This window comes from Ruegeria sp. 6PALISEP08, from assembly GCF_001238295.1.
In the GTDB taxonomy this organism is placed as follows: Bacteria; Pseudomonadota; Alphaproteobacteria; order Rhodobacterales; family Rhodobacteraceae; genus Ruegeria.
The window spans coordinates 230686-288356 of the sequence record NZ_LGXZ01000005.1 but is presented as its reverse complement, the minus strand read 5'-3'; the positions used below and the strand labels follow the sequence as shown (position 1 = coordinate 288356).

The window sequence follows — 57671 nt, the reverse complement described above, 5'->3', positions numbered from 1 at the left end:
CTTTAGGTAGTTATTCTAGGGGGGCAAAACAAGCGCCAATAATCTGTCAGACGCTGAACCGTTACCGAAATCTCTGCCCTGTTTCAGGGTCGAACACCATGGCGCGGTCGGGTTGGATCGAGATGCCAATCCTTTCGCCTGTTTTGCTGCGTTGGTCATCCCGTTCTTCAACAATCAGCTTGTCGCCATTTGGGGTGAGCAGGTAAGAATAGGAAACACCCCCTAGCGCCTCGGTCAGGTCCACGGTGCAAGTATCCGCCGAGCGATCGATCTGGATATGCTCTGGGCGCATCCCCAAAGTCACCTTGCTCTGCCCGGCAGGAATCTCTTCAGAGACCGGCAGAGGTTGCGCCAACACAGGATGAGTGATTTGGCCGTCGGCATAGTCGCAATCCAAAAAGTTCATTGCGGGTGAACCAATGAAACCTGCAACAAAACGGTTGTCGGGGTCGCGGTACAGATCCATCGGAGCCCCCACTTGTTCAATTCGGCCATCGCGAAGCACGACAATCTTGTCGGCCATAGTCATCGCTTCGACCTGATCATGGGTCACATAGATCATCGTCGCGCCGATTTCCTGATGTAGACGCGCGATCTCGACCCGCATTTCGACGCGCAATTCGGCGTCCAGGTTCGACAAAGGTTCGTCGAACAGAAAAACCTCGGGCCCGCGGACGATAGCACGGCCAATCGCAACCCGTTGCCGTTGCCCACCCGACAAGGCCTTGGGTTTGCGTTTGAGATAGGGATCAAGCTTCAGGATGTTCGATGCTTCCTGAACTTTCTGATCAATATCGGCTTTTGCAACACCGTTCATGCGCAGACCGAATCCCATGTTCTCGGCCACCGTCATGTGTGGGTAAAGCGCATAGGTCTGGAACACCATCGCAACACCACGCTTTGCCGGGTCCACATGCGTAACTTCCCGCGCGCCAATGTGAATCTCGCCTTCCGAGGTCTCTTCAAGCCCTGCAATCATGCGCAGCAAAGTGGATTTGCCACATCCAGAGGGGCCAACAAAGACGCAGAATTCGCCATCCTCGATCTGCAGATCGATCCCGTGAATGACCTGCGTCTGACCGTACCGCTTGATTGCCTGGTTCAGAGTTACTCCTGTCATGTCACTTGCATCCTGTCATCGCTAAGGTTTGGGCCTGTTTCGGGAAAGCGCCATGCCTGCGCCTCGGCCCCGATCTGATCGGCCACGCGGCGGACACGCGGCACCCAGGCTTCGAGTTGTTTGAAGTTCATCCGTTCCGTCGAACCTGTCACGGAAATCGCACCCAGCATTCGACTGTTCGACGTCAGAACCGGGCAGGCGATACAGATGATTCCAGGCTCGTGCTCTTCATCATCGATAGCGAATCCCCGGCTGCGTATCCGATCAAGATCTTCGCGCAGCGCCTGTTCCGAGGTAAGGGTCCTTTCGGTGAAGCGGTGATAACTTTGCTGAGAAATGACTCTATTCAGCGTCTCTTCCTCTAAAAACGCCATCATCGCCTTACCGACCCCGGTGCAGTAAGCAGGGCCAACCTTGCCAGCTTGTGAATACATCTCGATGGGCTGCGCAGCGTTGCGTTTATCGACATACAGCACCTGACCTGAGTCGAGCTGTGCCAAATGCACGGTTTCACCCGTTTCCCGACTCAGCGCGTCCAGAAACGGGCGCGCGATTGGGGCCAGAGAGCTTTGTGTCCAAGCGGCATGGGCAAGTCGGACAAGGCGCATCCCTGGGGCATAGGTCTGCCGGTCCGGGTCGTACGACAGCATTCCTTGATTCGTCAGGGATTGAAGGAATCGGTAGAGCGTTGCCTTTGGAAAGGCACTGCTGTCCAGCAGCTCCGAAAACCGCACAGGGCGCTGAAACGCCGCTACATGATCCAGCACATCACATGCTTTGCCTATGGTTCCATCACCTGACACGGGTGCGTGTTCTCCTCCAATTGCCGACCGCCATCCTTTCGATGGGTCTTGACAAGACTAACCGAGTCGATGTGTAGTTTTCAATATATAAAACTAGGTTTCAATATTTGGAACCGCACATGGGAGAAATAGGGAGGAAACCATGTATTCCACTTTCAAGCGCACAACAGCTGCGCTGGCGCTTGGTGTCGCGATGGCGGCACCTGCAGCTGCGGAACTGACCGGAGAGCTGCGCATTTTCCTGGACACATCAAACCCGGCGCCGCGTGCGACGATGGAAGCGATGATCGAGCGGTTTGCGGAACAGCATCCAGGGTTGGAAATCGAAACCACCGTGATCGACCGCGAAGCCTACAAAACGCAGATCCGCAATTTCCTGACGGCCGATACCCCGGACATTGCAAACTGGTATGCGGCCAACCGAATGAAACCCTATGTCGAGGCGGGATTGTTTGAGGATGTGTCGGACCTTTGGGCCGAACCTGAGATCGCCGAAAATCTGGCCTCGACCAAAGGCGCGATGACCCTCGATGGTAAGCAATGGGGCGTGCCCTATACCTATTACCAATGGGGTGTTTACTATCGCAAAGACATCTTTGACGAACTTGGCCTGACCGAGCCGACCACGTGGGAAGAGGAGCTTTCTAACTGTCAGAAGATCGTGGATTCAGGGCGTAAGTGCTACACCATCGGGACACGAAATTACTGGACAGCCGGTGGCTGGTTTGACTACCTGAACATGCGTACAAACGGGTTCGACTTCCATAACCAGCTGGCAAATGGCGAAGTCAGCTGGGAAGATGATCGCGTAAAACAGACCTTCGCGAACTGGAAACAGCTTCTTGACATGGGAGCGTTCCCAGATGACCACACGGCACGCAGCTGGCAGGAATCGCTTCCTCTTATAGTTCAGGGCGACGCGGCGGCCATCTTGCTGGGTAATTTCGCCGTTGCTCCGCTACGCGAAGCTGGTTTAACAGACGACAAACTGGACTTTTATCAATTCGTCGCGATTAATCCTGACGTTGAGCTGGCCGAAGATGCGCCGACGGACACGTTCCACATCCCGGCGAATGCCTCGAACAAAGAAGCCGCTCGCGAGTTCTTGCGCCATGTGGTTTCTGCTGAGGAGCAGACCGAGATCAACAATGGCGCGAACCTTGGTCAGTTACCGGTTAACGCTCAATCGTCGGTAGATAACGACAAATTCCTGCAGCAGGGCTTTGAAATGCTTTCTACCAACAGCCCTGGTGGAATCGCACAGTTCTGGGATCGCGATGCGCCTGCGGAAATGGCCAAAGTCTCTATGGAAGGCTTCCAGGAATTCATGGTCAAACCAGACGAACTGGACCGGATTCTTGCCAAAATTGAACGCGCTCGCGGGCGCATCTACGACAACTGAATGGGAATGGCCGGGCTGAAACCCGGCCTACACCCTGCGCAATTGTAGGCGGGCTTGGTCCCGCCTTCACCCAAACAGACCCGAGAGCCCCCATGACAGTTGCAGTAGACGTCCCCGAACAGGAAAGCTGGTTCCACCGCAACCAACAGCGCATAGCTCCTTGGTTGTTTCTGACTCCCGGCCTTCTGTTCTTTTCTGTTTATGTGATCATCCCGTTGTTCGAGTCCATAAACCTGTCCTTTTACGAATGGGACGGTCTGGGCGCGGCGGAATATGTGGGCTTTCGCAATTATGAAGACCTGTATTGGGAATGGGTCGACCGAGATGCCTTTTACATCTCGCTGAAAAACAATCTGATCTGGCTGGTCATGTACTTGCTCGCGATTCCGGCGGGTCTGTTCATCGCGTTATTCCTGAACCAAACTGTTTGGGGCATTCGACTCTATAAATCATTATTTTTCTTCCCGTTCGTGATCTCTCAGGTGGTCGTCGGTCTTGTGTTCACGTGGTTTTATGATCCGACTTTCGGCCTGCTGAACGAATTCCTCGACCTCTTTGGACTTGGCCCTCTCAATGTACTGGGGGATGAACGTTTCGTGACCTACGGTATCATCTTCGCCGGGCTCTGGCCGCAAACAGCCTATTGCATGATCCTGTATCTGACTGGCCTCAACGCCGTGGATCCGGAACAGATTGAGGCCGGGCGTCTGGATGGCGCAAAAAGCTGGAGAATGCTGTGGCATATAATCTTGCCGCAATTGCGTCCGGCCACCTTCATCGCCTTCGTTGTAACAATCATCGGCGCGTTGCGCAGCTTCGACCTGATCTCGATCATGACCCAGGGCGGACCTTTCGGATCATCTCGCGTGCTGGCCTATTACATGTTTGAAGTCGCCCTGTCCGAGTACGGATTCCGCATGGGCTACGGCGCTGCCATTGCGGTGATTCTGTTCCTGATCATGCTCTGCTTCATCGCCTACTTCCTGTGGTCGATGTACCGCGAAGAAAAGGGGCACTGAGATGTTTCCCAAACCTATCGAAAAACAACCGCGGGCGGCGCAGATAACCTATCAGGCGATGCTGCCTCTGGCCCTGTTGCTATGGCTGGGGCCCTTGCTGGCCGTTGCCCTTTTCTCGGTCAAACCCGCCGCAGATTTCACCAACGCCAACTACTGGGGATTGCCGTCCAGCTTTGAGGGAGCGTTCAACTATGGACAGGTCTTCTTCAACTCGGACATGCCGCGCTATCTGTTGAATTCGTTCATGATCACCATCCCAACAGTGATCGGAGCTGTCGCGCTGAGCTGCATGACCGGCTTTGCTCTGGGAATCTACAAGTTCAAATCGAACCTCTGGATCTTCTTCATGTTTGTCGCGGGCAACTTCGTGCCCTTCCAGATCCTGATGGTGCCTGTACGCGATCTCACGCTTGAACTCGGTCTCTACAACACCAAAACCGGCCTTGTACTTTTCCACATTGCCTTCCAGACTGGGTTTTGCACCCTCTTCATGCGCAACTTCATCCGCGCCCTGCCGTTTGAACTGATCGAAGCCGCCCGGGTCGAGGGTATCAGCGAAATCCGTATCTTCTGGTATGTAGTCTTGCCCTTGATGAAGCCGGCAATTGCCGCGCTTAGCGTACTGATCTTCACCTTTATCTGGAACGACTATTTCTGGGCCGTCGTGCTGACTCAGGGCGCGGAAAGCCAACCTGTCACCGCTGGTATCACCAGCTTTAACGCTCAGTTCAGGGCCGCCTATCAGCTAATGAGTGCGGGTTCCATCGTCGCGGCCTTACCGCCCGTTGCCATGTTCTTTCTGATGCAGAAACACTTTATCGCGGGTCTGACCCTCGGTGCTGTAAAATAACGTCAAACCAAGAGTTTGTAAGATGACAAAGATCACCTTTATCGGGGCCGGTTCCACGATCTTCATGCAGAACATCGTGGGTGATGCCCTGCTGACCCCAGCATTGGCGAACAGTCAGTTTGCACTGATGGATATTGATTCCGAGCGCCTTGCCGAAACCGAAGCAGTGGCGCGCGCCATGATCCGATCGACCGGCACGGGTGCAACGGTTGCAACCTATACCGACCGCCGTGCTGCGTTGGATGGCGCAGATTTCGTCATCACTGCCTTTCAGGTCGGGGGGTATGAACCTTGCACTGTCACGGATTTCGAAATTCCCAAGCAATATGGTTTGCGCCAGACCATTGCCGATACGCTGGGCGTCGGTGGCATCATGCGCGGCTTGCGTACGGTTCCGGTGTTATGGGATGTAGCGCACGATATGATGCAGCTCTGCCCGAACGCGACGCTGCTCCAATATGTAAATCCGATGGCGATCAACACCTGGGCATTGGCCGAGCGATTCCCCGGCCTAAAGCATGTTGGTTTGTGCCATTCGGTGCAAAATACGGTCGAAGAGCTGGCCCACGATCTGGACCTGCGCAAAGAGGACATCCGCTACAAGGTCGCGGGCGTCAATCATGTGGCCTTCTTCCTGAAGCTTGAACATCAGAACCGCGATCTCTACCCCGCTTTGCGGAGAGGCTATGCCAGTGGTCAAATCCCAAAACCGCCCCTGCTGATGCCGCGCTGCCCCAACAAAGTGCGTTACGAAGTCATGGACCATCTGGGCTATTTCTGTACCGAAAGCTCGGAACACCTAGCCGAATACGTCCCCTGGTTCATCAAGAACGGGCGCCAGGATCTGATCGAGCAGTTTTCCATCCCACTGGACGAGTACCCGACACGCTGTGTCGAACAGGTTGCCAACTGGAAAGAGCAAGCCAAAACGCTGACCGACGGTCGCGACATTGAAGTCGTCCGCAGCCACGAATTTGCCGCCGATCTGATGAACGCCATCGTCATGGATACCCCATATACAGCCTATGGTAACTTGCCGAACACAGGCCAAATTCCGCAACTTCCACTGGGTGCAGCGGTCGAAACGCCTTGTCTGGTGGATAGCAATGGTGTGCAGCCTTCGGGTGTCACCGACATCCCGCCTCAACTGATTGCCCTGATGCGCACGCAGATCAACGTGCAGGAACTTACCGTTCGCGCTCTGGTCGACCAGAACCCGGAATATGTATATCACGCAGCCATGATGGATCCGCACACTGCAGCCGAACTCGACCTGCGCCAGATCCGCAATCTGGTGAGCGACCTGCTGACGGCTCATGCCGACTGGCTGCCCGATTGGTGCCGCCCTGCTCGGGCCGCCTGATCTTCATCTTCTCAACAATACTCAATTCCAACCGCAGCCAAGAAAAGCCCCGCAAAAATGACAAAACGCCGCTCACAGCATTGGTACGGAAAACTCGACAAGGACGGGTTCATCCACCGGTCCTGGATGAAGAACCAGGGTTTCCCTGATCACGCTTTTGATGGGCGGCCGATCATTGGCATCTGCAACACGTGGTCGGAACTGACCCCTTGCAACTCGGGCCTGCGCGATCTAGCCGAAGGCGTCAAACGCGGTGTGTGGGAGGCAGGCGGCTTTCCGGTCGAATTCCCCGTCATGTCGTTGGGCGAGACGCAGATGAAGCCCACAGCGATGTTGTTCCGCAATTTGCTGGCGATGGATGTCGAGGAGTCAATCCGTGCCTATGGCATTGACGGCGTGGTCCTGCTGGGCGGTTGCGACAAGACCACGCCGGGGCAATTGATGGGCGCGGCCTCGGTCGACCTGCCTTCGATCGTTGTCAGTTCCGGCCCGATGCTGAACGGCAAATATCGTGGGCAGGATATCGGCTCGGGCACGGATGTGTGGAAATTCTCCGAGGCCGTCCGCGCCGGAGAGATGACGCTGCAGGATTTCATGAACGCTGAATCCGGGATGTCGCGCAGCGCCGGTGTTTGTATGACAATGGGGACTGCCAGCACAATGGCCTCGCTGGTCGAGGCGATGGGGATGAGCCTGCCTACCAATGCTGCCCTGCCCGCCGTGGATGCCCGCCGTATGGCGCTGGCGCATCTGACCGGCAAACGGATTGTCGAGATGGTGGACGAGGACCTCAAACCCTCTGACATTCTGACCAAAGAGGCATTTGAGAATGCCATCCTGGCCAATGCTGCGGTGGGTGGCTCGACCAATGCCGTTGTTCACCTGTTGGCTTTGGCGGGCCGGGTGGGAGTTGATCTGACACTCAAGGATTTTGAGATCGGGTCGGAGATCCCCCTGCTGGTAAACTGTATGCCCTCGGGCAAATATCTGATGGAGGATTTCTGCTACGCGGGCGGTGTGCCGGTCGTGCTGAACGAGCTTAAACCCTTCCTTCGCCCGGCAATAACGGTGTTGAACAAGGACATATCGGCCCATTACGAAGGAGCCGAATGCTTCAATACGGACGTTATCCGCCCCTTCAACGACCCGGTGAAATCCGCTGCCGGTTTGCGTGTGTTGCGCGGCAACCTAGCGCCGGACGGAGCCATCGTTAAGCCTTCGGCGGCGACGGACGAACTGCTGGAAACCGAAGCCGAAGCATACGTTTTTGAGAATATCGAAGACCTGAAAGCCAATATCGACCGAGATGACTTGCCTGTCACACCCGATACCATTCTGGTTCTGAAAGGCTGTGGCCCCAAGGGTTATCCGGGAATGCCAGAAGTTGGCAACATGCCGATCCCGGCCAAGCTGGTGAAAGAGGGCGTGCGCGACATGATCCGTATCTCGGACGCGCGCATGTCGGGGACGGCTTATGGGACCGTCATCCTGCATGTCAGCCCCGAGGCGCAGGCAGGCGGCACGCTGGCTTTGGTCAAAACTGGTGACCGTATCCGCGTCTCTGCCCAAAAGGGCGAACTGGAACTTCTGGTGGATGAAAAAGAACTGGAAGCCCGCCGTGCTGCGTGGCAACCGGACGATCCTCACTACACCCGCGGATACGCGAAGCTTTACATCGACCACGTGCTGCAAGCCGATCGAGGCGCTGACCTTGATTTCCTAGTGGGCAAAGACACCCGCCTTGTAACCAGAGAGAGCCACTGATGGATCAAACAGCAACATTCCATGACCTGAACGGGGCGTCTGTCTATATCACTGGTGGCGGCTCGGGCGTCGGCGCAGCACTAACCGATGGATTTATGGCTCAGGGGGGCAACGTGGCTTTCATCGGTCGCTCAGACGCCAGCGGGTTCGTCGAGGAAATGCGTGACAAGCATGGCCGCGCGCCGCTTTTCATGCAGGGTGACATGACCGACACCGAGTTGCTGCACGCCACCATGCGCCAAGCCGCCGAGGCGCATGGTCCCTTGCACGTATTGGTAAATAATGCGGCCAATGACCAACGACACGCATTGGACGAAACCACTCAAGAGTTCTGGGACTGGATGATAGAGGTCAACCTGAAAGCCTACTATTTCGCTTGTCAGGAAGCGGCCCGGCAAATGAAAGACGGGGGTGCGATCATCAATTTCAGTTCGATCAGCTACATGATGGGCAACGCGGGGTATCCGATCTACACAACGTCAAATGCCGGAATTACAGGCATGACGCGTTCATTAGCACGTGAGCTTGGTCCGCAGAACATCCGGGTGAACGCTCTGGCCCCCGGCTGGGTGCTGACGCAGAAACAGCTGGACATGTGGGCAACGCCCGAAGATTTGGCTGCACATCTGGATCGGCAATGCCTGAAAGAGCATCTGACACCCGAAGACATGATTGCGCCCACCTTGTTTCTGGCGTCTAAGGCCAGCCGCGCGATGACCGGTCAATGCATGGTCGTTGACGGTGGCGTTGTGGTTACGGGGTAACGTGATGAAGACAGACTGGATCGCTGTTGATTGGGGTACCTCCCATCTGCGGGCGTGGGCTATGCAGGGGCACACGGTGCTCGATCAGGCGCAGTCCGACGCCGGTATGGCCCGTGTCGGTCAGCATGGGTTCCAAGTCGCATTGTTGGGCCTGATTGAGTCCTGGCTCGTAGATACCCCGGTGAACGTGATTGCTTGCGGTATGGTTGGGGCGCGGCAAGGCTGGGTCGAGGCACCCTATTGCGCGGTGCCGAGCCAACCGCTGCCAGACGCGCCGATCCGTGTTCCCGGCACCGACCCACGTATCCGCGCCTTTGTGGTGCCGGGTCTGAAACAGGTGACACCGCCGGACGTAATGCGCGGCGAAGAAACGCAGATCGCAGGATTTCTTGCCGCACATCAGAACTGGGATGGGGTGATCTGTTTGCCCGGAACACATACAAAATGGGTTCAGGTCAGCGCAGGCGAAGTTGTCAGCTTTCGGACGTTTATGACGGGAGAGATGTTTGACTTGTTGTCCGGGCAATCGGTGCTGCGGCACTCGGTTTGCGAAGGTTGGGACGACAATGCCTTTGCGGACGCCGTTGCAGATACCTTGTCCAAGCCCGAACAACTTGCTGCACGTCTCTTCGGCCTGCGCGCGGCAGATTTGCTGCAGGGTCAGGACAAGGGCACCGCTCGGGCGCAGCTTTCGGGTTTGCTGATCGGTGCTGAACTGGCCGCCACCCGGCCCTATTGGTTGGGACAACAGCTGGCTGTCATTGGCGCCGACGGTGTGTCGCAGATCTATACCGCCGCGCTAAAGCAGCAAGGCGCATTTGCCGAAACTGTAAACTCCACTGCGGCGACGCTGGCAGGGCTTGCTCTGGCCAAAGACAAGGTGAATTCATGAGCCGTCCAATCATCGCCATTCTGCGTGGACTAAACCCGACAGAGGCCGAAGCCGTTGGGCGCGCAATTCTTGACGCGGGGATTGACCGGATCGAAGTGCCGCTCAATTCACCCGACCCGCTGAACAGTATCGCCGTTTTGGCCAAGGCGTTTGGGGATCAGGCGCTGATTGGCGCGGGCACGGTTTTGTCCGTCGATCAGGTCGAAACGGTCTCGGACACCGGGGGCAAACTGATCGTATCGCCAAACTATGATGCCGACGTCATCGGACGATCGGTCGCTCTGGGGATGCAAAGCTGGCCGGGTGTCTACACCCCGACCGAAGCTTTTGCAGCCCTAAAGGCTGGGGCCACAGGACTGAAGCTGTTTCCCGGTGTGATGGCAGGGCCGACCGGGCTGGCCGCTTTGCGCCCGGTTCTGCCTGAAGGCGCGCTGGTCTTTGCCGTAGGTGGTGCGGGCCCTGAGAATTTCGATCAGTGGATCAAGGCCGGTGCAGACGGGTTCGGAATCGGATCGGCGCTTTTTCAACCTGGCATGGACGTAACCGAAATAGCAGATCGTGCCCACCGCGTCGTTGCGGCCTATGACAAGGCGGCGGGATGAGCACTGTTTTTGACGACCGCCCGTGTGAGTTGGGCGAAGGGCCTTTGTGGCACCCCGAACGGCAACAGTTGTTTTGGTTCGACATCATCGGCAAACGTCTGATGACCCGTGATGGACAAGGGTCAAATAGCTGGGCATTTGGCGAACATGTCTCTGCCGCAGGGTGGGTCGACCGAGATAGGCTGTTTCTGGCGTCAGAATCCGGACTCTGGCGGTTTGATCTGACCACTGCGGACCGCAGCTTGATCGTCCCTTTAGAGCCAGACAACCCTGTGACCCGCTCCAATGATGGCCGCGCCGACCCTTGGGGTGGGTTCTGGATTGGAACGATGGGAAAGCAGGCCGAACCAGCGGCCGGATCGATCTATCGGTTCTGGAAAGGCGAGCTGAGGCGTCTGGTTGCGGATGTGACAATCTCGAACGCGATCTGTTTTGGACCGGATCGGTCCGTTGCCTATTTTTGCGATACCGTGACAGGGCAGGTTCGGTGTTGGAAGCTGAATGCAGAAACCGGGTGGCCTGAAGGGTACCATTCGGTCTTTTTGGATCTTAGGGATGAGGGGCTGAACCCTGACGGCGCTGTGGTTGATGCCGCTGGAAACATCTGGATTGCACAATGGGGTGCCAGCCGGGTTGCCTGTTACACACCTGATGGACAATTCCTGAGCGCCGTGTCTTTCGATGCGGCACACACGTCCTGCCCGGCCTTTGGTGGCAGTGACTTGAGCACGCTGTTCTGTACTACAGCGCGTCAGGGGTTGAGCGCCGACGAAATCGAAGCGCAACCAAACAACGGAATGACCTTTGCCGCGTTGAATGCCGGGCGGGGTCAGGCAGAACACAAGGTCATCTTATGAAGCCGGAACTTGGCGCTTGCTACTATCCCGAGCACTGGCCCGAGGCGATGTGGGCAGAGGATGCCGCGCGCATGATCGCCACCGGCTTGACCTGGGTCCGTATCGGTGAGTTTGCGTGGAGCCGTATGGAACCACAGCCGGGTAATCTGCAGCTCGATTGGCTGGACCGCGCGATCGAAACACTTGGTTCCGCAGGATTGAAGGTCGTACTGGGCACGCCAACGGCAACGCCGCCGCGCTGGATGATCGACAAACACGCCGACATGTTGGCTGTGGATGAACATGGGCACCCGCGCAAGTTTGGATCGCGGCGGCATTATTGCTTTAGCCACAAAGGCTATATCGACGAATGCTCACGCATAGCCCGCATCATGGCAGAGCGGTATGGCCGCAATCCGCATGTGGCCGCTTGGCAGATCGACAACGAATACGGGTGCCACGACACAACGGTCAGCTACAGCGTCCCTTCCCTCCAAGCCTTTCGGCATTGGCTGGCGGATCAATACGGATCCGTCGAAGCGCTCAACACTGCATGGGGCAATGTGTTCTGGTCGATGGAATACGCCAGTTTTGATGAGATCGATCTGCCCAATCAAACCGTGACCGAACCGAACCCGGCCCACGTATTGGCGTTCCGGCGGTTCAGCTCGGATCAGGTTGCGGCGTTCAACAAGGCTCAGGTTAACGTCTTGAGGCAGTTGACTGATGCGCCACTGCTGCACAACTACATGGGTCGTGTTCTGAATTTCGATCACTTCGAGGTCGGCGCTAATCTGGATATTGCCACCTGGGACAGCTATCCGATTGGGTTTTTGTCGGACCGGCTGGAAGATGATGACGCGCATAAGATCGCATTTCTTCAGCAGGGCGACCCGGATATGCAGGCGTTTCACCATGATCTGTACCGGGCCGTCGGATATGGACGATGGTGGGTGATGGAACAGCAACCCGGTCCCGTGAACTGGGCACCGTTCAATCCAGCCCCCCTGCCGGGAATGGTGCGCCTCTGGTCGCTTGAAGCTGTTGCCCATGGGGCTGAGGTGGTCAGCTATTTCCGCTGGCGTCAGGCCCCCTTCGCCCAAGAACAGATGCACGCAGGATTGTTAACTCCGAATAACCGCCCCACGCCTGCTTTGAGTGAGGCACGTCAAACCGCTGACATACTGTCCGAGTTGGGTGAAGTTCTGCAGGTGCAAGCCAGAGTGGCCATTTTGTTTGATTATGCGTCGGACTGGGCATGGGCTGCTCAGCCGCAGGGGGCTGGGTTTGATTACTTTCGACTGGTCTTTTCCGCCTATCGCGCGTTGCGGCGCGCGGGGTTGTCGGTGGATATCGTATCGAAACATGACATTTCAGGACAATACGATCTGATCCTTGCGCCGGGCCTTGCGACAATCGACCAGGATTTGGAGCGCCGTCTGCAAGAGGCATGTAAACTCGCGATCCTTGGCCCCCGCAGTGGAGCCATTACGCATGATTTCCAAATTCCCGATACGGGCCGTCCCGGGTTGGGCGCCTTGGACTGTGAGGTCGATCTGGTTGAAACGCTACCTCCGACGGTTGAACGACCCGTTCAAGGGGGCGGTGCGGCCCTGCATTGGGTGGATCGCCTGTCAGGATCGGCCGCCGATTTATTGAGCTTTGAAGACGGAACGCCTGCGCTTAAGGGAAATTCTGGGCTTTGGTATCTGGCAGGTTTCCCCGACGAGACGCTCTGGGACCGGATCATACTGATGGCGGCAGAGCAAACAGGGTTGCGTGTGCAAACTATGCCGCCGGGGCTGCGGATGCGCGAGACTGCTGATCATGTTTTCCTGATCAACTATAACGCGGACCCGGTGATCTGGGACAGGAAAACCGTTCCGGGTTGCGATGTCGCCATCCTGAAACGCAATCCGCCCGGACAGATTTGATCCTGATCCGGGCGGATGCCTTGGCTATCAACCTACGACGCTACTCGTCGTTTTGCAGGCTGTTGGGGTCGAAGACGTTTCCGAACCCGCTGTTGTTCGACGGGGCTGGGTCTGCGTCGGACGAACCATCGTCGCTTTCGCCTTCGTCTCCACCTAGAGAGTTCGGGGCAAACACGTTTCCAAAACCACTGTTGTTTGAGGGCTTAGGCGTGGATTGCGCCCCACCCTGTTCAGCTTCTTCAGCTTCGCGTTGCTCGCGACGTTCTTCACGCTGCTTGCGCAGTTCCTGAATGCGCTGTTCGGCCTCCAGTTGCTTCTGCTCGCGCACGTCGGCGATACACTGACCAGGGTCGTAGGCCGTAGCAGTGCCGACAACCGTGATCGTTGCAATAGCGAATACGACCAGCAGAACCGCTGCCATGTTACCGGCAAAGAAGCTGGGCAGTTTGATCTTGCCTGCCAGTTCCTCAACCGTCGCGTTCTTGCGCGCCGCTGCCACCAGTTCCTGACGCTTGAGCTTCGCCTCGTTCAGCAAGGCAAAGAACACCGTCAGCGCCACGATGATGAATGCCAGCGCCGAGATCGCGGGTGTGATACCATAGCGGACCTTCTGGGCCAGCTCGATCGTCAGTGTTGGGTACTCACCAAAAGTGAAGGTGGTGGTGTTGTAGTTCTCGAACGATGCAAGGAACGCCAATACCGCCGCTGAGGCAATCGCCGGGCGCATGAACGGCAGCAGAATCTTGCGGAACGCCTGTGCATGCGTGGCGCCCAGATCCAAGGCTGCTTCTGTCAGAGCCATGTCATAGCGCTGCAATCGCGCCACCAGAACCAGCATGCAATAGCTGGCGATAAAGGTGGACTGGCCGATCACCGTCAGGAAGATGCCGTTCGACAGGAAGCTATCCGCGCCCAGTCCCAGCATCCGGTTGATCCGATCCCAAAACACCAGCGTCGAGATACCCAAAACCACGCCCGGGATCAGGATCGGTGCGATGATGACCGTATAGTAGGTCGCGCGCAGTTTAGGCCAGATCTGCGTCAGCATCAGCGCACCTGCCAGTCCCATGGCCACGGACAAGACCACCGTACCGAGCCCGATGATCAGCGAGTTCTTGATACCGTTCAGGATACGCTGATCCTGAAACAGTTCACCAAACCACTGGAAGGTCAGACACTCCCAAGGGCTCATCCGTGGGAAACCCGACGAGTTGAACGCGGTGATCGACATGATCACAAGCGGTCCCAGCAGATACAGGAAGAAGAGCACCAGATAGACCCAGATGCTTATGCGGAGGAAGGAATTATTCATTTCCCGATATCCCCCATGTTCACCTTGAACAGGCGCATCATTGCCAGCACGAACAGGATACAGGTGACCAGCAGAACGATCGCGTAGGCGGCACCTTGTGGCCAGTCATTGTTGTCGTTGAACTGTTGATAGATCAGCTGCGTGAACCACAGGCTCGACGGTCCGCCCAAAATCTGCGGCGCGGCCAACGCACCGGCGCTCAGCATGAACACCATGGTGCAGCCCGAACTGATGCCCGGCTTGGCATAAGGTATGACCACGCGCCAATGTATCCGCCACCACGGTGCGCCCAAGTCGCGGGCAGCCTCGATCTGGTTTTTGTCCAGACTTTCAATGACGTTATACATCGGGAAGATCATCAGCAGGATGTAGGCATAGCCCAGACCCGCATAGAGCGCGATATCGTTGCGGATGAAGTCGAACGGTGTATCCCATATCCCCAAGCCCATGAACAACGTATTCAGAACGCCGGTTTCACCGAAGATTATGCGAAGCGCAAAGGCGCGCAGGATTTCGTTGATCCAATAGGGAATGATCAGCATGATCGCAAAGATGCGGATATGGCTGCCTTCGGATTGTCCCAAGTAGTAGGCAATCGGATAGCAGATGATCAGGTTGAAAATCGTGACGCACACGGCCGCCACGAGGGTGCGGAAGAACACCCTCAGGTCGACTGTGTTATAGTCCTGACTGCCGCCCTCGGGGCCGTAAATCAGGTATTTATAGTTTTCCAGAGTATAGACGTCCTTGGGACCGCCAATCTCTGGCGGTGGCAGGTTCGGACGGAACGAAAAGTCCAGCATCGACAACTGCGGCAGGATGATCAGGCCGATTGTCCAGAACAGGACTAGGCCCAGGATCGCCAACCCCATACCGGTACCGTTGCGATTGAAGAAATCTTTCAAAAACTGGGGCATGAGTTGGTCCCCTTATTCTGCGGCCAGTTCACCCGCCGGGACGATGACGGCGTTATGCGTCTCGTATTCCAACGTGATGTTCTGTCCGGTGTGATCGTCGAAAGACTGTCCGTGATTCGGGATCGACACTTTGATCTCTTTCCCACCTTCACCTTCGGTAAAGATGTTAAAGGCGTTGCCTTCGAACTCTTCGTGGTTGACACGCGCCGTGACGAAATGATCGCCTGAGGCGCCATCGGGTGCAATAGCAAAGGCTTCGGGGCGTACGAACATCATTGCGTCGTCGCCTTCCTTCATCTTGCCTTGATTGGTTGTCGAAATCCGCGCCACCAGATCGCCCGAGCGATTGGTCGCAATCAGAGCCTCATTGCCCATGACTTGTTTAACTTTGCCGCGAAACACGTTGTTTTCGCCGACAAAAGAGGCCGCAAAAGCCGTGTTGGGGTCATTGTAGATGGTCTTACCATTGGCAATCTGATCGATTACACCCGCGCGCATAACAGCGATATTGTCCGACATGGTCAGCGCTTCGCCCTGGTCATGGGTGATATAAATAAATGTGATGCCGACGCGCTTTTGAATTTCACGTAGCTCGGTCCGCATGTGTTGGCGCAGTTTTAGGTCAAGTGCCGACAGCGGTTCATCCAGCAACAGAACGTCAGGCTCGGCGCACAAAGCACGGGCTATAGCAACACGTTGGCGCTGACCGCCTGACAATTCGCTGGGCAGTTTGTCGCCCTGCTCTGGCAGCGCGATCATGTCCAGAAGCTCATCAGCGCGCTTGCGGCGCTCGGCGCTGCTGGCACCTTTGATTTCCATCGAAAACGTGATGTTTTCCCAGACCTTCATCAATGGGAACAGCGCAAGGTTTTGAAAGATCAGTGCGGTGGGCCTCTTGTTTGGCCCAATACCTCGCATGTTTTTGCCACCGATCAGAACGTTGCCTTCGCTGGGCTCAAGAAAACCTGAAACAGCCCTTAAGATGGTTGTTTTACCGCAGCCAGACGGTCCGAGGAACGAAAAGAAATCGCCCCCGTTTATGTTGACGTTTGCATCGCGCACGGCGACGAAGTCACCGAAACGGATCCACAGGTTTTCCAGATCGACTCCGACCCCTGCACTCATTTTTGGTATCTCCCCTGAGGCGCGTATTATCACCGCACCACATAACTGTCCGTTACGCCGGAGCGGCGCACAGATGATTGCCCCCCGCAGATCGCGAAGGGCAAGGTTTCGAAACGCTTAAGCGCTCTTGAACTTGTTGACGAACTCGGTCCGTGTTTCAGCATACCAAGGTGCTTCGGCCGGCCACGGGTTAAGGTTGGCCAGCGAGTCGCCCGGATAGGCCTCGGCAAAGTTCTTTTTGTAGGTGTCGCCTGAATACTGGTCTGCACCCAGAACTGGCGAGTTATACCCGTGGCTGTCGATGGCAACACCGGCAGGCTTGGCCTGATAGGCGAAGTCGACGAAGGCGTAGATCTGGTCGATGTTCGCCGCGCCGCTCGGAATCGACATACCGTCAACCCAAGCCATCGCTCCTTCGACGGGTGCCTGATAGTGCACCGGTTCACCGGCGGACTTAAGCGCCAGTGGCGGGCCGTCCCAGGTTTGACCAACAACGACACCTTCGTTCAGCAGACCGTTTTTCTGTGTGTCAGCGTCGTTCCAGATCAGCTTGATACGATCCTTGCGCGCGACACACCAGTCGGTGATCTGGCCCCAAACCTTGCGCATGGTGTCTTCATCACCGTATGCGGCCCAGACCGAGCCCGGCTCCATTTCGCCTGCGCGTTCCATGTACAGACCTGCGCCCAGCATCATCGAATGCGCGCGGCCCATTGTCTTGCCCGCGTTTGCTTCCGCCCAAACGTCGCCATAAGACGGCGCATCACCTTCCGGCAGCCACAAGTCGGTGCGGTATGCAATGCCCTCGGTGCCCCAGATATGCGGCAGCCAATGCGCACCGGATCCACCAAAGTCCCAGGCGTCGGTGCCGATTTTGGCCATGGCAGGGTTCACCAGATCAATCGGAACCTTGTTCATGTCAAATGGCTGAAGCAGCTCCAGCGGTTCCCACTGCAAAGAGCGGTTGTTGGTTGGCGAAACGATGTCAAAACCCTGGCCCTTGGTGGCCTTCATCTTGTTGATGATTTCTTCGTTCGAACCGATGCCGGTGTAGTTTACCTTGATGCCGGTCAGAGTCTCGAACTCTTCGATGAAGCTGGGCGGAAGATAATCCGACCACATCAGAATGTTGATCTCACCCGACGATGCCAGCGCGCTTTTGCTGTAAAGCGGCGCCGCCAAAGCAGCAGCACCCGCGCCCTTTAGCACCGTGCGTCTGGAAAGAGTTGATTTATCAGTCATTAGTATTCTCCCATGATGGACTGTTTTGTTTTTGTTTTTTATTTATAGGACTTTCTTTGTCAGTTCGGCAGTCCAAAAGTGACAGTTTCCAAAAACCTTAAGTCCAGTTCTTAGTAAGAGCCCATTCAGATAGCCTATTTGGGTGGCCCATTTTCTTGCCAAACTGCCAAATCCCCAACATTTACAGGGTCAGTTCCTATCAAGAATGTACGATGATCCCCGGCAGGCAGAGATTTAGGAATGTCACCAAAATTAAACGCAAAATGCAATGTGCCGCGTCGGGCAATGCGCATGTCGGGGTCACACTCCAGAGTTTTCAACCCTGCCCAATCCAAAGCCTGTTTCAAAATGGACTGTAAAAACGTACCGCGCGGTAGCATGGCCAGATAAGTTGCGCGGTCCGATCTGACAATTGCAGGACTTCCATCGCAATAGCTGCTGTCAAAGCGTGCCAGGATGCCTTCCTTTGTTTCAACAATTTCGCGCCAACCTGTGAAAGTGTACCGCTGGCCGTTGGTCAGTTGCACGTACTCTTGTGCCAGAGCGGGCAGCGACTCGACGCGCGTGACACGTACTCCGGTCAGCGCAGCCAACGCGCCGGGCGCCAGATTATCGGGTGTGTGCATCTGTGGTGTTTTGCTGCCGGACCGAGCCCCAATCACAAGTTTCGCGCCCGAAGCTGTGAGTTTGGCGGCGAGATCTGTACTCATAATCATGCTCTGCGGCAGAAGGATCAGCGCATAGCCGTCTGGATCATCTTCTGGGCCTAGGAAATCGACGTCTACGCCGAGTTGACGCAAACTGGCATACCATTCGCGGAAAATGTGACTGTTCGGGAAGTCATCATCATGAGGCAGGATGTCTGCCGCCCAGATCGAACTGTAATCCAGAAGCATCGCCACCTTGGCCTTTCGTCGCGCCGCAGGTGGCAAAGTTTCGCGATCCTTGACGATCTGTGCCAATTCAACGGCCGCTTGATCCAGGTTGTTATCCGAACGCAGCAAAGCCGAATGGTATTGCTCCTGTGCGTATTTTGCCTGTCGCCATCGAAAAAACATCACCGCTTGCGCACCATGCGCATAAGCCGCCCAAGTCCAGAGCCGCACCATTCCCTCTGCCGGAGAAGGGTTCGAGGCCGCCCAGTCCACTGGACCCGGCTGCTGTTCTAGAATCCACATCCGTCCGCGTCCCTGACTGCGGTAGAGATCGCAGTGAAAGCCTTGGTAATCCGGTGCACCTGTCCGCAAATAGCGACGCTTTTCGTCGTCGGGCATGGTCGAGCCCATCAGGTTGCCCAGCGGGTAACTGTCAAAGCCAACAACATCCAAATCGGCGGCAACGGCGTGATGGTCGAACTCGAAACTGCCTGCCATGAAGTTGTGCGTGATGTCGCGACCCGGAGCATGGATCCGCAGAATGTCGACCTGCGCCCTGTTGAATAGACGCACCCTGTCCGATGAATAGCGCATGAAGTCCAACGCATGGGTTGGGTTCGGGGCCGCGACCAGACCGTTGGGCAGTTCGATCTGGTCAAATCCGGAATAAAGCGATCCCCAGAACACAGTTCCCCACGCTTGGTTCAGTGCGTCGATTGTTCCGTATCGCTGTTCCAGCCAGTGTCGAAAGCCGCTGCATGCTGCATCTGAATAGCTGAGCACCGTATCGTGATCGTTGTATTCATTGTCGATCTGCCACGCATGGACATGAGGGTTCTTCCCATATCTGCGGGCATACTCGGTGGCAATTCTTTGGGCCTCGGCCAGATAAATCTGGCTGGAAAAGCAATAATGTCTGCGCGAGCCATATCCCCTGACCCGACCATCCGGTCCGACCGGCAGGATTTCAGGATGCTCATCGATCAGCCACTTTGGCGGGGCTGCCGTCGGAGTCGACATCATGATCTTTAGCCCGGCTTGCCCCAGAACCTCGATCACCTCATCAAGCCAATCCCAGTGGAATTGCCCGCGCGCGGGTTCGATCAAGCCCCAGGTGAATTCGGCAATGCGCACCCAATCCAGCCCCATCTCGACCATGCGTTTGGCGTCATCGCGCCATTCGGACGGGTCCCATTGTTCAGGGTAATAGCAAACCCCCAACTCAAGCTTGCTCATCTGGTGTCCTTTGCGGCACGGCGTTCGATCCACTTCAGGAAGCTGGCGCAACCCAACGTAATCACGACATAAAGTATGGCCGCCGTATTGAAGGGGGCGAAAGGCAGGAAACTTGCTGCCTGAAACTCTCGCATCCTTTGGGTCATGTCACGGACGGACAGGATCGATAACAACGAGGTATCCTTGATCATTGCTATGAATTCGTTGCCCAAGGGGGGGGTCACGATCCGCAATGCTTGCGGCAAGACGATTAGCCGAGCAGTCTGCCATCGAGACAAGCCCAAAGAGCTGCCCGCCTCCAACTGCCCTTTGGGTATGGCTTCGATCCCGGATCGGAAGATTTCGGCCATATAGGCGGAATATCCGACCGAGATGGCGATGATGCCGCGCGTCATATTGGTCATGTCGATGCCGCCGCCTGTGGCGTCCTTGACCGCACCAGCCAGAGGCAGGCCGATATAAAGGATGATCACCAGCATCGGGATGCCGCGGATCGTATCTACAAAGAACTCTGCCCCGACCGCCAGGGGGTGCAGTTTGTGCTGTGCGCCACCAATGGTCAGCGTCAATAGCAAAAGGCCAAAGACTGCAAAGGCCAGCGCAGGATTGCGAAATTTGTCGGGCAAAAAGCTGGTTTGCCAGAGCACAGGATAGCCCTGCGTGTGCGCCTCAATTGGGACAAACGCGCCAGAGACGCTGTCGACGGTTTCGATTTGGTCAAGGGCCGAAGCGGCATCCGTCGCACTGCGGATGCGATATTGTTGTTCTCCGCCACCTTTGAATTCGCCGAAACGGATGATGTCAGCCTGCGCCTGTGGGGTACCGCGCACGACGGCAATTCGGGCTTCGGTGCTGCCGACGAGGACATAATGCACCTGTGGCTGCATGAAAAAGAAGGCTGAGACGCCCAACAAGGCCAGGCTAATCGCGCCATACACCATCGTGGTGCGTGCCTTGGGTTTGAACGATTGCAACCCCACCCAGATCAGCCCGAGGATCGCTGCGAAGATATACGCAAAGATCGCGGCGCGGAATGTAATGGCAACGCCGGTGGCAAACTGCCAATGCGCCATGAACATCAAATAGAACAAAGTGGCTCCGGTCAGGACCTCAAACCCGATTTGAGCATAGCCGCGCGACGGGTTGTTCAGACGGCCGGATACCAAGCACAGTGCGATGACCACCGCGTAGATCACCAGCAGGATTTGCAGCCCGGTCTGAACCTGTACCACCACCTCTGGGAACAAAACCCAGGTTTGGTTGGACCGGTCAATAAGCGTTGATGTGTTTTCGCTGAGCGCATGAAAGAACACCGACTCGGCGAAGGGCATGAGAATCTGAGGTGCAACAACAGCAAGTATCGATAGCCCGACCGCCGCCGGAAACGCAGCCAATGCCGCCGCGCGCAACCAGGCTGGTGCCTGCGACTGGAAGCGCAAATGGCGGGCGCAGAGATAGCCCAAAATCGCCGTCGTCAGGATCAGAAGGAACCCGACAAAAATCGGCACCGCGTTGTTGCCGATCCCCAGAATGGCGACCAGAGATCGCAAGTATTTGGACGAGGTGGCAAACAGATAAATGATGAACGGCGCTGCTGCGAGCAACACAAGGTTGCTCGGGCGGATCGAGCTGAGGCGCGACATGGGGTTCTCCGCTGGTTCAAAGCCCCGGCGAAGTATTCCGCCGGGGTCGATTGAGTTTTATGGGATCAGTTGGTGCCCCAGTATTTGGCTTTCAGCTTATCCAGCGTACCGTTTTCCTGAATCTCGGCCAGCCCTGCGTTGATGGCATCAACGGTTGGGTCGCCCTCCTGAAAGACGATGCCCAGCGGGTCGGATTGCAGGCCGGTGATGCCAACGGTCAACTCGCCTGCAAACTCTTGCTCATAGGCCGACGCCGAGGTGCCATCGATGATCACCCCCTGAACGTCCGCGTTTTGCAGGGCAAGAATGGCGGCTGAGAAGTTGTCGTAGAGGCTGACATTCTCGCGGCCTACCAGCTCTTCAGCGAGCTGTGCGTTGGTCGTGCCGGTCTGTGCGGCAAGCTTTTGGCCCCCGGCTTTAAAGTCGTCCAGCGTCATGTCGGCATTGTCGACCTGGAGTAGGATGGCCTGGCTGACCACGATGTAGGGGTCCGAGAAATCCATGGTCTCTTCCCGCTCTGGCGTGATGGACACGCCTGAGATCACCAGATCGAACTCACCCTGTTGAAGCGCGGCAAAGATGCCGTCCCACGCAGTGTTGACGAAGTTCGGAACGCAATTCACGCGCTCGCAAATCGCGTTCATGACGTCGACATCGAAACCCACAATTTCACCTGTTGCTTCATCAACGGTTTCCATCGGTGGATAAGTCGCATCCGTGCCGATCTTGAGGACGCGGCCCTCCAGATCGGCTGCAAAAGCGGCTGGCGCGGTCATCGCGGCAAGGGTTGCCGCGGCAAGTAGATGTTTGAACATACTTGGTTTCTCCTCTGTTGGTTTAGGTTATTCGCGCCCTACCGGACGCAGGCGTGTCAGGTTGCCGCTCGATCAATGTGGCCCTGATCTTCTTTTGAATCTCTTTCGGGTCGGCACCGCCCAGTGCTTTCAGCATGAATTCACCCAGCAGGCGGCTGGTTTCACCAATTGGCAGGTAATAGGTGCTGGGCGGAGGCACGAAATACTGGCTGAGTTTCAGGTCGTCGTTTGAAATGGCCACCACGTCCTGTCCCACTTTCACTCCTGTTTTGGCAGCAGCCGACAAGGCCCCAAGGGTCATCGCCTCGTTGGCACAAATGATGGCGCTAGGCGGGTTCGGTGACTGCATAAGCGCGGTAAAGGCCAGTTGACCGGTTTTTGCGGTGGTCGGACCGGTGGCAATCAGCGCCGGGTCGAAGCTCAGCCCGCCCTCCGAAAGAGCATCGGCATAGCCCTGGCGGCGCTGCTGGGCATAGATCAGATCATCTGGTGGGTTGATCAACGCGATCCGGCGATGGCCAAGTCTGATCAATCGGGCCGTTGCTTCCAACGCCGCAGTCTGACTATCGAGGTCCACATAGGCGTGTGGCTGATCGCTGTCACTCATGCCGTATGTGACGAAGGGAAACCCCTCAACCTGCAAATACGCGATACGTGGGTCGTTCACACGGGTGCCCGAAAAGATCACGCCATCGGCCAACCCCTCTTGGACAATCGATCGTAGGGTCTCTAGCGCGGCGTCACCGTCGCTTATGCTGAAAACACTAAGCTGATAGCGCGACCCTTGAACCGCTTTTGAGACCCCGGCCAGAATGCGCGTGAATTCCACGCCTTCCCATTCCTCAGCGGCATCTTCCGACACGCTCACCAGCACCGCGATCCGATAAGATTTATTGGTGCGCAGCTTCAGCCCATCGAGGTTCACACGATAGCCCAGAGCAGTTGCAGCCTTGTGAATCTCGTCTCGTGTTTCTTGTTTCACTGATGGGGCGTCACGCAAGGCGTTCGAGACCGTTCCAACGGAGTATCCCGTCTTCCTGGCAATCGATTTGATCGTTGCCCGCGCCATCAGGTGACCCCGGTCAGGCGTTCGGTCAGGAACATCCGCCCCGTGTTCAACGTGCGCCTGCGATCTGAACTTTCGTCATGTTCGATAAACAGATCGGCACACTTGCTGTCCGCGAGGGCCTTCAATGTAGCGCCCCAATCTACGACGCCCTCCCCCAGATCGCGCCAGCGTTCGTCACCTGTCCCCCCTTTGGGATCTACGTCCTTTGCGTGGATCGACAGGATGCGATCCGCGTGGCGGGTGATTGCTGCTGCTGGGTCCAGGCCGGTCGCTTGCAGCCAGCCGATGTCAGGCTGCCAATAGATATTCCTTTGCGCAAGTATTTGGTCCAAAGGCGTTTCACCAGAGCTACCCACCAAATCAAAATCGTGATTGTGATAGGCCAGACGATTTCCGTGTTCGCCCAGCCGATCTGCCCATTCGGCCAACCGGCCCGACACTGCCATCCATCCCCGGGCAGTGTCGGGCCGCGCCCGGGGCGCCAGCCAAGGCATGACGGCCACCTGGCATTCCAGAAGCCTCAGAACTTCGACAATCTCATCGAAACGAGTGTCGAACTCTTCCCAGTCAAAATGTGCAGACTGAACGTTAAGACCTGATTGTTGAATGATGCCCGCCATCTGCTGCGGGCTTAGCTCGTGCAGACCAGTGGTTTCGATATCTGTAAATCCGCAAGCGGCAACCAGACGCAGCTGATCTGTCAGATCACCGCATTGCCGCACCGTATAGAGCTGGGCTGAAACTCTCATTCCCCACCATTGAAACGTTTCAATTATGGTGGATTACGAGCTGTAGCGTTGTCAAGCGTTGCGTTGAACGCCCCTTACTCTCACTTTCGCATCGAAAAACCGTTGTGGAACAAGTGTATTTTTTCCGGGGCTGCGGTCACGGAAACTGTCTGTCCACGCATGTTCTTTTGAACTCCGGGCAGTTTGGCAATCGGACCTTCAGCGTCCTTAGTTTTTTCAAAGTACAACAGTGTGACCTCGCCCAAAGCCTCGGTGAAATCGACCGTTCCGGTCAGGATCGCGGTATCGTCTGTCATGACAAAATCTTCGGGGCGAACCCCGATTTTGACCTTCTTACCCTGATCACTGTCTTCAGTCGGGATCGCAGAAATGGCGGTGCCGCCCGAGGCAAGCTCCACAGTTGTTGTTGCCCCCGTCCCCGTGATCGTGCCGGGAAGAAGGTTCATCGACGGCGAGCCAATGAATTGTGCCACAAACTCATTATCGGGCGTCTCATACAACTCAAGCGGCGAGCCAACCTGCGCGATACCTTTATCGGCCAAGACTACGATACGGCTGGCCAGTGTCATCGCCTCGACCTGATCGTGGGTGACGTAGATCATGGTGCTGTCCGGCATGGCCTCTTTCAGGCGCGCGATTTCGATCCGTGTCGCCACCCGAAGAGCGGCGTCAAGGTTCGACAGAGGTTCATCAAACAGATATACCTTTGGATCGCGCACAATTGCACGGCCGATGGCAACGCGTTGTCGCTGACCGCCGGACAACGCTTTGGGCAAACGGTCGAGAAAGGGTTCCAGTTGCAGAATCTGGGCGGCTCGCTCTACCGCAGCATCTATTTCACGCGCAGGCATCTTGGCGATTTTCAGGGCAAAGGCCATGTTCTCGCGCACGGTCATGTGGGGATACAAGGCGTAGCTTTGAAACACCATCGCGATGCCGCGCTGCGCGGGCGGAACATCGTTCATGACCTGCCCTTCAATCTCCAGCGTCCCGCCTGTGATCTTCTCCAACCCTGCGATCATCCGAAGCAAGGTGGACTTCCCACATCCGGAAGGACCGACAAAAACGATCAGTTCGCCCTGTTTAATGTCGAGATTGATGTTCTTCAGAACGTCAACAGGACCATAGGATTTCGCGACATCTGTTAGGTTGAGTTCAGACATGCCTTACCCCTTTTTCCGAATCATCAGGCAGAACTGCGAAGCCGTCAGAGTGATTGTATGTCCACCTTCAATGCCACCCAGTTCCTGACCAATGGTCTGCCAACTGCCGTCTGGTACCGTCACTTCGGTGGTGTCTGAACCGAGGTTGAACGCACAGAAAATTTCCTCGGAACTGTCTTCACGCAGGAAAGTCAAAACCGGGCCCATTTCATTCATTTCGGACAGACGACCTGATGATAAAGCCGGGTGTGCATGACGCAGCGCGATGGCGCGGCGATAGTGGTTCAGCATCGATTGCGGGTCCGCCTCGGCCCGGTCTACTGCATGTTCGGCCTGCTGGGCGCTGACCGGTAGCCAAGGTTCTGCGGTGCTGAACCCCGATTGTTCATCCTGAACTGCCCAAACCATCGGTGTGCGGCAACCGTCGCGGCCTTTGAACTCGGGCCAGAACTCGATGCCATAGGGGTCTTGCAGCTTCTCAAACGGCACTTCTGCTTCGCGCAGGCCCAGTTCTTCACCCTGATACAAACAGGCAGAGCCGCGCAGGCACATCATCAGAACCGCGTGCTGTCGGGTCGCCGCATCATCCAAATTCCAGCGAGAGGCGTGGCGTTGCACATCGTGGTTCGAAAACGCCCAACAGGGCCATGCATCACCCGCCTTGGTCTGTAACTGGTCAAAGACATGCTTTGTGTAACTGGCTGTCAGCGCACGTTTCTCGAGGAACTCGAACGCATAGCACATATGCATCCGCTTATCGCCCGAGGTGTATTCACCCATGATCTCGAGCCCACGCTGCGCATCGCCGACCTCTCCCAGACAAGCACGACCTTCGTATTCGTCCGTCAGCGCCCGCAGGCGTTCAAGGAATGGGATATTCTCGGGCTGGCTTTTCGAGAACAGGTGGTCCTGATGGTTGTAGGGGTTGACCGCAGGTGCGATCGAGGCATTCCGCTGATCCATCGGCAAGGCCGGGTTGTCGCGCAGTTCTTTGTCGTGGAAGTAAAAGTTGATGGTATCCAGCCGAAAGCCATCTACACCCAGATCCAACCAGAACCGCGCCACGTCCAGCAACGCATCCTGAACATCCGGGCAATGGAAATTCAGATCCGGCTGCGATGTCAGGAAGTTATGCAGATAGTATTGCAGGCGCCGGGCATCCCATTGCCACGCCGAGCCGCCAAAGATCGAAAGCCAGTTGTTTGGCGGTGTTCCGTCCGACTTAGGATCTGCCCAGACATACCAGTCGGATTTCGGGTTTTCACGGCTGCTGCGGCTTTCGCTGAACCACGGATGCTGGTCTGACGTGTGCGACAGAACCAGATCGATCATGATCTTCAATCCTTTGGCATGGGCCTGATCCAGAAGCTCTTTGAAGTCCTCGAGCGACCCAAACATGGGATCGACATCGCGATAATCGCTGACGTCGTAGCCGAAATCCTTCATTGGGGATTTGAAAAACGGTGAGATCCAGATCGCATCGACGCCCAGAGACGCGATATAGTCCAATCGCGCGCTGATGCCCTTCAGATCGCCAATTCCGTCGCCGTTGCTGTCCTGAAAGCTGCGCGGGTAGATCTGATAGATCACCCCTCCATGCCACCAATCCGAAGACAGTTTCGTTGCTTTGCTGCGTTCAAGGTTGTTGTGCACGTTCATTAGGCGCCTCTATTTGACTGATCCGGCCAGAAGGCCCCGGACCAGATATTTTTGCATTGCGAAAAAAACGACCAGCGGCACAAAGATCGAGACAAAGGCAGCGGTCGCAAGGATTTCCCAGTTACCGCCACGCGTACCCAAAAGCTCGACGATGCGGTTGGTCATCACGGTTGTCTGGCCTGTCGCGTCGATCAGGAAAACCTTGGCAACCAGAAGGTCGTTCCATGTCCAAAGAAACTGGAAGATCGCGAATGACGCCAGCGCCGGGAAGCTGAGTGGCAGGATCAGCTTGGTGAAAATCTGGAACTCGGTGGCGCCGTCCACGCGCGCGTTCTCGATCAGATCACGCGGCAATCCGGCCATGTAGTTGCGGAGCAGGTAAATCGCCAAGGGCATCCCGAAACCGGTATGTGCCAGCCAGACGCCCAGATAGCCTTTGCCGATCCCGATGTTCAGGTGAAACTTCAGCAAGGGAATCAAGGCTAGTTGCAGTGGAACCACCAAGAGGCCGACAACAGCCGCGATCAACAACGCCCGACCGGGAAAATCCATCCACGCCAGCGCATAGGCCGCAAACGCGGCCACCAGAATGGGGATGATCGTCGCCGGGATGGTCACAGTTAGCGTGTTGAAAAAGGCCTTGGCCATGCTGTCCGTACTGCTCTGATCCAGAAGAACTTTCTGGTAATTGCCCAAGGTGAACTCGGGTGGCAACTCGGCTGTCACAAAGATGCGCGCGCCGCGGTTTCCGGTGAACTCTTCGGTGTTTTCCATCCGGTAATTGCCGACCGCATCCACGGTGATCGTGCCGCCCCTCCGCAGTTCGGTCGTTTCACCGGGTTCAAAGGCATCCACATCACGCGAGCTGATACCCCATCTGGAAATGGTGGCTTGCTCGTCCGCGCTGAACAGCGCGCCCTCAATCACATAAACTCCGTTTTCAAGCACCTGTGTTTCAGGCTCAGCGCTGCGAAGCGTCAGGTTTTGCTCGGACGGAAACAGCGATCTCCACCATCCGCTGGATGAAATCTGATCTGCGGTTCGAAAGGATGATACCAGCAGACCCAAGGTTGGAATGACCCAAAGCACGACAAGAAAGATGACCGAAAGGTGTACAACCCATCTGAGCGCCGGTTTGGTTCCTGCAATATCGCTCATGGCCTACTCCATTTCCTTGCGCGCGTTGCGCACGTTCCAGACAAGAATCGGAGCAACCAGCAGCATGATCACCATGGCCGAGGCTGACCCGACGCCCCAGTCGTTGGCCCGGAAGAGCTTGTCGTACATGTAGTTGGCCAGCACCTGCGTCTCCCACTGGCCATTGGTCATGGCAAAGACGATGTCGAAGACCTTGAGCACGGTGATTGTGATCGTCGTCCAAACAACAAGGATTGTTGTCTTGATCTGAGGTACTTTGATCTTGAAGAAAATCTGAAACGGATTTGCGCCGTCCAGAATAGCGGCTTCGATGGTTTCTTCGGGAATGCCTCGCAATGCTGCAGAAAGGATGACCATCGCAAAACCGGTCTGAATCCAGACCAAAACGATCATCAGGAAAAAGCTGTTCCAGAACGGGACCGTCAGCCATGTTTGCGGCTCGGCCCCTCCGAAGAAGATATAGAGCGCGTTCAGGATCCCGATCTGGTCCTGTTCTGCGGGGCGCGCATCATAGACCAGTTTCCAGATCACCGAGGCACCAACGAAAGATATCGCCATCGGCATGAAGATCAGAGACTTGGCGAAATTGCCCCAACGGATGCGATCTGTCAGTTGCGCCACAAGCAGACCAAAACCCGTGGACATGGCGGGCACAACGATTAGCCAGAACATGTTGTTGCGCATGGCTTCCCAAAACTTTGGCTCTGCCACCATTTGAGAATAATTGTCCAAGCCGACCCATTTGTATCCGCCGCCAGGCACGCGCTCCGTGAGTGATAGGCGCAGTGTTTCAACCACTGGATAGGCCAGATACAGCCCCAGCGCAGCAAGCGCCGGGAACAGGAACAACCATGGGCGGATCATGTTGGCCCGGTTAATGTTGCGGCCCGCGTTTGGCCCACGCGGTGGGAACAGGACTGTGTCCAGAAACTGATTGGAGAGATAGAAATAGCCCACGCAACCCGACACGCCGATGGCGATCGTCAGCAGGCCTTGAAGTGCCGGTGTCATGGGGCGCTCATCCGTTTGGCAAGCGGGGCGATCCTAAGACCGCCCCAGGCGTTGATCACTTGGCTGCATCCCAGGACGACTGGATTTCGCTGGCCACGGTGGCTGCATCTTTCGCACCCGACGAGTAATCGACCATCCCGGTCCAGAAGGTGCCCGCCCCGACCGTGCCGGGCATCAGGTCAGAGCCGTCAAAGCGGAATGTCGTTGCATTGGTCAGGATTTCGCCCTGCCCGCGCTGGGTGTCATTTGAATAGTTTTCGGGGTTCGCACCCAGGTGAGGTGTCAGGAAGCCGTCTTGCGCCATCATGATCTCATGCGCGAAGGGCGTCTTGAGGAACTCCATGAACGCTTCGGACGCAGGGTTCGGGTTGGTGACGGTGAACAGCGTCCCCGCCCCCAGTACCGGTGTTCCCAGATCCTTTTCGGCATAAGCCGGGAAATAGAAGAAATCCGCGTCTGCACCCAGTTCGGTTCCCTCAGGGAAATACGCAGGGATAAACGAGGCCTGGCGGTGCATCATGCAGGCTGGCGGGCTGTCGAACAGGCCTTTAGGGCTGTCGCGGAAGTCGATCGCGGCAGTATCATTTGCGTTGCCTACGACATAATCGTCATTGCGAGTAAAGCTGCCATATTCTTCGATTGCAGCGATCACCTTTGGATCATCGAACTTCATCTCGTTCGATACCCATTGGTCATAAACTTCCGGGGGTTGGGTGCGCAGCATCAGGTCTTCAACCCAGTCGGTTGCAGGCCATCCGGTTGCGCCACCCGAGGCCAGGCCAACGCAGAGCGGGGTTTCGCCATCTTCGACCATCTGATCCATCAGAGCTTTGAACTCTTCCATGGTCTGCGGTACTTCGTATCCGAAATCTTCAAAGTTCTCTGGTATGTACCAGACCAAGGATTTCACGTTCACGTTGAAGAAGAAGCCATAGAAACCGTCTGTTCCTTCGGCGTTTTCGAATGTCCCCAAGTCAACCCAGGACTGACCCGCAGCAAAGTTGTCTTTGATCCAGTCCGCCGACCCTTCTGCCAACGGTGTCAGATAACCTTGCTTTGCAAGATTTGCCGCAAGACCGGGTTGCGGGAACACCGTTAGGTTTGGTGCCGAACCTGCCGCAGCATCGATAAGGATTTGCTGTTCCAGCGAGTCTGAGCCCACATAGCTGGAACTTGCGCCGGTTGCTTTGTCAAAATACGCAACGAGGTTCTCAAAGGATTTCCCTTCACCCGCCAACCAAGGGCCGAAAATCGTTAGACTTTCACCGGATAGGTCCGTCGCATCGGCAAAGGCCTGAAACCCTTCCCAATCAAAACTGCCCTCCCCTACGGCGTGGATCAATTCACCCTCAGCCTGAACAGACCCAGCCATCAGGGCAAACATCGCCGCACCTGCGTAAAGCGAGTGTTTCATCTAATTCTCCTCCCAAGTTTTCACGCGCTCGCGGACTCAGTTTCAAAGCGCTTTGGATATGATGAGTTATCCGCTAACAATTTCACTCTGTCAATAATTTGCTTTCTCGACCCAGCAGTATTAATAAATATTGCCATCGCAGCAAAACAAGTTGACGGGCACCTAAATTGCCCACACAACAAGTGTGAGTACGCAATTGAAGGCGCTTTGAATACCACAATGAACCTAAAGCAGCTCTCGGAAATCTTAGGTCTTTCGCAAACAACGGTGAGCCGTGCGCTGAACGGCTTTCCCGAGGTCAGCGAAGGAACGCGCGTGCGTGTGCAAGCTGCCGCGCAAAAATATGGGTACAGACCCAACAGCAGGGCCAAGGGGCTGGCGACTGGTCGGTCCATGGTGATCGGACACGTGATTCCCAGTTCTTCGCAGCATGAAATGGTTAACCCCATCTTTGGAGACTTTGTCGCCGGAGCCGCAAAGAAATATGCCGAATACGGGTACGACATGATGTTCACCAACGCTGATGACACCTCGATCGAGGATGCGTATCGCAGCCTTTTTCAGCGTGGGGCCGTTGATGGCGTCGTGCTGCAGGGTCCTAAAGTGAACGAAGCTCGGATTGCAGTTCTTAAACGTATGAGCGTGCCGTTCATTGTGCATGGGCGTTCAACGGGCACGGATACGCCTTATGACTGGATAGATGTAAACAACAAAAGCTCGTTTTTGAGGGCGACGCGGTTTTTGATTGATCTTGGACATCGAAGGATTGCCCTTATCAACGGGTTGGAGGAGATGGATTTTGCACAGCGTAGACGCGCGGGGTATCTGGAGGCGCTAGAGCAAGCTGGAATAGCCGCTGATCCCGACCTGATGCGTAGCGCCGAGATGACCGAGGTTTTCGGACATCGGGAAACGCATGGCATGTTGCAACTTGATGATCCGCCGACAGCCATTCTGGCATCTTCCATGATATCCGCCATTGGGGTCAGGCGTGCGCTGGATGAAGCGGGGTTGAAGATGGGGCAGGATGTTTCTGTTATCGCCCATGATGACGACTTGTCTTATCTGAAGAACGGGCAAGACGTTCCAATTTTCACCGCAACACGCTCTTCCGTCCGGCAAGCGGGGGAAATGGCGGCTGAGATGCTGATTGAACGGATCAAATCCCCGTCTGCTCCGACCAACACCAGACTGCTGGAGGCCGAACTGGTGGTCGGCCGCTCGACCGGCCCTGTCCCCAACAGGACGTCGAAATGAAACACTCTCGCGCTGACTTTCCCATAGATTTCCTTTTCGGAGTCGCTACCTCAGCTTATCAGATCGAAGGTCATGCACAGGGGGGTGCTGGGCAAACCCATTGGGATACGTTTGCCGCCTCACCAGACAACGTGGTGCGCAGGGAAAACGGCGATCTGGCCTGTGACCATCTGCACCGGTTTGAGCAGGATTTCGATCTGGTGCGCGAGGCGGGGTTTGACTGTTATCGGTTTTCCACCAGTTGGGCGCGCGTCATGCCCGAAGGTCGCGGACGGATCAATCAGGCGGGCATGGACTACTACGACCGTCTTGCAGACGCGTTGCTGGCCCGTGGACTCCGACCTTGCGTGACGCTGTATCACTGGGAACTGCCTTCGGCTCTGGCGGATCTGGGCGGCTGGTGCAACCGTGACATTGCTGGATGGTTCGCTGACTTCACCGAGATCATCATGGGCCGCATCGGTGACAGGATGTACAGCGCGGCCCCGATCAACGAGCCATGGTGTGTCAGCTGGCTAAGCCATTTCGAGGGTCATCATGCCCCCGGGCTTCGCGATATTCGCGCCACGGCCCGCGCGATGCACCACGTGTTGCTGGCTCATGGACGGGCCATTCAGGCCATGCGCAGCCTTGGTATGAGCAACTTGGGCGCAGTGTTCAACCTGGAATGGGCAGAACCAGCAGATGACAGCGTCGCAGCGCAGCACGCAGCGGACCGGTATGATGCGATCTACAATCGTTTTTTTCTTGGCGGTGTATTCAAGAAAGAATACCCTCAGCTGGTGCTGGACGGTTTAGAGCCGCACTTGCCGTCTGGATGGCACGATGATTTTGGCACGATTGGCGCGCCGGTCGATTGGTGTGGATTGAACTACTACACGCGAAAGTTGATTGCCGCGAACGATGACACATGGCCCAGTTTGACGGATGTTCCGGGTCCTTTGCCAAAAACGCAGATGGGTTGGGAAATCGACCCTTCTGCCCTGACCCGTTTTCTAGTTCGAACACAGAAGGACTATACGGGCGCGCTGCCAATCTATATCACCGAAAACGGTATGGCCAGCGCAGAGCGTGGGCAGGATAAGGACCGTATCGAATATCTCGACACGCATCTGGCAGCCGTGCAAAGCGCTCTGGCGCAAGATGTTCCCGTGAAGGGCTATTTCGTCTGGTCTCTGCTGGATAACTATGAATGGGCCTTCGGGTACGAGAAAAGGTTTGGACTGGTGGACGTGGATTTTGAAACTCTGGAAAGAACACCCAAAGCTTCGTTCATGGCACTGAAATCTGCCTTGTCCAATGGGCAGAACGTCTCTCAGCCGTTAGCGCAACCATTGGGTTCCGTGCATGAGCACTGGAACCTTGTTGCGGATATTGGTGGTACGAATACCCGTCTGGGGGTAGTGACAAATGGCGATTTGACAGGACTGCGCAAGCATCCAACGGGAACTTTAAAAGATTTGCTGAACGCCTTTCACGATCTGCGTGATGAAGTAGGTACAAATCCGCAGGCAGTTGTGGCTGCTGGCGCCGGTCCTGTTCGGAATGGCGTCATACGTTTGACAAATGCCAATCTGGATTTGTCCGAGACCGAACTGGCTCGGGCCACCGGTGCGGAACAAACGTTTGTCATCAACGACTTTACGGCTGCGGCATGGTCGGTCTCTGACGTGACACAGGATGATGTCTCTGTTCTGCAAGGAGAGGCAAATCCACCTATCGGCACGCGATTGGTGGTCGGTCCCGGAACGGGGCTCGGCGTCGGGGCGCTGCTGTATTCAGAAGGACATTATCATACAGTGTCCGGCGAAGGTGGTCACGTCGGCCTTTATCCCCGCCACCGCGACGAGGTTGAGATTTTTGAAGCCGCGCGTCGCATAGCACCCGCGTGTTTCTTTGGAGACAGCCTCGCCCTGGAGGCGGAAATGTTCCTGAGCGGAACGGGCTTACCAATCTTGTATCAGGCCGTTGGAATGGCGGCAGGGCACGCTCAGATCCCGGCGCAAGCTGCAAAGGGCATCTTGCAGGACGCGCGAGATGCTTCCGATCCTATCGCAGTGAAAACGGCGCAGATGTTCACCACTCATCTGGGTGCACTGATGGGCGATATGGCCGTAACCTTGATGCCTGCGGGCGGTGTGTTTCTTGTCGGTGGCGTTGCCGAGAAAAACCGCTGGCTTTTTGGACAGGACTTCATGGAAGCCTTCAATGGAGGTGGGCGTTTCAGTGAACTGCGCCAGTCTTTGAACCTCTACGTTTCTGAACAAGCTGAGTTTGGTATTATCGGGGCCAACAATTTCTGCAAGAACGCCCTGAAACGCTAGGCGAAAAACTTCTTCGACAAACCGGGAAAGGACCGTGGAATGATCTTGTGTTGCGGCGAGGCTCTGATCGACATGATTGCCGAGCCAACAGCTTCGGGGGCGCAAGGTTTCGTGCCGCACACCGGAGGTGCGATCCTGAACACCGCGGTGGCCATGGGGCGATTGGGTGTGCCCGTTGGAATGCTGACCGGAATGTCCAGCGATATGTTTGGCAAGCAACTGACCGACGCGCTAAATGCAAGCCACGTAGATACATCGCACATGGTCGTCTCGGATAGACCCACAACGCTTGCCTTCGTTCAGCTTACGGACGGGCACGCAACCTACAATTTTGTCGATGAAAACACGGCCGGGCGCATGTTGCTTCCCGAAGATATGCCGGATCAGCTTCCGGCTGTCACAGCCTTGTATCTTGGGGGGATCAGCCTAGCGTGCGAGCCCTGTGCCGATGCCTACGCGTCATTGCTGAACCAGCACGGAGGCGATCGGGCAGTGATGCTGGACCCCAATATCCGTCCGGGTTTCATCGCAGATCAAACCCGGTATCGAACACGCCTGAACCGGATGATCGCCCAATCGGATATCGTCAAAGTATCGGACGAGGATCTGGACTGGATCATTCCCGGCAGTGAACCCGAGGCGGCAAAGGCCGCCTTGCTGTTGCAGACCGGACCATCGGCCCTGATCGTGACCCGGGGCCGCGACGGCGCGAACGGATATTTGGCGGATGGGTCACAGGTATCCGTGCCAGTGAAACCGGTGCAGGTCGTCGATACAATCGGTGCCGGAGATACGTTCAATGCAGGCGTGTTGACCGAACTCCACCGAGCGGGTCATCTGACAAAACCGGGGGTGCGAAACCTAACCCCCGACGCTTTGCGCGCGGCAATGGCCTTGGGCGCTGAGGTTGCAGCTGTAACCGTTTCCCGTGCCGGGGCAGAGCCGCCTTGGGCACATGAGCTTTGATCATTGAGGTTGGCCAATGAAGCGATCCGAAATAAACAGCATCAAGTCTGAAGCGCAGACTTTCATCCAATCCTTCGGAGCAGTGTTGCCGCCTTTCGCATATTGGTCGCCCGAGCAGCTGCGCAGCCCTGAGGCGCAGACGATCCGAGACCGGGGCTTGGGGTGGGACATTACCGATTACGCCCAAGGCCGGTTTGACGAGTTGGGCCTTTTTCTTTTTACCCTGCGCAATGGTGAAGTGAACGATTTGAAATCCGGTCGTGGGATGCTGTACGCAGAAAAGCTATTGATCTCGAAAGATAAACAGCTATCCCCAATGCATCGTCACATCGTAAAGGCTGAAGACATCATCAACCGGGGCGGCGGCGATCTGGTGCTGGAGATTTACGCGTCAGACCCTGAGGGAGGCATCGACCGGGACACGCCTGTTACTGTGCCAAGCGATGCCTGCCCGGTTACCCTAAAACAAGGCGAGCATCTGTGCCTGAAACCGGGGCAAAGCGTGACCTTGATGCCAGGCGTCTGGCACGCTTTCTGGGCAGAACGCGGCGATTGCCTGATTGGCGAGGTTTCGACCGTGAATGACGACCGCACCGATAATGTGTTCGAAGACCCTATCCCGAGGTTCTCGAAAATCGAGGAAGATGCCGAACCGGATTTCCTTCTTGTTTCAGACTACTAAGGTTGATCCAGTTGAGCCTGTGCAAAAGGAATAGCGGGCGCAACACTTGTTTTTCGTGCCAGCCCCAGTTTCCTACCGCTTGACAAGTCTTGCATTGCCGGACTAGCTGATCTTGATGGTTCCGCAAGGGATGAAAATGGGAATACGGTACGGCGCACCCTTGCGCCAAGTCCGTGACTGCCCCCGCAACTGTAAGCGGAGAGCGACGCCACTTCACCACTGACCTCGAGGGGTTGGGAAGGTTGGCCGAGCCTTGACCCGCAAGTCAGGAGACCTGCCATCGCATGTTAAACCAACCCGGGGCGGGGCGTCCTGGAAGGAGGCTCGATGGCGCGTTTGCGTGAAAACCCGGTATGGTCCCCCTGTCTGTGTCCGACAAAAGACGGAGACGGCAATGACCACCTATCCTGAGCATTTCGTTCTGATCTGTTCCACATGTCAAGGAAGGATGACGGCGGAAGCCGTGCAAACCGCATTGGACGATCGGTTGCCAGACGGTTTTGAAATCCGGTTGATTGCCTGCATGGCAGGTTGTGAACGGGCCATGACCGTTGGTTTTCAGGCTACGGGAAAAGCGCAGTACCTGTTTGGCGATATTGAGACGGCCAACGATCTGACCGCTCTGGTTGAATTTGCAACCCAGTTTGGCGACAGCAAGGACGGCTGGACCAGCGCTTCAGATCGCCCCCCTGCCCTTTTTGCCAAAACCTTGTCGCGGATTCCTGCCATGCCATCGCAGGGGGCTTCATGAGTTTTCTGGTTGTCGAAGATCTGGAGTACTATGCCCTGAATGGCGATGTGCTGCTTCAGGATGTGTCCTTCAGTCTCGACGAAGGCTCAATTCTCGCAATCGCTGGACCAAATGGTGCCGGAAAAACCACTCTGCTGAACTTGCTGTGCGGAATTGAAAGGCTGGTTCTGGGGGACGTTCGAGTCCGAAATCAAAGCCTCCGTACTCTTACCGCTCATGAACGCGCTCGAACCATTGCAGTGGTTGGCCAGCAGGAAATGCCAGATGCCCGATTGCGTCTGCGCGACTATGTTGCTCTGGGGCAAATCCCGATTAAAGCTGATCGATCGGCAGGAGAACATAGAGAGGATCTTGATCGGGTTCTGGCGACGGCCGGTCTGTTGCATCTTGCCGGAAAACCCATAGGCCAACTATCGGGAGGCGAACGCCAGCGGGCGCATATCGCGCGGGCGCTGGCACAAAACCCGTCTTTACTGTTTTTGGACGAACCGACCAACCACCTGGACCCGGATGCCAAGGGGCACATGCTGTCCCTGGTTGCCGAGTTGGGCGTAACGGTGGTCATGATCGTGCATGATCTGGTCATGATTCCGGAATTCGCCACCCATGTTGCGTTGATGAAATCCACACGCCTGACAGGGTTCGGACCTGTTAGCGACGTACTGACCCCCGACCGGGTGCGCGACACCTTTGGCGTGGATTACCTGTGCTTTCAGCATGAAGGCCGCATGATCCCTGCCTTGGATATCCGAAAAAGAAAACTGTCATCATAACAGGAGCTTACAATGATGCACAAACTCTGGCCCGTGGCTTTGTTCACCGGTCTGGCCAGCGGCGCGGCTGCAGATGCCATAACAGTGGACAATTGCGGTGAAACGTTGGTGTTTGAAACCGCACCAGAACGTCTTGTCGTGCATGACATGAACATGACAGACATGGCTTTCGCCCTTGGCCTGCAAGACCAGATCGTGGGCCTGACCGGCATCACCGGATGGTACAAGACAAGCCCTGATTTTGACGCGCAACGCGGCGAAATTCCTGAGCTTGCGCCCAAATACCCAACCATCGAAAACCTCGTCTCGGTCGAGCCGGACCTGTTCTTTGCAGGCTGGTATTATGGCATGAAGCCGGGTGGCGACGTGACCCCGGACACTTTGGAACCCTTCGGCATCAAGACCATGGTTCTGACCGAAAGCTGTATCCATTTGGACAAGGATCGCCCCACAGCCAGCATGGATCTGTTGTTCAACGACGTGTTGCGTCTTGGTCAGGTCATGCAGGTTGAAGATAAGGCCGAGGCACTGGTCGCGGGTTGGAAGGACCAACTGACCGCCATCGAAGCGAAAACTGTCGACTTGGCGAAAACGCGCGTCTTCCTCTTGGATGGGCCAGCAGATGCGCCTTTCACAGCCGGCAAATTCGCAATTCCCGACGCAATGATTGCAGCGGCCGGTGGCGAAAGCGTGACCCATGATCTGGACACAAGCTGGGGCCGCACCTCGTGGGAGGCCGTGGCTGCTGCCAACCCTGAGTTCCTGGTATTGCTGGACTATCAGACCGGAAACGGTGCAGAAGATACGTTCCAGTTTCTGAAAGATCATCCAGTTATGTCACAAACCGATGCCGTCAAGAACGAACGCTGGATTGGCCTGCGTTACGAAGAACTGACACCTGGACCGGCGAACATTGAAGCCATTGAGAAGATGGCCAAAGCGATGCATCCGGAGATCAACTAATATGGTCCATTTGGGCCGTTCGATATTGCTGGGGGCGATCGTTTTGATCGCCCTTTTGCTGCTGTCCATCGTTTATGGAACGACGCAAATTCCGGTGCGCGACGTGATCTCGGCGATTGGCCTGGGCACGGGTCTTGTCGAAGGTGACATGTCCCCCATGCACCGGATCGTGTTTGACTTGCGTCTGCCCCGAGCTTTGTTCGCTGCGGTGATTGGCGCGGGTCTTGGGGTTGTAGGTGTGGTACTGCAAACCACTACGCGCAACGATCTGGCCGACCCTTTTCTGTTTGGCCTATCCTCGGGTGCGGCTGCAGGTGCGGTTCTGGTGATCACTGTCACCGGGGATGTACTGGGCATATGGACTTTACCTTTGGCGGCGTTTTGCGGGGGTCTGATCGCATCGGCCATCGTTCTGGCATTGGTCCAGGGTTTGCGCACAAGTGCGCCGGAAAAGCTGATTCTGGCCGGATTAGCCGTCTCCTTTCTGTTTTCCGCAATCACGAACTACTTGATTTTCTCTGGCGACAATCGCGCGGCGCATTCGGTCATATTCTGGATGCTGGGCGGCTTGGGACTTGCCCGGTGGCAGACATTCCCCCTGGTCGTGATCGGCCTGGGATTGATCCTTAGCTACGCCCTTTATCGCAGCCGCTGGCTAGATGCGTTGCTGACCGGTGATTTCACAGCCTCTTCACTTGGTATCCCGGTTCAGGGCTTACGTTTTCGCATGTTCTTTGTCGCCGCTTTGGCCACGGCCAGCTTTGTGTCCGTGGCTGGTGTCATCGGCTTTGTGGGCCTGATGGTGCCTCATATCGCGCGCGGCATTGCTGGCACGCTGCACCGGAATCTGTTGGTCACTTCAGCCATTGTGGGGGCGATCTTGCTGACGCTGTCGGATATTCTGTCGCGCCTCCTTCTGGCCCCCCAGGAACTGCCCGTGGGCATTGTGACAACGTCAATCGGCTCGCTTTTTGTATTCTTGTATCTGTTCAAATCGTCGCGCGGTGACTAAGCTCAGCCATTGGCCCAGCTATTTGTTTCGTGGGATAAAAGCTCTTGCACCAAAGGGTTCGGGAACCGGCGTTTGAATGTGATCGCGTGGAAGTTTTCCTTGATTTTCGGGTGCTCCTGCGCCTCGACCAGCCGACCCGAGTTCAACTCATCCTGAACCACGATCGGCGCCACCAGAGCCAGGCCGATGTCTTCCCGCGCCAGCAGCCGCATCATGGCCATGTCGTCCACCTCAGCGGCCACCTGAGGGCGCACCGACATGCGGCTGGCCATGGCGTCAAAGGCCGTGCGGACAGTGTTGTTCTTTGTAGGCAGGATGAAAGGTTGTTCTTCCAAAAGGTCCCGTAAGGAACGTTTCGGATCCAGACGATCCGGAGTGCCCACGATGCTTACCGGTTGTTCCGCCAGATGATGGGTGACGAAATTGGTCAAGCTGTCGCTTGCCGGTTCATGATTCATGAGGACCAGATCGAAATTGAGCGTCTTAAGACCTTCCAGCAACTCACTTGGATTGCCAGACCTTAAGATGACCTCGACATCAACACGCGACAAAATGGGCCGCAAAAAGCGAATCTGAAAGTTCCGAGACAGGGTGGATTGCGCCCCTACCCTGAGGGCCTGCCGCGCATTCCCGGCATCTTGCAAGGTTGCCACAAGTTCCTGACCTGTCGCAAAAATCGCATCGGCATGGTCCAACGCGATATGTCCGGCTTCGGTGAGGTGCAGCTTGCGACCTCTGCGTTCGAACAGCGGATGACCAAGGCGGTCTTCCAATTCCTTGATCTGCACGGACAACGCTGACTGGGACAGATTCAGACGCTGCGCCGTCCGTGTCAGGTTCCCGTCATGCGCGACGGCCCAGAAATATCGAAGGTGATGATAGTTCAGTGGCATATAGTTCTATTTAAACGAACGATAATCATCAAACAATGTATTTTTCATATGCTGGGTCGCGACATATCTCGATCTGAACAAATCAAGTCAATGTCGAACGTCAAGGGACACATGAATGAGCTACCTGCTTCTTCCCCTCATTAGTCCATTAATCCTGTTGGGATCTGCGTATTATTGCAGCCGACATCCGGGGGTCCGACCGCGTAATTTGCCTAAAGTCGCAGAATGGGCTGCCTTGGCGGCCTTTGCCGTGTCTGCTTTGGCGGTAACATTGTTGATTGCAAAAGGACCAGAAACCTCAGCGCTGATCGGGTTCTGGGGCATGGGATTGTCGGTCCAACTGGATGCCGTGAGCGCAACGATGCTGGTTCTGGTCAGCTTTATAGGCTGGATCGTGCTGCGCTATTCGGCGACTTACATGGATGGCGAGCAAAGGCAGGGTGCCTTTACCGGTTGGATGTTGGTCGCCTTGGCGTCTGTTCTGTTACTGGTCATGTCCGGTAACATCATCCAACTTCTCGGGGCTTGGATCGCGACAAGTTTGGCATTGCATCAACTGTTGTTGTTCTACCCCGAACGCACCACGGCACAACGCGCGGCACGAAAAAAGGCCGTTGTGGCGCGGATCAGCGAAGCCGCGCTAACGCTGGCTGTGGTCCTGTTGATCATTGGCTACGGCACGACCGATATCGCCACGATCCTTTCGTCGGCACAGCCAACCCTGACAACAATTGTTGCTGCCCTGTTGATCGCATTGGCGGCCGTGCTGGCGTCAGCTCAGTTTCCGGTCCACGGGTGGTTGACCGAGGTCATGGAAGCACCGACACCCGTGTCTGCTCTGCTGCACGCAGGAGTGATCAATGCGGGCGGGTTCTTGTTGATCCGTTTTGCCGACGTGATGCTTGCTGCACCGGGCATAATGGCCTTATTGGTCATGCTGGGCGGGTTCACCGCGCTGTTCGGCGGCTTGGTCATGCTGACACAGCCCGCAGTCAAGACATCTCTGGCGTGGTCCACAATCGCCCAGATGGCGTTCATGATCATGCAGTGCGGCCTTGCCCTGTTCCCGCTGGCGCTGCTGCATATCGTGGCGCACTCGCTTTATAAAGCCCACGCCTTCCTGAGCGCGGGTGAGGCCGTGCGCAACGTGGCCGCCATTCGCCGGCCGGGGCCGGTGGCTGTACCAAGTGCTCGCAACGTACTGCTGGCCTTTGCAACCGGCATTCTGATCTATGGCGCAGTGGCTTCGGTGTTCGGGATTGACGGGAAATCTATTCAGGCCATTGCACTGGGCGTGATCCTGATCTTTGGTGTTGCCTATCTGCTGGCGCAGGGATTTGCGGATGCCGCCCCCGGTGCCCTGACCCGCCGCACCGTCATCTATGCCAGCGCAACCTCTGTCAGCTACTTCGTACTGCAAATCGCGGCGCAGCGCCTGACCTCTGGCACCTTGCCGCCCACACCTGCTGCGGGTCCGCTGGAATGGGCTCTGATTGTTCTCGCGCTCATCAGCTTTGGCGCCGTGGCGCTGGCGCAATCGACTTTCCCGCTTTGGGCCTCGCATCCGGCAGCGGCTGGTATCCGGGTGCATCTGTCAAACGGTCTGTATGCAAATGCAATCTTTGACCGGCTGCTGGACGGATGGTCCACGCGCCGGACTGTATGAATGGGGGATCAGACAAGATTATGAAACACGAAAGCTATCCTGCTCCGCTTCTGGAACTTGTCGCGATTGCAAATGACGCTGTACGTCAGATCCCCCCTCTGTTTCCGCTGGCTGCAAATGTCGCCGTGAATCCTTTCTTGGGTCAGACGGAAGACACCCTTGCTGTAACGGCTGCGCGCCTTGGCCGCGTTGCTGGTGTGCGCATCACTCCTGACAGGCAAGTCATGGCCGAAAAGCTGAAGACCGGCGAGATTGTTGAGGGTGATCTGGTCGAGGCGATATCTCATGTTGAAAGCCGTTTTGATCCCTCGGGGCTTGAAAATGTGACGGCTGCTTTGACGGACGATGCGGTGCCACTTGCCCCATTGCCGACGGTTGCAGAGCTGGCAGCCGAAGTATCCGACATCGACTGGCCGGGGTTGATCGAAGAACGTATCGGAGCGTGGGCTGCCAGCCATTTTGACGAAGGTCAGGCCCTGTGGCAGCCTCGCCGTGTTGGCGGTGCATTCAGCGCGTGGCGCGAGTTCGCGTCGCGCGACTTGACGCCCGAAATCAACGGGTTGAAAAGATTTGGCGCATTTGTAGCAGCAACCAACCGTTCACAATGGCGCGCCATCGGGTGGGCGTCTGATACGCTGGGCGTAACGCCTGAAGCGGCCGGCACTACCTTCCACCGGTTGTTGGTCACGCTTGGCGGCTGGGCTCAATATGCGCGCTATCGGTTGTGGCAGGCCGAGCTGCAGGGTCAGACCGACACAACGACGGTCGAGTTGCTGGCCATTCGGATGGTGTTTGAAGAGGCCCTGTTCCACCAATACCGCGATCAGATTTCGGCGCGTTGGTCGGAAACCATCGCAATGCACGAAACCCCGATAACTCCGTCCCGGGACATGGTGATTGATGCCATTCTGCAGGATGCCGCTGAACGGGCTCAACAGCGCAAGTTGAGCGAAGCTTTGGACCGACGTCAACCAAGGGCAACCGAAGGCCGCCCAATAATACAAGCTGCGTTCTGCATCGACGTTCGGTCCGAGGTATTCCGCCGAGCGCTGGAAGCGCAGGATGCGGGCATCGAGACCATCGGCTTTGCTGGGTTCTTCGGGTTGGCCAGTACGCACAATTGCGCAGGATCTGACGTGACCGAACTGCGGGGTCCAGTTCTGCTGAACCCCAATGTCACGTCCAAAGCGGCAGAAGACACATTATCTGATCTAGACCGTCGCTACACGGCCCGCGCGAAAAGAGCGTGGGGTCGGTTCAAACTGGCTGCTGTTTCGTCCTTTGCCTTTGTCGAGGCGACCGGCCCGATCTACGTGGGTAAATTGCTGCGGGACTCGCTGGCTGCCAATGGCAGGACAACCAGGTTTGACCCCGCACCGAAACTGGATCCTTCGATGGATCTAGCCACGCGCATCAATACCGCTAAAGCCATTCTGGGCGCGATGTCGCTGACAAGCAATTTCGCGCGTATCGTGATGCTGGCTGGGCACGGCGCGGATGTTACCAACAATCCGCACGAAAGCGCGTTGCAATGCGGTGCCTGCGGTGGTCACGCGGGGGATGTCAGCGCCCGGCTTCTCGCCAGCCTTCTGAACGACAACCAGGTACGGAAGGGTTTGCAGGGCAAGGGGATCGACATCCCGTCAGACACCTTGTTCCTGCCAGCGTTGCACAACACGACGACGGATGGTGTTACCCTGTTTGATCAGGATCATCCTGCGGAATTGTGGGCGTCGCAGATCGCACAGCTGAAGATCTGGCTTGCCGAGGCTGGGCGTCTTGCTCGCGCCGAGCGTGCGGCGCGGCTGCCTCGGGCCAGCGGCGGAAGTGATATTGCGCGCCGCGCCAACAACTGGGCCGAATTGCGCCCTGAATGGGGGTTGGCAGGCTGCCGTGCCTTTATCGCCGCGCCGCGCAGCCGGACTGACGGGACCGGTTTGGCCGGGCAGTCCTTTCTGCACAGTTATGACTGGCGCTCGGACGAAGGGTTTGGCGTGCTGGAGTTGATCATGACCGCCCCGGTTGTCGTGGCCAGCTGGATCAGCTTGCAATATTATGGCTCGACCGTTGCGCCGGGGCTGTTCGGAGGTGGTAACAAACTGCTTCATAACGTGGTCGGCGGGATCGGCGTTGTCGAGGGGAACGGAGGCGCTTTGCGCCCGGGGCTGCCCTGGCAATCGGTTCATGATGGTGAAACTTTCCAGCATGACCCTCTGCGACTGTCGGTTGTCATCGAAGCCCCGCGTGAGGCCATGAACGATATTCTGAAGCGCCACGCAAATGTAAAAGCGCTGTTTGACAACCGTTGGCTTCACCTGATCGCAATGGATGAAAACGGTGATCTGGCGTGGCGTTACACAGGTGGCCTAGAATGGAGCCCAATTGCAAAAGCTGCAAGCTCTGAGCAGGTTATTGCAGCTGAATAGCTAATAATGAAAGGGCCAGGTACATGTTGCCGGGCCTTTGTTCATCAGACTATCCGTTGATCAACTCCAGAAGGTCAGCATGTAATTCCGGGGTCGCCGCAGATACGACCGCGCCATCTGACTCAAGCGTCAAAGTTCTGCCCTGCCAATCGGTAATCACGCCACCGGCTGCTATGACAAGTGGCGCGACCGCCAAATAGTCGTAAGGTTGTAGATCATAGTCCACCACAGCGTCCACATGCCCCGCAGCCAGCAGCGCGTGTGGGTAACAGTCATATGCAAACCGACGAGTCTGCCCGGCCTGCATCAAGCGGTTGAACAGGTCCGGATAATCGCGATGGATCTTGTCGCCTTCGTTCACGTAGAGGATCGATTGTTCCAAACGCTTTTGCTGCGATGCCCGAATGGGTTTACCGTTCAGTGTGGCCGCCTCCCCCACGCCCCCCACATACACCTCATTCAAAGCGGGCATTCCGACCAATCCCAACTGAGGCTGCCCCTCAACCAGATATGCCAAAAGGAACCCGAACAGAGGATGACCGGACAGAAACGACCGGGTTCCGTCGATTGGGTCGATGACCCACATGTGCCGGCCATCACCGGCTTGTTTCCCATGTTCTTCACCGAAGATTCCATGCGCGGGGAAATGTCGCTTCAGGTAGGCCCGAACCTCAGCTTCCACCGCTTTGTCGGCTTGCGTCACGGGGCTTTCATCCAGTTTGAATTCAACGCCCAGAGACCCACGAAAAAACCGCATCCCGGTCGTGGATGCGATATTCGCCATCTGAACGGCGTGTTCCTTAAGCGTATGAGTGTCGACCATTTCGGCCCTTTCGAAAGGGGCCATCCGCGGGGTCACAGATGACAGGTTTTTTCAATAAAGGTGTGGGCACGCAGCGACTGGATCCCGCCGTTTTAAGCATTCGGTGCATCATTCTATGACTTTCATCAAACCATTTTCCCACCAGCAGAAAAACACCGTGTATGGCATGGAAAAGCCCCGGCGTTGAACGTCGGTATCGCAGCAGCTTTTTCGTCTCAGATCTTAATGCGCTCCATCTTTGGATCGTAAAGCGGCAGCAATGTCGCCTGGCATGGCACCCGCCGAGTGGCGACGTCCAATTCGTACTCTCCCGAAGTGACATATTCCGCATCAACCCCATCAGGGTTGCGGACATAGCCGTACCCGATGGATTTCCCGATTGTATAGCCATACCCACCAGAGGTCAGCCAACCAACGCGTTTGCCGTTCCGATAGATTGTTTCCCGCCCCAGCAAGACAATGTCCGGGTCAACTGTGAAACAGGCCAGCATCTTCTTGACGCCCTCGGCCTTTTGCTTCTCAGACGCGGCGCGGCCTTTGAATTCCACATCCTTGCGCAACTTCACGGCCCAACCCAAACCGCTTTCGAAGGGCGTATGATCCGGCCCGATATCAGAACCCCAAGCGCGATAGCCTTTCTCAAGCCGAAGCGATTCAATGGCACGGTAACCCGCGTTGACCAAGCCATGAGTCTTGCCTGCCTCCATCAGCACCGAATAGACGGTCTGCGCGTATTCGATCGGCAGGTGAAGCTCCCAACCAAGCTCGCCTACATAGGTCACGCGCAGTGCCTTGACCGGACACCCGGCGATACCGATGGTGCGGATCGTACCGAAATTGAACCCGTCATTGGACACGTCATCGCGTGTCACAGCTGCAAGAATGTCCCGCGCTTTTGGCCCCATCAGCGACAACACAGCGTTGGACGAGGTAATATCGAACAACTGACAGTTCAAACCCTTGGGAATATTGCGGCTGATCCAGTCGAAATCATGGGTGGCAAAACCGGTGCCGGTGACGATGTAGAACTCGTCATGCGCCACACGACCAACTGTCAGATCACATTCGATCCCGCCCTTGTCGTTCAGCATCTGGGTATAGACCAGCGCTCCAACCGGTTTGTCCACGTCATTGGCACAGATCCAGTTCATCGCAGCCAGCGCATCCGGACCTTTCAGCGCAAATTTGGCAAACGACGTCTGGTCGAACAGCACGGCCACTTCACGTGCCGCTTTGTGCTCACGACCCACGGCGTTAAACCAGTTCTGACGACCAAAGCTGTACTCGTCCTTGGGCGTCTCACCCAGCGAGGCATCCGCGTACCAGTTCGGGCGTTCCCAACCCAGCTTCTCACCAAAGCACGCGCCTTGCGATTTCAGCGTGTTGTAGAGCGGCGACTTGCGGCAGGGACGACCGGAGTCATGCTCCTCATGCGGCCAACCCATCGTGTAGTGCTTGCCATAAGCCTCGACCGTGCGGGTGCGCACCCAATCGGTGTCGAAATGCGGGCGGCCAAAGCGGCGGATGTCGGCGGACCACAGGTCAAACGGAGGTTCTCCCTTATATACCCATTCGGCCAGCGCCATGCCCGCACCGCCACCAGCGGCGATGCCGAATGCGTTGAAGCCCGCGCCGACAAAGAAATTGCTCAACTCGGGCGTTTCACCGATGATGAAGTTGCCATCCGGCGTAAAGCTCTCTGGCCCATTGGTCAGGGTTTTCACACCTGCATTCTCCAGCGCGGGAACACGACCCAGTGCCAGTTCCATCAACTGTTCAAAATGGTCAAAATTGCTATCCAGAAGCGTGTAGTGGAAGCCCAGCGGAATGCCCTTCGTGGCCCATGGAATCGGGTTCGGTTCATAGCCGCCCATGACCAGCCCGCCAACTTCTTCCTTGTAATACGTCAGGCGATCCGGGTCGCGCAGAGTAGGCAGGTTGGAGGGCACGTCAAACGGTTCAGTGACCATATACTGATGTTCCATCGGCACCAGCGGCACGTTCACGCCATAGCGACCAGCAAAGGTACGGGTCCACTGACCGGCGCAACAGATCACCTTTTCGCATTCGATCCGGCCATGTTCGGTGATGACCGCGCGGATTTTGCCGTTTTCGATCTCGATATCGGTGACTTTGGTATCCTCGAATATCCGAGCCCCAGCCATGCGCGCGCCTTTGGCCAACGCCTGCGTGATGTCCGATGGGTTGGCCTGACCATCCGTTGGCAGATAGGCCGCCCCGATCACGTCTGACACATCCATCAACGGCCACAGCTCCTGCGCTTCGGACGGCGTCAGCAATTGCATGTCCAGACCAAAGGAATGCGCAGTTGTGGCTTGCCGTTTAACCTCGGTCCAGCGTTCCTCGTTACAGGCCAGACGCAACCCGCCATTCATCTTCCAACCGGTGCCAAGGCCCGTTTCCTTTTCGATCTTGTTATACAGATCGACCGAATAACCCAGCAATTGCGTGATATTGGCGTTCGAACGCAACTGTCCCACCAAACCCGCGGCATGGAAGGTCGTGCCCGAGGTCAGTTTTTTACGCTCCAGCAGCACGGTATCGGTCCAACCCAGCTTGGCCAGATGATATGCGGTTGAGCAGCCGATAATCCCGCCGCCGATAATGACGGCTTTGGCTGTTTTCGGAAGGTCGGTCATGTCTGTCCTCAGGTATTTTTGAATTCGGTAAGGGCCGCGCGAAACCGCGCGAGGTTTTCGGCTGTGTAAGCTGCGTAGTCGAAATCGATGTCCGAGGTGATCTCGGACACCATGCTCCACATGGTTTCGCGCAGCAGCGAGGCGCATTTCATCGCCGTATAGCGATGGCGCAGGTCGTCGGTGACAGGGGCTTCAAAGTAAGTCTCAAGCACCCAATCTTCCTGTCCCGGTGTCAGGCCATTGTTCGAGGCCAGCCCACCCAGATCGAATAGCGGTGAATTGAACCCGGCATAGTCAAAATCGATAAGCCACAGGCGGTTGCCATCATCCAGAAAGTTGCCGCAGAGCAGGTCGTTATGGCCGAACACTACGTCATAGGGTCCAGCCTCGGCTTCGAGCGTGTTGCCTGTTTGAACCAATTCCGGGATCAGGCCCGCATGGGTGCTGCCGCGTTCGGTCAAAGTGGCGGCATAGTCGCGGATGACGTGGAACACCCAGAACACAAGCGACGGGCCGCGCAAATGCTTGGGCACTTCGGTATGGCACGCCTTCATCAGTTCCAACACGCGGGGCAGCATGTCTGAGTGGCGCACATCCTCCTCTATCAGGGTGCGGCTTTCGATGAACTCCAAAACGGTCAGACCGCCCGAGGCATGGACCACCGCCGGGGACAACCCAGCAGTGTGTGCGGCCTTGTTGGCAGAAAGTTCATTGAACCGCATGACCTGATGCAAAGGAATATCGTCGCCGACCCGTACGACATACGATCCGCTATTGTCCGTTACCTTATAGTTCACATTGGTAATGCCGCCGGTCAGGGGTTCTGCCGTAATCTCGCCCTGCCAGATCGGCAGGTTATGGATGCGGCTGATCAGATCGGATTGGCTCATGTTAGCTCTCCAGTCCAAAGCGGATGCGGGCTTGACGCGCGCTGGCATTGATCAGGCGGTCGGCGATGATGGCGATGAAGGCGATGGCCAGACCGGCCACCAGCCCTCTGCCCGTGTCGGCTTTGGTTAGTGCGATATAGACCTCCTGCCCCAGATCACGGGTTCCGACGAGGGCGGTGATCACCAGCATCGAAAGTGCCAGCATAATGGTCTGGTTGATACCCAGCAGGATTTCCGGCAGCGCCATCGGCAGCCGGATATGACGCAACAACTGCCTCCGGGTGCAGCCTGAAACCAGGCCGGCCTCGATCAGTTCCTCATTGACCGAGCGCACTCCGTGGGCCGCATAGCGCACTGCCGGAGCCAGCGCATAGAGGACGATGGCGATCAGGGCGGTGAAGTCTCCGACCCGGAACAGCATCACCACAGGGATCAGATAGACAAAGCTGGGCAGTGTTTGCAGTGTGTCGATCAGCAGGTTGATGACTGCTCCGGCGCGCTTGTTCAACGCGGCCAGCACGCCCAGAGGCACCCCGATCAGCGTGGCAAGGATCACCGAAGCCCCGCACAGATATACTGTGACCATCGCTTTGGACCACAGGCCCGATACCAGGATCAATGAGGCCATACCGCCACACAGCAGCGCCAGTCGCCATCCGCCCGCGTGCCAACCCAACAAGGTCAGCATCGCAATGGCCCAAGGCCACGGAATGCCCAACAGAACCGTCTTGATCGGAATCATGAACCACGTGAGGAAGAAAACTTTGATTGCCTCAAACACATCGAAGTAATTGACGTTCAGATACTCGACCGTGTTGTCCCAGAACGCGCCCGTTGTGATGGTCTGGTTCTCAGGATATTCGAGCAATAGCAGAGAGAACTGCCCCAGCACCCATGTCACAACCAACAGGATCAGTACCAGAACAGTCCGGCGATGGCGCGCGACCCACGAGCCCGGTTGGTCGTGATGTACCTGACCCATCCGTTCGGCAAAGGCCTGGCTCAGCCGGTCGACGGCAATGGCCAGAACCACGATGGCGATCCCGGCCTCAAACCCCGCACCAATGTCCAGACGGCGCAGCGCGGCGAGGACATCAAACCCAAGCCCTCCGGCCCCGATCATCGAGGCGATGATAACCATGTTCAGCGTTAGCATGATCACCTGATTGACGCCTACCATCAGGCTATGGCTAGCTGATGGCACCAGCACGCGCCACATCAACTGCCGCTGAGTTGTACCCGCCATGCGTCCGAAATCGAGGATCTCGGGATCCACACCTTTCAGGGCCAGCGTGGTAATCCGTACCATGGGCGGCGTGGCATAGATGATCGTGGCAACCAGGGCCGAGATCGGGCCAAAGCCGAACATGAACAGGATTGGCACCAGATAGGCAAATATCGGGATCGTCTGCATCAGGTCCAGAATGGGCGAGATGATTTTCTCGAACAGCGGATGGCGATAGGCGAGGATGCCCAACAGCAGCCCTCCGCCCGCGCCAATGGGCACCGCAATCAGGACCGAGGCCAGCGTCACCATCGCGCTGTCCCATTGCCCGAAAACCGCCAGATATATGAAACAGGCCCCGACCAGCGCGGCCAGCGCCCAATCGCGACAATACTGACCCAAGGCAACGACGGCGGTGATCACGACGATCCAGCTGATTGCAGGCAGGATGACCTGTGCATCGCTGCCCTGACCGCTGACAAACCCATCCGCCAACAGGGCCAGCACTAGATTATAAGGTTGTTCGATCGTCCACGCCACAGCGCGGGTGAGGTCCGTGAACGAGACCGGCCCAATGGCAGCATCCTCGATCAGCCATTTCATCGCCGAGGAGACATAGGTCTTGAACGGGATAACCCAGGCCGAAGGGAACTTGGTCAGCCAACGTGCATCCAGCGCCTTGCCCAGATCGCGGCCATAGTACCCAAGTACGATCGTGATCAGAACAAGGGCCAGAGCGATGGCCTGAGTTCTGTTCAGCCGAATCATGCCGTGTCCCCTTCCCCGAACAGCACACGCGCAACGGCTTTGCGGTCAATCGCGCCTACAGGCTTCCCCTCGGTATCAACCACAGGGATCGGCGCGTCTGCGGCGATGATACGTTCGGCTACGTCCGATACGCGGGTGGACTGAAGGATGGGCTCTCCTTCTCCATCAGCGCCAGGGGACATGACGCCGCTGACGGTCAGAACCTTCGAGCGGGGAATATGTTTTGTGAACTCAGTGACGTAATCTGTAGCCGGGTTCATCACCAGCTCTTCCGGAGTGGCGATCTGGATCACCTCGCCATCCTTCATGATGGCGATGCGGTCGGCCAGACGGACGGCTTCTTCAAAGTCATGCGTAATGAAGACAATGGTCTTGTGCAGTCGCTCCTGAAGACGCAGGAATTCGTCCTGCATCTCTCGCCGGATCAAAGGGTCCAGGGCAGAAAACGGTTCGTCCAGAAACCATATGTCAGGCTCTGTCACCAGCGACCGGGCAATGCCCACACGTTGCTGTTGCCCGCCCGAGAGTTCACGGGGATAGTAATCCTCGCGACCTTTCAGCCCAACCAGTTCCACCACTTCACGCGCTTTGGCATCAGCTTCGGCTTTGGGTACGGCCTGAATGGTCAGCGGGAACATAACGTTTTGCAATACGGTCAAATGCGGCAGCAACGCAAAATGCTGGAACACCATGCCCATCTTGTGGCGACGAATTTCGATCAACTCTTTTTCGGTAGCGCGCAGCAGGTCGCTGCCATCGAACAAAACCTCGCCTCCGGTAGGTTCGATCAACCGTGACAGGCACCGGACCAGAGTGGATTTTCCGGAACCGGAAAGGCCCATGATCACAAAGATCTCACCTTCGTCAATTTCGATATTGGCGTTGCGCACAGCACCGATCACGCCTGCGCTACTTAGGTCTTCGACAGTTGGATCAGAGGTTTTTTGCAACAGCCGATCCGCATTCGCGCCGTAAAGTTTCCAGACGTTGCGGCAGGCCAGTTTTGTCTTGGGGGGCATCAGTGTGGTCCGGTAATTTAACGCAAAAGGGCCAGAGCGGTCCGAGAGAGCAAATGGCCCGCTCTGGCCAGTGGGTTATTCTGAGATCCAGCCCGACCAGCGGTCTTTGTTGGTCTCCATCCACTCTGCGACGACACTGTCAATTTCCACGCCCTCCAGATCGGCCTTGCCGACCATGGCGCTCATTTCGTCATTGTTGATGTTGTAGGCTTCGATGATGTCATAGGCACCGGGCCATTTTTCCTGCAGGCCGGACCATGCGGCTTTCCAGATAGGCCCACGTGGTTTGCCGCAATCATAAGCCATGTTGGGGTTCACGCCGACAGATGGGTCGCTGTAGCATTCCGCGGAAAACGGCGGGAATTCAACAAATTGGCCATCGTATTTGGCCGGTGCCCAATGTGGGACGTAAACCCATAGAATAATTGGGTCCTGCCGCTGATAAGCTGACTCAAGCTCGGCAAACAAGGCTGCGTCAGTACCCGCATGTACCACCTCGAAATCCAGTTCCAGGGCTTCGACACGCTCTTCATCGAAGCCGCCCCAAGTAACCGGCCCACCGACATAACGCCCGTTGGGTGCGGTTTCAGCGGTTGAGAATTCTTCGGCACAATCGCGCAGAGCTTCCCAGTTTGGCAGCCCCGGGCAACGCTCCTTCATGTAGCTGGGATACCACCACTCTTCAATTGCCATCAGACCGGTTTCCCCGACGTTGACAACATTTCCAGATGCCGTCGCCTCATCCAAGGCTTCCCGCCCGGTGGTTTCCCAGATTTCCATCGCCAGATGCAGGTCGCCCGTTTTCAGTCCCGCGAATTGAGCGATGTAATCGGCCTGCACATATTCGACATTGTAGCCGGCTTCTTCAAGGATCGAACCCATGATCTTGGTATTGATCAACTGACCCGACCAGTCGTGCAGTGTAAGCTTAATTGCGTCAGTCGACTCCACAGCCCAAGCTGACGTGGCAGCTGCAAGTGCAAATGCCGATAGTCCCAGTTTGCATTTCATAACACCTTCTCCCTGTCGTGATTTTTTTGATGAATCGGTGGTACTGGCTACAGACCATCACACTGTGGGGTTTTGTGTCAATCAAAACCAAGTAAAGCCACATAAATTTAAAGAAAAGTACATTTTCCGGGGATAAATTTGGCATAATGTTGCTTTATGTGGGCGTTGTGGTATCTCTGAACCTCCCGTATGACGGGTTTGTCAGAGCGGAAAACATGAACCTTAAGACCACCAACCAACGAGAAGAAGAGATCCTGCGTGCGCTGTTTCGCGCGGGTGGATCCTGTCGCGTGAGCGTTCTGGCGAATGAGTTGGGCGTGACCCTTGAAACCATTCGGCGCAATGTGCGCAATCTAGAAGAGCGCGGTATTGTTCGAAAAGTACATGGGGGTGTCCACCTTTTGGAGGACATCCTGGAGCCTTCACTGGAAAGCCGTCTGGACAAGAAAGTCGACGCAAAAGAGAAACTGGCCAAAGCGGTGGCCGAAGTCATCAGCGATGGGGACTCGGTCTTTCTGGATGTTGGTTCGACCACTGCCTATGTGGCTCAGGCGTTGTGTGATCATAGCAAATTATTTGTAGTGACAAATTCGGTTTTTGTTGCTCAGACTTTGGCATCCCGGAACAACAACAAGGTGTTCATGGCAGGTGGTGAGCTGCGTTCTCATGACGGCGGCGCGTTTGGTGTTGAAGCGCAAGACCTTATCAAACGCCTGAACGTCCGGTTTGCAGTTCTGTCGGTTGGGGCAGTCAATGCCGAGTCCGGCTTTATGCTGCATGACCTGCAAGAAGCCAATCTGGCGCATATCGCTGCTCAGAATGCGCAGGTTCGCATCGTGGTAGCTGACGGGGAAAAGCTGGGTAAGCGGGCACCGGTCACTCTGGACTCAGCCAGACAGATTAATCTGTTCTTCACGGACACCCTGCCGTCAGAAGATATTCGCCAGATGCTGTTGGCAAACGAAATCGATCTCGTCGTCGCCGAATAGGCGCTTATTGTTTCTGGGCAATGATCCAAACTGGGTGATAGGTTAAAGACACCCCGTTGGCTGATCCAAAGTTATGCACATAGTCTTCTTCGAACCGGGTCAGAGTGGACTTGGTCCATGCCCCCTGCGCGCGCCCGTTCACACCGGTTCTGCGCAAGTATTTCAAAACGTCCCGCGGTGTTTTGAAATATGATGGCCGGATGCGTTCTCCAGCGGCCAAAACCCGCATTGACCCTTCAATGGCCGCGACAAGATTGTCTGCCCCGCAAAGGCCCGGCGCGTGAGCTGTTGATCCGATGCTTAACAGTTCTTTGTATTGCTGGGGCCCAAATCCTGAAACGGCCAGCCAACCACCCGGGGCCAGCGCATCGATCGCTTGCTGCAACAAACCGGCGGGGTCTTCCATCCATTGGATCATCGAAGCTGAAGCGATCAAATCAATCTGATCGGGCCATTGGACCGTGCGCACATCGCCTGCGATAAATGCGACAGCTTCGGCATCTGCCGTTGCTTGAGCTTGCGGTGCGATGTCGTTCAGAATGAGGTCGGGCAGGTCGAAATTTTGCCGCAACATTCGGGTGAGATGCCCTGTGCCACACCCCATTTCAAACGTTGTGTGAAACTGGCCCGGTGCACCCACACGGCGCAGTTCAGAAACCAGTTTATCGGCAACCCACGCCTGCTGGCTGGCCGTGTCGTGATAGGTGTCAAAGCTTCTGCTAAAGCTGCGCTGGACCTTATCTGCCAATTGCGCCGTCATGACAGCCACTCCGCCCAGTTTTGCCCTGACCTGAAGGGTACATGGGGCCCTGCAACACGCTTGATCGAGGCCGAGGTCACCGCCCAGGCAGCCTCTTGCGCCTTCGTTGGAATGATGCGGTCACGCTCGGGTATCCACACCAAGTCAAAGCCCGGGTCCGGGGCCGACCCGCGCTGGATCACCTCGTGAAGCTCTATTTGCGCCGCTGCGACGTCCAGCTCTGGTGGTTCAACGGGCAACCCCGCGCGGCTGCAGAACTTGGCAAAGCTGGAGGTCGTCAGCTGATCCGCCGTGCCCCGAATCGTATCGGGTGCAATGCCCCGGTCCGGACACGCCGGATGCAGGGTGCCGCTGACGGCAACCAGCCGGTCGGGGCTAAACTGTGTATGGGCCAGCCAATGCGCAGCAGATGCGACACCGAAGGAAAACGCAAGCAAGTCGACGTAGTCGAACCGCCCCAGCTCGGGCAAAGGATCATCAAGCCGAGTAAAGTCATCAACAAGCAGGACAGACCCACCACCGGTCAGGTCCTGAAACGGTGCAGCACCCAGCGCCCAACCCCCGAATACAAGGGTCAGATTGCCATCGTCTGATTGCGCCAGCCACCTGTGTCTCATTCCTGCCCCCCGGCCAGCGCGACCATCGCGCTTGTGACCTGGCTGAGCTCGTCAGGTGAGATGATGTAAGGGGGCATACAATAAATGTTGCGTGCAAAGGGGCGCAACCACACTCCGGTCTTTGGCGCCAGCCGATGGGCGACAGAAGGATCAACAGTATCCTTCATTTCAATAACGCCAATGGCACCAAGGACCCGGACATCCGCCACGCCAGGCAAACCGCGGGCTGGCTCCAGCTCTGTCCGCATCTGGTTTTCAATGGCAGCCACCTGGCGCTCCCAATTTCCCTCACCCAGCAAGCTCAGGCTGGCTGAACCCGCGACGCAGGCCAGAGGGTTAGCCATATAAGTCGGGCCGTGCATGAACACGCCCGCCGCACTGTTGCCGATGCCATAAGCCACCTGCTTGCTGGTTACGGTTGCAGCGAACGAGATGTGCCCCCCGGTCAGAGCCTTACCCAAACACAGAATATCTGGCGTGACGTCAGCATGATCGATTGCAAAAAGCTTGCCAGTTCGACCAAACCCGGTGGCGATTTCGTCGAAAATGATCAGCACATTATGCGCATCACACAACGCTCGCGCCGCGCGCAGCCATTGAGGGTGATAGAAATACATACCTCCTGTACCTTGAACCACGGGCTCAAGGATCAAGGCCGCAAGTTGGTCGCCCTTTTCGGCAAGCAGCCGTTCCAGCGGCTCCAACCCGTTCTGGCCCGAATCTGCAGGCCATTCGTCACCCAACCGCACTTGGGGGCGCGGCAGGAAGTGCTGGATCGACAAGGCCCCACGGAACAGTCCGTGCATACCAGTGACCGGGTCGCAGACGCTCATCGCCTTCCATGTGTCGCCGTGATAGCCGCCCCGAATGGTGGCGAACTCGAACTTGCCGGTGCGGCCATGGGCCATTTGGTACTGCACCGCCATCTTCATCGACACCTCGACCGAGACCGAGCCGCTGTCGCAGTAGAAAATGCGATCCAGCCCCTCGGGCAGCATATCGACCATCTTGCGCCCCAGATCTATGGCCGGATGGTGGGTCAGCCCCCCGAACATCACATGAGGCATCTTCTCCAGCTGCTTTTGCATCGCGGATGTGATTGCGGGATGTTTGTGGCCATGGATTGCACACCACCATGAGGACATGGCATCGATCATCTTCGCGCCGTCTTCCCGGTACAGGTATACGCCCTCGGCCCGGTCGATCAGGTGCATCGCGCCGGGAACGGCCACGTTGGTATAGGGGTGCCACAGGTGGCAGGCGTCAAATTCCAGCGGGGTCACAGGAACCTCCGAATGGTGGCCATATCTATTTCTGAAAAGGCATCTTTCAGGGTCTGCTGTGTCAGATCGTTTAGAACAGGAAGTCGCCCAAGGTGACGGGTATTGCTCATCTCAACGATGGTTTGCTCGACATCCGGCTCTGGCTCACCGACAAAGGCAACACCCACGACCTCACATCCCGCGCCGCCCAGGGCCATCAGAGACAATGTGGTGTGGTTGATCGTTCCAAGCGCCGTGCGAGCGACCAGTACAACCGGGGCCTGCCATTGGGCGATCAGGTCCAGGTAATAGCTTTGGCGGTTCAGCGGCACCATCAGGCCCCCTGCCCCCTCAACGACCAGCGGCCCGTCAACTTGGGGCAAAACAAGTCGCGACAGATCAATTTCAACACCCATGTCTTCCGCAGATAGATGGGGTGAGGCAGGCATGTTCAGGAGATACGCCTCGGGCAACACGTCCACACCGGACAATATACGGACGGTTTCGGTGTCTGTTGCATCCTCCAGACCCGACTGAACGGGCTTCCAATACCGGGCATTCAAAGCCGCGGTCAGGCCAGCGGAAAATACAGTTTTTCCGACGCCCGTGTCGGTTCCGACGACGATCAGAGCGCTCATGCGGCCTCCGATTGATGGCTGGCGATGGTTGCAAACAAGGCCGAAATGTCCTGAAGGCTGACATTCCCGGTGATCGAGACGCGCAAGCGGGATGTTCCCTTGGGAACGGTGGGCGGCCGGATGCCCCGGATGTCAAATCCCTGCTGCTGCAAAGCAGAGGCCATCGCCATCGTTCGGGCTTCGTCCCCCAAAATGACGGGAATGATCTGGCTGATCAGGGTCTTATCCGGCAGTCCGTTTTGCCGGGCCGCATCATGGGCATGGCGCAGACGCTCGCGTGCAGCAACAACCAATTGAGTGTCGGCCGCCAATTCCCGCAGAGCTGCCCGCACCAGAGCGGCGTTCAAGGGTGATGGCGCGGTTGCGAAGATAAAGGGCCGCGCTCGGTTGATCAGCGTATCGATCATCACACGCGGACCACAGATCAAACCGCCCGAAACGCCCAGACCCTTACCGCATGTGTGCAGGGTCAGAACATCCGTGTTCAGATCATGCGCCAGACCCTTGCCGCTTGCGCCAAAAACGCCTGTGGCGTGCGCCTCGTCCACGACCAGAATGG

49 protein-coding genes, 1 pseudogene and 1 riboswitch (1 of these 51 running past the window's edge) are annotated in these 57671 nt (G+C 56.6%); of the genes and pseudogenes, 22 read left to right on the top strand and 28 right to left on the bottom strand.

The window, feature by feature from the left end:
* Positions 1 to 61 precede the first annotated feature (61 nt).
* Positions 62 to 1120: an ABC transporter ATP-binding protein gene (locus tag ALB80_RS09970; protein ID WP_050603902.1), complete on the bottom strand. Its 1059-nt coding sequence runs from the start codon at positions 1118 to 1120 to the stop codon at positions 62 to 64.
* Positions 1117 to 1923: an IclR family transcriptional regulator gene (locus ALB80_RS09965; RefSeq protein WP_050603901.1), complete on the bottom strand. Its 807-nt coding sequence runs from the start codon at positions 1921 to 1923 to the stop codon at positions 1117 to 1119. Before ALB80_RS09965 ends, ALB80_RS09970 begins: the two co-directional genes overlap by 4 nt.
* Before the next feature lie 142 nt (positions 1924 to 2065).
* On the opposite strand from ALB80_RS09965, the gene ALB80_RS09960 reads away from it, so the two are divergent.
* The 10 genes from ALB80_RS09960 (at position 2066) to ALB80_RS09915 (ending at position 13349) form a co-directional block, all read left to right on the top strand.
* Positions 2066 to 3325 (top strand): ABC transporter substrate-binding protein, encoded by a 1260-nt coding sequence (locus ALB80_RS09960; protein ID WP_050603900.1) that lies wholly within the window; start codon positions 2066 to 2068, stop codon positions 3323 to 3325.
* Between the two features lie 92 nt (positions 3326 to 3417).
* Positions 3418 to 4344 (top strand): carbohydrate ABC transporter permease, encoded by a 927-nt coding sequence (locus tag ALB80_RS09955; RefSeq protein ID WP_050603899.1) that lies wholly within the window; start codon positions 3418 to 3420, stop codon positions 4342 to 4344.
* A gap of 1 nt (position 4345) precedes the next feature.
* Complete coding sequence (locus ALB80_RS09950; protein WP_050603898.1) at positions 4346 to 5194, top strand: carbohydrate ABC transporter permease; 849 nt, start codon at positions 4346 to 4348, stop codon at positions 5192 to 5194.
* A 22-nt stretch (positions 5195 to 5216) separates the two neighbouring features.
* Positions 5217 to 6557 (top strand): alpha-glucosidase/alpha-galactosidase, encoded by a 1341-nt coding sequence (locus tag ALB80_RS09945; RefSeq protein ID WP_050603897.1) that lies wholly within the window; start codon positions 5217 to 5219, stop codon positions 6555 to 6557.
* A 57-nt stretch (positions 6558 to 6614) separates the two neighbouring features.
* On the top strand, positions 6615 to 8321 hold the full coding sequence (locus tag ALB80_RS09940; RefSeq protein WP_050603896.1) for an IlvD/Edd family dehydratase: 1707 nt from the start codon (positions 6615 to 6617) through the stop codon (positions 8319 to 8321).
* On the top strand, positions 8321 to 9085 hold the full coding sequence (locus ALB80_RS09935) for an SDR family NAD(P)-dependent oxidoreductase (protein ID WP_050603895.1): 765 nt from the start codon (positions 8321 to 8323) through the stop codon (positions 9083 to 9085). The genes ALB80_RS09940 and ALB80_RS09935 overlap by 1 nt, the downstream gene beginning before the upstream one ends.
* 4 nt (positions 9086 to 9089) lie before the next feature.
* A complete protein-coding gene (locus ALB80_RS09930) occupies positions 9090 to 9977 on the top strand; it encodes a 2-dehydro-3-deoxygalactonokinase (RefSeq protein ID WP_050603894.1) in 888 nt (295 codons plus the stop codon).
* Complete coding sequence (locus ALB80_RS09925) at positions 9974 to 10579, top strand: 2-dehydro-3-deoxy-6-phosphogalactonate aldolase (protein ID WP_050603893.1); 606 nt, start codon at positions 9974 to 9976, stop codon at positions 10577 to 10579. The genes ALB80_RS09930 and ALB80_RS09925 overlap by 4 nt, the downstream gene beginning before the upstream one ends.
* Positions 10576 to 11436 (top strand): SMP-30/gluconolactonase/LRE family protein, encoded by an 861-nt coding sequence (locus ALB80_RS09920; RefSeq protein WP_050603892.1) that lies wholly within the window; start codon positions 10576 to 10578, stop codon positions 11434 to 11436. Before ALB80_RS09925 ends, ALB80_RS09920 begins: the two co-directional genes overlap by 4 nt.
* Positions 11433 to 13349 (top strand): beta-galactosidase, encoded by a 1917-nt coding sequence (locus ALB80_RS09915; protein ID WP_050603891.1) that lies wholly within the window; start codon positions 11433 to 11435, stop codon positions 13347 to 13349. Before ALB80_RS09920 ends, ALB80_RS09915 begins: the two co-directional genes overlap by 4 nt.
* 40 nt (positions 13350 to 13389) lie before the next feature.
* Here the strand turns inward: ALB80_RS09915 and ALB80_RS09910 are convergent, their stop codons facing one another.
* The 14 genes from ALB80_RS09910 to ALB80_RS09845 form a co-directional block, all read right to left on the bottom strand.
* The gene (locus ALB80_RS09910) at positions 13390 to 14661 is read right to left on the bottom strand and encodes an ABC transporter permease (protein ID WP_050603890.1); all 1272 of its coding nucleotides are present in this window, start codon (positions 14659 to 14661) and stop codon (positions 13390 to 13392) included.
* Positions 14658 to 15578, bottom strand: coding sequence for an ABC transporter permease (locus ALB80_RS09905; protein ID WP_050603889.1), 921 nt, complete (start codon positions 15576 to 15578; stop codon positions 14658 to 14660). Before ALB80_RS09905 ends, ALB80_RS09910 begins: the two co-directional genes overlap by 4 nt.
* A 12-nt stretch (positions 15579 to 15590) precedes the next feature.
* Positions 15591 to 16703 carry an ABC transporter ATP-binding protein gene (locus tag ALB80_RS09900; protein WP_050603888.1) on the bottom strand — a complete coding sequence of 371 codons (1113 nt, stop codon included), beginning with the start codon at positions 16701 to 16703 and terminating at the stop codon, positions 15591 to 15593.
* A gap of 117 nt (positions 16704 to 16820) precedes the next feature.
* Positions 16821 to 17945: an extracellular solute-binding protein gene (locus tag ALB80_RS09895; RefSeq protein ID WP_050603887.1), complete on the bottom strand. Its 1125-nt coding sequence runs from the start codon at positions 17943 to 17945 to the stop codon at positions 16821 to 16823.
* Between the two features lie 134 nt (positions 17946 to 18079).
* On the bottom strand, positions 18080 to 20056 hold the full coding sequence (locus ALB80_RS09890) for a beta-galactosidase (protein ID WP_050603886.1): 1977 nt from the start codon (positions 20054 to 20056) through the stop codon (positions 18080 to 18082).
* The gene (locus ALB80_RS09885) at positions 20053 to 21699 is read right to left on the bottom strand and encodes an amino acid ABC transporter permease (RefSeq protein ID WP_050603885.1); all 1647 of its coding nucleotides are present in this window, start codon (positions 21697 to 21699) and stop codon (positions 20053 to 20055) included. Before ALB80_RS09885 ends, ALB80_RS09890 begins: the two co-directional genes overlap by 4 nt.
* A 65-nt stretch (positions 21700 to 21764) precedes the next feature.
* On the bottom strand, positions 21765 to 22514 hold the full coding sequence (locus ALB80_RS09880; protein WP_050603884.1) for a basic amino acid ABC transporter substrate-binding protein: 750 nt from the start codon (positions 22512 to 22514) through the stop codon (positions 21765 to 21767).
* A gap of 22 nt (positions 22515 to 22536) precedes the next feature.
* The gene (locus ALB80_RS09875) at positions 22537 to 23583 is read right to left on the bottom strand and encodes a LacI family transcriptional regulator (protein ID WP_050603883.1); all 1047 of its coding nucleotides are present in this window, start codon (positions 23581 to 23583) and stop codon (positions 22537 to 22539) included.
* Complete coding sequence (locus ALB80_RS09870) at positions 23583 to 24332, bottom strand: sugar phosphate isomerase/epimerase (protein ID WP_050603882.1); 750 nt, start codon at positions 24330 to 24332, stop codon at positions 23583 to 23585. Before ALB80_RS09870 ends, ALB80_RS09875 begins: the two co-directional genes overlap by 1 nt.
* A gap of 80 nt (positions 24333 to 24412) precedes the next feature.
* On the bottom strand, positions 24413 to 25495 hold the full coding sequence (locus ALB80_RS09865; RefSeq protein ID WP_050603881.1) for an ABC transporter ATP-binding protein: 1083 nt from the start codon (positions 25493 to 25495) through the stop codon (positions 24413 to 24415).
* A 3-nt stretch (positions 25496 to 25498) separates the two neighbouring features.
* Positions 25499 to 27154 carry an alpha-amylase family glycosyl hydrolase gene (locus ALB80_RS09860; protein WP_050603880.1) on the bottom strand — a complete coding sequence of 552 codons (1656 nt, stop codon included), beginning with the start codon at positions 27152 to 27154 and terminating at the stop codon, positions 25499 to 25501.
* A gap of 9 nt (positions 27155 to 27163) precedes the next feature.
* Positions 27164 to 28312, bottom strand: a complete 1149-nt coding sequence (locus ALB80_RS09855) for a carbohydrate ABC transporter permease (protein WP_050603879.1) — start codon at positions 28310 to 28312, stop codon at positions 27164 to 27166.
* Positions 28313 to 28315: 3 nt separating this feature from the next.
* Entirely contained in the window at positions 28316 to 29323 is a 1008-nt protein-coding gene (locus tag ALB80_RS09850) for a carbohydrate ABC transporter permease (protein ID WP_050603878.1), read from the bottom strand.
* A 55-nt stretch (positions 29324 to 29378) separates the two neighbouring features.
* Complete coding sequence (locus ALB80_RS09845) at positions 29379 to 30737, bottom strand: ABC transporter substrate-binding protein (RefSeq protein WP_050603877.1); 1359 nt, start codon at positions 30735 to 30737, stop codon at positions 29379 to 29381.
* A 219-nt stretch (positions 30738 to 30956) separates the two neighbouring features.
* Here ALB80_RS09845 and ALB80_RS09840 point away from each other — a divergent pair, with 219 nt between their 5' ends.
* From ALB80_RS09840 to ALB80_RS09805, 9 genes and pseudogenes are all read left to right on the top strand, one after another.
* Positions 30957 to 31994, top strand: coding sequence for a LacI family DNA-binding transcriptional regulator (locus ALB80_RS09840; protein WP_050603876.1), 1038 nt, complete (start codon positions 30957 to 30959; stop codon positions 31992 to 31994).
* Positions 31991 to 33292 (top strand): annotated as a pseudogene (locus tag ALB80_RS22625) (GH1 family beta-glucosidase); the annotation flags it as partial. The gene ALB80_RS09840 and the pseudogene ALB80_RS22625, both read left to right, overlap by 4 nt.
* A complete protein-coding gene (locus ALB80_RS22620; protein ID WP_253276857.1) occupies positions 33269 to 34318 on the top strand; it encodes a glucokinase in 1050 nt (349 codons plus the stop codon). The pseudogene ALB80_RS22625 and the gene ALB80_RS22620, both read left to right, overlap by 24 nt.
* A 39-nt stretch (positions 34319 to 34357) precedes the next feature.
* Positions 34358 to 35284 (top strand): carbohydrate kinase, encoded by a 927-nt coding sequence (locus tag ALB80_RS09830; RefSeq protein ID WP_050603874.1) that lies wholly within the window; start codon positions 34358 to 34360, stop codon positions 35282 to 35284.
* Between the two features lie 16 nt (positions 35285 to 35300).
* Positions 35301 to 35966 (top strand): D-lyxose/D-mannose family sugar isomerase, encoded by a 666-nt coding sequence (locus tag ALB80_RS09825; RefSeq protein ID WP_050603873.1) that lies wholly within the window; start codon positions 35301 to 35303, stop codon positions 35964 to 35966.
* A gap of 99 nt (positions 35967 to 36065) precedes the next feature.
* A riboswitch (cobalamin riboswitch) is annotated at positions 36066 to 36263 on the top strand.
* Between the two features lie 97 nt (positions 36264 to 36360).
* A complete protein-coding gene (locus tag ALB80_RS09820; RefSeq protein ID WP_050603872.1) occupies positions 36361 to 36717 on the top strand; it encodes a DUF1636 domain-containing protein in 357 nt (118 codons plus the stop codon).
* Positions 36714 to 37490 (top strand): ABC transporter ATP-binding protein, encoded by a 777-nt coding sequence (locus ALB80_RS09815; protein WP_050603871.1) that lies wholly within the window; start codon positions 36714 to 36716, stop codon positions 37488 to 37490. The genes ALB80_RS09820 and ALB80_RS09815 overlap by 4 nt, the downstream gene beginning before the upstream one ends.
* Before the next feature lie 12 nt (positions 37491 to 37502).
* Entirely contained in the window at positions 37503 to 38453 is a 951-nt protein-coding gene (locus ALB80_RS09810) for an ABC transporter substrate-binding protein (RefSeq protein ID WP_253276848.1), read from the top strand.
* Position 38454: 1 nt separating this feature from the next.
* Positions 38455 to 39465 carry an iron ABC transporter permease gene (locus ALB80_RS09805; protein ID WP_050603870.1) on the top strand — a complete coding sequence of 337 codons (1011 nt, stop codon included), beginning with the start codon at positions 38455 to 38457 and terminating at the stop codon, positions 39463 to 39465.
* A 2-nt stretch (positions 39466 to 39467) separates the two neighbouring features.
* Here the strand turns inward: ALB80_RS09805 and ALB80_RS09800 are convergent, their stop codons facing one another.
* The gene (locus ALB80_RS09800) at positions 39468 to 40358 is read right to left on the bottom strand and encodes a LysR family transcriptional regulator (protein WP_050603869.1); all 891 of its coding nucleotides are present in this window, start codon (positions 40356 to 40358) and stop codon (positions 39468 to 39470) included.
* Between the two features lie 115 nt (positions 40359 to 40473).
* Here ALB80_RS09800 and ALB80_RS09795 point away from each other — a divergent pair, with 115 nt between their 5' ends.
* Together ALB80_RS09795 and ALB80_RS09790 are read left to right on the top strand one after the other, a co-directional pair.
* The gene (locus tag ALB80_RS09795; RefSeq protein ID WP_050603868.1) at positions 40474 to 42024 is read left to right on the top strand and encodes a proton-conducting transporter membrane subunit; all 1551 of its coding nucleotides are present in this window, start codon (positions 40474 to 40476) and stop codon (positions 42022 to 42024) included.
* Positions 42025 to 42044: 20 nt separating this feature from the next.
* Positions 42045 to 44450, top strand: coding sequence for a YbcC family protein (locus ALB80_RS09790; RefSeq protein ID WP_050603942.1), 2406 nt, complete (start codon positions 42045 to 42047; stop codon positions 44448 to 44450).
* A gap of 49 nt (positions 44451 to 44499) precedes the next feature.
* Here ALB80_RS09790 and ALB80_RS09785 read toward each other — a convergent pair whose 3' ends face one another.
* The 6 genes from ALB80_RS09785 to ALB80_RS09760 form a co-directional block, all read right to left on the bottom strand.
* Entirely contained in the window at positions 44500 to 45297 is a 798-nt protein-coding gene (locus ALB80_RS09785; RefSeq protein ID WP_371255967.1) for an inositol monophosphatase family protein, read from the bottom strand.
* A gap of 191 nt (positions 45298 to 45488) precedes the next feature.
* Positions 45489 to 47933 carry an FAD-dependent oxidoreductase gene (locus ALB80_RS09780; protein ID WP_050603867.1) on the bottom strand — a complete coding sequence of 815 codons (2445 nt, stop codon included), beginning with the start codon at positions 47931 to 47933 and terminating at the stop codon, positions 45489 to 45491.
* Between the two features lie 8 nt (positions 47934 to 47941).
* Positions 47942 to 48823, bottom strand: a complete 882-nt coding sequence (locus ALB80_RS09775; RefSeq protein ID WP_050603866.1) for a choline kinase family protein — start codon at positions 48821 to 48823, stop codon at positions 47942 to 47944.
* Position 48824: 1 nt separating this feature from the next.
* Positions 48825 to 50816: a proline/glycine betaine ABC transporter permease gene (locus ALB80_RS09770; RefSeq protein WP_050603865.1), complete on the bottom strand. Its 1992-nt coding sequence runs from the start codon at positions 50814 to 50816 to the stop codon at positions 48825 to 48827.
* Complete coding sequence (locus ALB80_RS09765) at positions 50813 to 51835, bottom strand: glycine betaine/L-proline ABC transporter ATP-binding protein (protein ID WP_050603864.1); 1023 nt, start codon at positions 51833 to 51835, stop codon at positions 50813 to 50815. The genes ALB80_RS09770 and ALB80_RS09765 overlap by 4 nt, the downstream gene beginning before the upstream one ends.
* Before the next feature lie 75 nt (positions 51836 to 51910).
* Positions 51911 to 52846 carry an ABC transporter substrate-binding protein gene (locus tag ALB80_RS09760; RefSeq protein ID WP_050603863.1) on the bottom strand — a complete coding sequence of 312 codons (936 nt, stop codon included), beginning with the start codon at positions 52844 to 52846 and terminating at the stop codon, positions 51911 to 51913.
* Positions 52847 to 53061: 215 nt separating this feature from the next.
* Here ALB80_RS09760 and ALB80_RS09755 point away from each other — a divergent pair, with 215 nt between their 5' ends.
* Complete coding sequence (locus ALB80_RS09755; RefSeq protein WP_050603940.1) at positions 53062 to 53835, top strand: DeoR/GlpR family DNA-binding transcription regulator; 774 nt, start codon at positions 53062 to 53064, stop codon at positions 53833 to 53835.
* Positions 53836 to 53839: 4 nt separating this feature from the next.
* On the opposite strand, the gene ALB80_RS09750 is transcribed toward ALB80_RS09755, so the two are convergent.
* The 5 genes in view from ALB80_RS09750 to ALB80_RS09730 are tightly spaced (each overlapping or abutting the next) and all read right to left on the bottom strand, a layout consistent with a single transcriptional unit that may run on beyond the window.
* On the bottom strand, positions 53840 to 54595 hold the full coding sequence (locus ALB80_RS09750; protein ID WP_050603862.1) for a methyltransferase domain-containing protein: 756 nt from the start codon (positions 54593 to 54595) through the stop codon (positions 53840 to 53842).
* The gene (locus ALB80_RS09745) at positions 54592 to 55212 is read right to left on the bottom strand and encodes a hypothetical protein (protein ID WP_050603861.1); all 621 of its coding nucleotides are present in this window, start codon (positions 55210 to 55212) and stop codon (positions 54592 to 54594) included. Before ALB80_RS09745 ends, ALB80_RS09750 begins: the two co-directional genes overlap by 4 nt.
* Entirely contained in the window at positions 55209 to 56495 is a 1287-nt protein-coding gene (gene bioA, locus ALB80_RS09740) for an adenosylmethionine--8-amino-7-oxononanoate transaminase (RefSeq protein WP_050603860.1), read from the bottom strand. The genes ALB80_RS09745 and bioA overlap by 4 nt, the downstream gene beginning before the upstream one ends.
* Positions 56492 to 57112, bottom strand: coding sequence for a dethiobiotin synthase (gene bioD, locus ALB80_RS09735; RefSeq protein WP_050603859.1), 621 nt, complete (start codon positions 57110 to 57112; stop codon positions 56492 to 56494). The genes bioA and bioD overlap by 4 nt, the downstream gene beginning before the upstream one ends.
* A protein-coding gene (locus tag ALB80_RS09730; RefSeq protein ID WP_050603858.1) for an 8-amino-7-oxononanoate synthase crosses the window boundary here: on the bottom strand, positions 57109 to 57671 show its final stretch. The gene runs 571 nt beyond the window's last position; the window shows 563 of its 1134 coding nt (coding positions 572-1134); the start codon falls outside the window, past its right edge; the stop codon is at positions 57109 to 57111. The genes bioD and ALB80_RS09730 overlap by 4 nt, the downstream gene beginning before the upstream one ends.

What these genes read in the sequence shown, in the direction of transcription:
- ALB80_RS09970 (WP_050603902.1), bottom strand. Translation starts at nt 1,120, where the DNA reads ATGACAGGAGTAACTCTGAACCAGGCAATCAAGCGGTACGGTCAGACG.
- ALB80_RS09960 (WP_050603900.1), top strand. Translation starts at nt 2,066, where the DNA reads ATGTATTCCACTTTCAAGCGCACAACAGCTGCGCTGGCGCTTGGTGTC.
- ALB80_RS09955 (WP_050603899.1), top strand. Translation starts at nt 3,418, where the DNA reads ATGACAGTTGCAGTAGACGTCCCCGAACAGGAAAGCTGGTTCCACCGC.
- ALB80_RS09950 (WP_050603898.1), top strand. Translation starts at nt 4,346, where the DNA reads ATGTTTCCCAAACCTATCGAAAAACAACCGCGGGCGGCGCAGATAACC.
- ALB80_RS09945 (WP_050603897.1), top strand. Translation starts at nt 5,217, where the DNA reads ATGACAAAGATCACCTTTATCGGGGCCGGTTCCACGATCTTCATGCAG.
- ALB80_RS09940 (WP_050603896.1), top strand. Translation starts at nt 6,615, where the DNA reads ATGACAAAACGCCGCTCACAGCATTGGTACGGAAAACTCGACAAGGAC.
- ALB80_RS09935 (WP_050603895.1), top strand. Translation starts at nt 8,321, where the DNA reads ATGGATCAAACAGCAACATTCCATGACCTGAACGGGGCGTCTGTCTAT.
- ALB80_RS09930 (WP_050603894.1), top strand. Translation starts at nt 9,090, where the DNA reads ATGAAGACAGACTGGATCGCTGTTGATTGGGGTACCTCCCATCTGCGG.
- ALB80_RS09925 (WP_050603893.1), top strand. Translation starts at nt 9,974, where the DNA reads ATGAGCCGTCCAATCATCGCCATTCTGCGTGGACTAAACCCGACAGAG.
- ALB80_RS09920 (WP_050603892.1), top strand. Translation starts at nt 10,576, where the DNA reads ATGAGCACTGTTTTTGACGACCGCCCGTGTGAGTTGGGCGAAGGGCCT.
- ALB80_RS09915 (WP_050603891.1), top strand. Translation starts at nt 11,433, where the DNA reads ATGAAGCCGGAACTTGGCGCTTGCTACTATCCCGAGCACTGGCCCGAG.
- ALB80_RS09910 (WP_050603890.1), bottom strand. Translation starts at nt 14,661, where the DNA reads ATGAATAATTCCTTCCTCCGCATAAGCATCTGGGTCTATCTGGTGCTC.
- ALB80_RS09905 (WP_050603889.1), bottom strand. Translation starts at nt 15,578, where the DNA reads ATGCCCCAGTTTTTGAAAGATTTCTTCAATCGCAACGGTACCGGTATG.
- ALB80_RS09900 (WP_050603888.1), bottom strand. Translation starts at nt 16,703, where the DNA reads ATGAGTGCAGGGGTCGGAGTCGATCTGGAAAACCTGTGGATCCGTTTC.
- ALB80_RS09895 (WP_050603887.1), bottom strand. Translation starts at nt 17,945, where the DNA reads ATGACTGATAAATCAACTCTTTCCAGACGCACGGTGCTAAAGGGCGCG.
- ALB80_RS09890 (WP_050603886.1), bottom strand. Translation starts at nt 20,056, where the DNA reads ATGAGCAAGCTTGAGTTGGGGGTTTGCTATTACCCTGAACAATGGGAC.
- ALB80_RS09885 (WP_050603885.1), bottom strand. Translation starts at nt 21,699, where the DNA reads ATGTCGCGCCTCAGCTCGATCCGCCCGAGCAACCTTGTGTTGCTCGCA.
- ALB80_RS09880 (WP_050603884.1), bottom strand. Translation starts at nt 22,514, where the DNA reads ATGTTCAAACATCTACTTGCCGCGGCAACCCTTGCCGCGATGACCGCG.
- ALB80_RS09875 (WP_050603883.1), bottom strand. Translation starts at nt 23,583, where the DNA reads ATGGCGCGGGCAACGATCAAATCGATTGCCAGGAAGACGGGATACTCC.
- ALB80_RS09870 (WP_050603882.1), bottom strand. Translation starts at nt 24,332, where the DNA reads ATGAGAGTTTCAGCCCAGCTCTATACGGTGCGGCAATGCGGTGATCTG.
- ALB80_RS09865 (WP_050603881.1), bottom strand. Translation starts at nt 25,495, where the DNA reads ATGTCTGAACTCAACCTAACAGATGTCGCGAAATCCTATGGTCCTGTT.
- ALB80_RS09860 (WP_050603880.1), bottom strand. Translation starts at nt 27,154, where the DNA reads ATGAACGTGCACAACAACCTTGAACGCAGCAAAGCAACGAAACTGTCT.
- ALB80_RS09855 (WP_050603879.1), bottom strand. Translation starts at nt 28,312, where the DNA reads ATGAGCGATATTGCAGGAACCAAACCGGCGCTCAGATGGGTTGTACAC.
- ALB80_RS09850 (WP_050603878.1), bottom strand. Translation starts at nt 29,323, where the DNA reads ATGACACCGGCACTTCAAGGCCTGCTGACGATCGCCATCGGCGTGTCG.
- ALB80_RS09845 (WP_050603877.1), bottom strand. Translation starts at nt 30,737, where the DNA reads ATGAAACACTCGCTTTACGCAGGTGCGGCGATGTTTGCCCTGATGGCT.
- ALB80_RS09840 (WP_050603876.1), top strand. Translation starts at nt 30,957, where the DNA reads ATGAACCTAAAGCAGCTCTCGGAAATCTTAGGTCTTTCGCAAACAACG.
- ALB80_RS22620 (WP_253276857.1), top strand. Translation starts at nt 33,269, where the DNA reads ATGGCACTGAAATCTGCCTTGTCCAATGGGCAGAACGTCTCTCAGCCG.
- ALB80_RS09830 (WP_050603874.1), top strand. Translation starts at nt 34,358, where the DNA reads ATGATCTTGTGTTGCGGCGAGGCTCTGATCGACATGATTGCCGAGCCA.
- ALB80_RS09825 (WP_050603873.1), top strand. Translation starts at nt 35,301, where the DNA reads ATGAAGCGATCCGAAATAAACAGCATCAAGTCTGAAGCGCAGACTTTC.
- ALB80_RS09820 (WP_050603872.1), top strand. Translation starts at nt 36,361, where the DNA reads ATGACCACCTATCCTGAGCATTTCGTTCTGATCTGTTCCACATGTCAA.
- ALB80_RS09815 (WP_050603871.1), top strand. Translation starts at nt 36,714, where the DNA reads ATGAGTTTTCTGGTTGTCGAAGATCTGGAGTACTATGCCCTGAATGGC.
- ALB80_RS09810 (WP_253276848.1), top strand. Translation starts at nt 37,503, where the DNA reads ATGATGCACAAACTCTGGCCCGTGGCTTTGTTCACCGGTCTGGCCAGC.
- ALB80_RS09805 (WP_050603870.1), top strand. Translation starts at nt 38,455, where the DNA reads ATGGTCCATTTGGGCCGTTCGATATTGCTGGGGGCGATCGTTTTGATC.
- ALB80_RS09800 (WP_050603869.1), bottom strand. Translation starts at nt 40,358, where the DNA reads ATGCCACTGAACTATCATCACCTTCGATATTTCTGGGCCGTCGCGCAT.
- ALB80_RS09795 (WP_050603868.1), top strand. Translation starts at nt 40,474, where the DNA reads ATGAGCTACCTGCTTCTTCCCCTCATTAGTCCATTAATCCTGTTGGGA.
- ALB80_RS09790 (WP_050603942.1), top strand. Translation starts at nt 42,045, where the DNA reads ATGAAACACGAAAGCTATCCTGCTCCGCTTCTGGAACTTGTCGCGATT.
- ALB80_RS09785 (WP_371255967.1), bottom strand. Translation starts at nt 45,297, where the DNA reads ATGGCCCCTTTCGAAAGGGCCGAAATGGTCGACACTCATACGCTTAAG.
- ALB80_RS09780 (WP_050603867.1), bottom strand. Translation starts at nt 47,933, where the DNA reads ATGACCGACCTTCCGAAAACAGCCAAAGCCGTCATTATCGGCGGCGGG.
- ALB80_RS09775 (WP_050603866.1), bottom strand. Translation starts at nt 48,823, where the DNA reads ATGAGCCAATCCGATCTGATCAGCCGCATCCATAACCTGCCGATCTGG.
- ALB80_RS09770 (WP_050603865.1), bottom strand. Translation starts at nt 50,816, where the DNA reads ATGATTCGGCTGAACAGAACTCAGGCCATCGCTCTGGCCCTTGTTCTG.
- ALB80_RS09765 (WP_050603864.1), bottom strand. Translation starts at nt 51,835, where the DNA reads ATGCCCCCCAAGACAAAACTGGCCTGCCGCAACGTCTGGAAACTTTAC.
- ALB80_RS09760 (WP_050603863.1), bottom strand. Translation starts at nt 52,846, where the DNA reads ATGAAATGCAAACTGGGACTATCGGCATTTGCACTTGCAGCTGCCACG.
- ALB80_RS09755 (WP_050603940.1), top strand. Translation starts at nt 53,062, where the DNA reads ATGAACCTTAAGACCACCAACCAACGAGAAGAAGAGATCCTGCGTGCG.
- ALB80_RS09750 (WP_050603862.1), bottom strand. Translation starts at nt 54,595, where the DNA reads ATGACGGCGCAATTGGCAGATAAGGTCCAGCGCAGCTTTAGCAGAAGC.
- ALB80_RS09745 (WP_050603861.1), bottom strand. Translation starts at nt 55,212, where the DNA reads ATGAGACACAGGTGGCTGGCGCAATCAGACGATGGCAATCTGACCCTT.
- bioD (WP_050603859.1), bottom strand. Translation starts at nt 57,112, where the DNA reads ATGAGCGCTCTGATCGTCGTCGGAACCGACACGGGCGTCGGAAAAACT.